The organism is Pseudomonas sp. KH_027 (assembly GCF_057838565.1).
This window is the reverse complement of sequence record NZ_CM174470.1, coordinates 2,844,196-2,900,403: the sequence shown is the minus strand read 5'-3', so window position 1 is coordinate 2,900,403 and position 56,208 is coordinate 2,844,196. Positions and strand designations below refer to the sequence as shown.

General features: G+C 61.8%; 49 protein-coding genes, 1 other RNA gene and 2 pseudogenes (1 of these 52 only partly in view). 34 read left to right on the top strand and 18 right to left on the bottom strand.

The genetic code is table 11. The annotated features are described in order from the left end of the window. Positions 1-208 precede the first annotated feature (208 nt). Entirely contained in the window at positions 209-1,858 is a 1,650-nt protein-coding gene (locus AC3IYG_RS13605; RefSeq protein ID WP_489309186.1) for a phosphoethanolamine transferase, read from the top strand. A 48-nt stretch (positions 1,859-1,906) separates the two neighbouring features. Here AC3IYG_RS13605 and AC3IYG_RS13600 read toward each other — a convergent pair. After that, positions 1,907-3,043: pseudogene (locus tag AC3IYG_RS13600) on the bottom strand (alkane 1-monooxygenase). 184 nt (positions 3,044-3,227) lie between these two features. Between AC3IYG_RS13600 and AC3IYG_RS13595 the strand changes: the two are divergent. From AC3IYG_RS13595 to ligA, 4 genes are all read left to right on the top strand, one after another. Next, on the top strand, positions 3,228-3,887 hold the full coding sequence (locus AC3IYG_RS13595) for a GntR family transcriptional regulator (RefSeq protein WP_489309184.1): 660 nt from the start codon (positions 3,228-3,230) through the stop codon (positions 3,885-3,887). A gap of 26 nt (positions 3,888-3,913) precedes the next feature. Further along, positions 3,914-7,414, top strand: a complete 3,501-nt coding sequence (smc, locus tag AC3IYG_RS13590) for a chromosome segregation protein SMC (protein ID WP_489309182.1) — start codon at positions 3,914-3,916, stop codon at positions 7,412-7,414. Between the two features lie 186 nt (positions 7,415-7,600). Further along, entirely contained in the window at positions 7,601-8,431 is an 831-nt protein-coding gene (gene zipA / locus AC3IYG_RS13585) for a cell division protein ZipA (RefSeq protein ID WP_489309180.1), read from the top strand. Between the two features lie 84 nt (positions 8,432-8,515). Then, entirely contained in the window at positions 8,516-10,909 is a 2,394-nt protein-coding gene (gene ligA, locus AC3IYG_RS13580; RefSeq protein ID WP_489309178.1) for an NAD-dependent DNA ligase LigA, read from the top strand. Here the strand turns inward: ligA and AC3IYG_RS13575 are convergent. Then, positions 10,906-11,784 carry an AraC family transcriptional regulator gene (locus AC3IYG_RS13575; protein ID WP_489313912.1) on the bottom strand — a complete coding sequence of 293 codons (879 nt, stop codon included), beginning with the start codon at positions 11,782-11,784 and terminating at the stop codon, positions 10,906-10,908. The genes ligA and AC3IYG_RS13575 overlap by 4 nt on opposite strands. Before the next feature lie 320 nt (positions 11,785-12,104). After that, entirely contained in the window at positions 12,105-13,646 is a 1,542-nt protein-coding gene (locus tag AC3IYG_RS13570) for an O-antigen ligase family protein (protein ID WP_489309176.1), read from the bottom strand. Between the two features lie 460 nt (positions 13,647-14,106). Here AC3IYG_RS13570 and AC3IYG_RS13565 point away from each other — a divergent pair, with 460 nt between their 5' ends. From AC3IYG_RS13565 to AC3IYG_RS13500, 14 genes are all read left to right on the top strand, one after another. Continuing rightward, a complete protein-coding gene (locus AC3IYG_RS13565; protein ID WP_489309174.1) occupies positions 14,107-14,286 on the top strand; it encodes a Flp family type IVb pilin in 180 nt (59 codons plus the stop codon). 55 nt (positions 14,287-14,341) lie between these two features. After that, positions 14,342-14,851, top strand: coding sequence for an A24 family peptidase (locus AC3IYG_RS13560; protein ID WP_489309172.1), 510 nt, complete (start codon positions 14,342-14,344; stop codon positions 14,849-14,851). A 15-nt stretch (positions 14,852-14,866) separates the two neighbouring features. Continuing rightward, entirely contained in the window at positions 14,867-16,189 is a 1,323-nt protein-coding gene (locus tag AC3IYG_RS13555) for a DUF8689 domain-containing protein (protein WP_489309171.1), read from the top strand. Positions 16,190-16,201: 12 nt separating this feature from the next. Next, entirely contained in the window at positions 16,202-16,996 is a 795-nt protein-coding gene (gene cpaB, locus AC3IYG_RS13550) for a Flp pilus assembly protein CpaB (RefSeq protein WP_489309169.1), read from the top strand. A 69-nt stretch (positions 16,997-17,065) separates the two neighbouring features. Beyond that, on the top strand, positions 17,066-18,583 hold the full coding sequence (locus AC3IYG_RS13545; protein WP_489309167.1) for a type II and III secretion system protein family protein: 1,518 nt from the start codon (positions 17,066-17,068) through the stop codon (positions 18,581-18,583). Between the two features lie 15 nt (positions 18,584-18,598). Then, a complete protein-coding gene (locus AC3IYG_RS13540) occupies positions 18,599-18,871 on the top strand; it encodes a hypothetical protein (protein ID WP_489309165.1) in 273 nt (90 codons plus the stop codon). Between the two features lie 10 nt (positions 18,872-18,881). After that, complete coding sequence (locus AC3IYG_RS13535; protein WP_489309163.1) at positions 18,882-20,237, top strand: TadE/TadG family type IV pilus assembly protein; 1,356 nt, start codon at positions 18,882-18,884, stop codon at positions 20,235-20,237. An 8-nt stretch (positions 20,238-20,245) separates the two neighbouring features. Further along, positions 20,246-20,716 (top strand): TadE/TadG family type IV pilus assembly protein, encoded by a 471-nt coding sequence (locus AC3IYG_RS13530; RefSeq protein ID WP_489309162.1) that lies wholly within the window; start codon positions 20,246-20,248, stop codon positions 20,714-20,716. Further along, a complete protein-coding gene (locus AC3IYG_RS13525) occupies positions 20,716-21,219 on the top strand; it encodes a TadE/TadG family type IV pilus assembly protein (protein WP_489309160.1) in 504 nt (167 codons plus the stop codon). Before AC3IYG_RS13530 ends, AC3IYG_RS13525 begins: the two co-directional genes overlap by 1 nt. Then, entirely contained in the window at positions 21,213-22,430 is a 1,218-nt protein-coding gene (locus AC3IYG_RS13520; protein ID WP_489309158.1) for an AAA family ATPase, read from the top strand. Before AC3IYG_RS13525 ends, AC3IYG_RS13520 begins: the two co-directional genes overlap by 7 nt. A gap of 3 nt (positions 22,431-22,433) precedes the next feature. Further along, on the top strand, positions 22,434-23,873 hold the full coding sequence (locus tag AC3IYG_RS13515) for a TadA family conjugal transfer-associated ATPase (protein ID WP_489309156.1): 1,440 nt from the start codon (positions 22,434-22,436) through the stop codon (positions 23,871-23,873). Next, on the top strand, positions 23,870-24,856 hold the full coding sequence (locus AC3IYG_RS13510; protein WP_489309154.1) for a type II secretion system F family protein: 987 nt from the start codon (positions 23,870-23,872) through the stop codon (positions 24,854-24,856). The genes AC3IYG_RS13515 and AC3IYG_RS13510 overlap by 4 nt, the downstream gene beginning before the upstream one ends. Positions 24,857-25,000: 144 nt before the next feature. Then, on the top strand, positions 25,001-25,969 hold the full coding sequence (locus tag AC3IYG_RS13505) for a type II secretion system F family protein (RefSeq protein ID WP_489309152.1): 969 nt from the start codon (positions 25,001-25,003) through the stop codon (positions 25,967-25,969). 1 nt (position 25,970) lies between these two features. Further along, entirely contained in the window at positions 25,971-27,017 is a 1,047-nt protein-coding gene (locus tag AC3IYG_RS13500; RefSeq protein ID WP_489309150.1) for a tetratricopeptide repeat protein, read from the top strand. Positions 27,018-27,088: 71 nt separating this feature from the next. Here AC3IYG_RS13500 and AC3IYG_RS13495 read toward each other — a convergent pair whose 3' ends face one another. Next, a complete protein-coding gene (locus AC3IYG_RS13495) occupies positions 27,089-27,367 on the bottom strand; it encodes an HU family DNA-binding protein (RefSeq protein ID WP_489309148.1) in 279 nt (92 codons plus the stop codon). 395 nt (positions 27,368-27,762) lie between these two features. On the opposite strand from AC3IYG_RS13495, the pseudogene AC3IYG_RS13490 reads away from it, so the two are divergent. From AC3IYG_RS13490 to AC3IYG_RS13435, 12 genes and pseudogenes are all read left to right on the top strand, one after another. Beyond that, positions 27,763-28,539: pseudogene (locus AC3IYG_RS13490) on the top strand (HAMP domain-containing protein); the annotation flags it as partial. Positions 28,540-28,617: 78 nt separating this feature from the next. After that, complete coding sequence (locus AC3IYG_RS13485; RefSeq protein WP_489313911.1) at positions 28,618-29,397, top strand: methyl-accepting chemotaxis protein; 780 nt, start codon at positions 28,618-28,620, stop codon at positions 29,395-29,397. Positions 29,398-29,514: 117 nt separating this feature from the next. Then, positions 29,515-29,611: signal recognition particle sRNA small type (ffs, locus tag AC3IYG_RS13480), an RNA gene on the top strand. Between the two features lie 332 nt (positions 29,612-29,943). Further along, on the top strand, positions 29,944-32,022 hold the full coding sequence (gene dnaX / locus AC3IYG_RS13475; RefSeq protein ID WP_489309146.1) for a DNA polymerase III subunit gamma/tau: 2,079 nt from the start codon (positions 29,944-29,946) through the stop codon (positions 32,020-32,022). Positions 32,023-32,040: 18 nt separating this feature from the next. Then, a complete protein-coding gene (locus tag AC3IYG_RS13470; RefSeq protein WP_489309144.1) occupies positions 32,041-32,367 on the top strand; it encodes a YbaB/EbfC family nucleoid-associated protein in 327 nt (108 codons plus the stop codon). A gap of 188 nt (positions 32,368-32,555) precedes the next feature. Then, positions 32,556-33,155: a recombination mediator RecR gene (gene recR / locus AC3IYG_RS13465; protein WP_489309142.1), complete on the top strand. Its 600-nt coding sequence runs from the start codon at positions 32,556-32,558 to the stop codon at positions 33,153-33,155. Between the two features lie 106 nt (positions 33,156-33,261). After that, positions 33,262-33,774 (top strand): sigma-70 family RNA polymerase sigma factor, encoded by a 513-nt coding sequence (locus tag AC3IYG_RS13460; RefSeq protein WP_489309140.1) that lies wholly within the window; start codon positions 33,262-33,264, stop codon positions 33,772-33,774. Further along, positions 33,775-34,770, top strand: coding sequence for a FecR domain-containing protein (locus tag AC3IYG_RS13455; protein ID WP_489309138.1), 996 nt, complete (start codon positions 33,775-33,777; stop codon positions 34,768-34,770). It begins immediately after the preceding gene. A 142-nt stretch (positions 34,771-34,912) separates the two neighbouring features. Next, entirely contained in the window at positions 34,913-37,417 is a 2,505-nt protein-coding gene (locus tag AC3IYG_RS13450) for a TonB-dependent siderophore receptor (RefSeq protein WP_489309136.1), read from the top strand. 68 nt (positions 37,418-37,485) lie between these two features. After that, on the top strand, positions 37,486-38,703 hold the full coding sequence (locus AC3IYG_RS13445) for a PepSY-associated TM helix domain-containing protein (protein ID WP_489309134.1): 1,218 nt from the start codon (positions 37,486-37,488) through the stop codon (positions 38,701-38,703). 51 nt (positions 38,704-38,754) lie between these two features. Beyond that, entirely contained in the window at positions 38,755-39,903 is a 1,149-nt protein-coding gene (locus tag AC3IYG_RS13440; protein ID WP_489309132.1) for an acyl-CoA dehydrogenase family protein, read from the top strand. A gap of 48 nt (positions 39,904-39,951) precedes the next feature. Then, on the top strand, positions 39,952-40,047 hold the full coding sequence (locus AC3IYG_RS13435) for an acyl-CoA dehydrogenase family protein (RefSeq protein ID WP_489309130.1): 96 nt from the start codon (positions 39,952-39,954) through the stop codon (positions 40,045-40,047). A 57-nt stretch (positions 40,048-40,104) separates the two neighbouring features. Here the strand turns inward: AC3IYG_RS13435 and aauR are convergent, their stop codons facing one another. The 9 genes from aauR to AC3IYG_RS13390 form a co-directional block, all read right to left on the bottom strand. After that, positions 40,105-41,433 (bottom strand): two-component response regulator AauR, encoded by a 1,329-nt coding sequence (aauR, locus tag AC3IYG_RS13430; RefSeq protein ID WP_489332098.1) that lies wholly within the window; start codon positions 41,431-41,433, stop codon positions 40,105-40,107. Further along, the gene (locus tag AC3IYG_RS13425) at positions 41,426-43,345 is read right to left on the bottom strand and encodes a sensor histidine kinase (protein WP_489309128.1); all 1,920 of its coding nucleotides are present in this window, start codon (positions 43,343-43,345) and stop codon (positions 41,426-41,428) included. Before AC3IYG_RS13425 ends, aauR begins: the two co-directional genes overlap by 8 nt. Further along, positions 43,342-43,536, bottom strand: a complete 195-nt coding sequence (locus tag AC3IYG_RS13420; RefSeq protein ID WP_489332097.1) for a hypothetical protein — start codon at positions 43,534-43,536, stop codon at positions 43,342-43,344. Before AC3IYG_RS13420 ends, AC3IYG_RS13425 begins: the two co-directional genes overlap by 4 nt. Next, a complete protein-coding gene (locus AC3IYG_RS13415) occupies positions 43,533-44,267 on the bottom strand; it encodes an amino acid ABC transporter ATP-binding protein (protein WP_489309126.1) in 735 nt (244 codons plus the stop codon). The genes AC3IYG_RS13420 and AC3IYG_RS13415 overlap by 4 nt, the downstream gene beginning before the upstream one ends. Then, a complete protein-coding gene (locus AC3IYG_RS13410; protein WP_489309125.1) occupies positions 44,264-44,932 on the bottom strand; it encodes an amino acid ABC transporter permease in 669 nt (222 codons plus the stop codon). Before AC3IYG_RS13410 ends, AC3IYG_RS13415 begins: the two co-directional genes overlap by 4 nt. Continuing rightward, positions 44,929-45,675, bottom strand: coding sequence for an amino acid ABC transporter permease (locus AC3IYG_RS13405; protein ID WP_489309123.1), 747 nt, complete (start codon positions 45,673-45,675; stop codon positions 44,929-44,931). The genes AC3IYG_RS13410 and AC3IYG_RS13405 overlap by 4 nt, the downstream gene beginning before the upstream one ends. A gap of 260 nt (positions 45,676-45,935) precedes the next feature. Then, a complete protein-coding gene (locus AC3IYG_RS13400) occupies positions 45,936-46,844 on the bottom strand; it encodes a glutamate/aspartate ABC transporter substrate-binding protein (RefSeq protein WP_489309121.1) in 909 nt (302 codons plus the stop codon). A 466-nt stretch (positions 46,845-47,310) separates the two neighbouring features. Further along, a complete protein-coding gene (locus tag AC3IYG_RS13395; RefSeq protein ID WP_489309119.1) occupies positions 47,311-48,198 on the bottom strand; it encodes an SDR family NAD(P)-dependent oxidoreductase in 888 nt (295 codons plus the stop codon). Continuing rightward, positions 48,195-49,751 (bottom strand): flavin-containing monooxygenase, encoded by a 1,557-nt coding sequence (locus AC3IYG_RS13390; protein WP_489309117.1) that lies wholly within the window; start codon positions 49,749-49,751, stop codon positions 48,195-48,197. The genes AC3IYG_RS13395 and AC3IYG_RS13390 overlap by 4 nt, the downstream gene beginning before the upstream one ends. Positions 49,752-49,866: 115 nt before the next feature. Here AC3IYG_RS13390 and AC3IYG_RS13385 point away from each other — a divergent pair, with 115 nt between their 5' ends. Both AC3IYG_RS13385 and AC3IYG_RS13380 read left to right on the top strand, forming a co-directional pair. Beyond that, positions 49,867-50,589: a TetR family transcriptional regulator gene (locus tag AC3IYG_RS13385; RefSeq protein ID WP_489309115.1), complete on the top strand. Its 723-nt coding sequence runs from the start codon at positions 49,867-49,869 to the stop codon at positions 50,587-50,589. Between the two features lie 22 nt (positions 50,590-50,611). After that, positions 50,612-51,010, top strand: coding sequence for a GFA family protein (locus AC3IYG_RS13380; protein ID WP_489309114.1), 399 nt, complete (start codon positions 50,612-50,614; stop codon positions 51,008-51,010). Positions 51,011-51,077: 67 nt separating this feature from the next. On the opposite strand, the gene AC3IYG_RS13375 is transcribed toward AC3IYG_RS13380, so the two are convergent. From AC3IYG_RS13375 to fnr, 3 genes are all read right to left on the bottom strand, one after another. Beyond that, positions 51,078-51,908 (bottom strand): metal-dependent hydrolase, encoded by an 831-nt coding sequence (locus AC3IYG_RS13375; RefSeq protein WP_489309113.1) that lies wholly within the window; start codon positions 51,906-51,908, stop codon positions 51,078-51,080. Between the two features lie 195 nt (positions 51,909-52,103). Then, positions 52,104-52,652 (bottom strand): adenine phosphoribosyltransferase, encoded by a 549-nt coding sequence (locus AC3IYG_RS13370; RefSeq protein WP_489309111.1) that lies wholly within the window; start codon positions 52,650-52,652, stop codon positions 52,104-52,106. 72 nt (positions 52,653-52,724) lie between these two features. Then, on the bottom strand, positions 52,725-53,459 hold the full coding sequence (gene fnr, locus AC3IYG_RS13365; RefSeq protein WP_489309109.1) for a fumarate/nitrate reduction transcriptional regulator Fnr: 735 nt from the start codon (positions 53,457-53,459) through the stop codon (positions 52,725-52,727). 181 nt (positions 53,460-53,640) lie between these two features. Between fnr and AC3IYG_RS13360 the strand changes: the two genes are divergently transcribed. Then, positions 53,641-54,048, top strand: coding sequence for a hypothetical protein (locus AC3IYG_RS13360; protein ID WP_489309108.1), 408 nt, complete (start codon positions 53,641-53,643; stop codon positions 54,046-54,048). Positions 54,049-54,056: 8 nt separating this feature from the next. On the opposite strand, the gene hemN is transcribed toward AC3IYG_RS13360, so the two are convergent. Together hemN and AC3IYG_RS13350 are read right to left on the bottom strand one after the other, a co-directional pair. Further along, positions 54,057-55,439 carry an oxygen-independent coproporphyrinogen III oxidase gene (gene hemN, locus AC3IYG_RS13355; RefSeq protein ID WP_489309106.1) on the bottom strand — a complete coding sequence of 461 codons (1,383 nt, stop codon included), beginning with the start codon at positions 55,437-55,439 and terminating at the stop codon, positions 54,057-54,059. Between the two features lie 80 nt (positions 55,440-55,519). Further along, positions 55,520-56,208: the 3' portion of a sulfite exporter TauE/SafE family protein gene (locus AC3IYG_RS13350; RefSeq protein ID WP_489309104.1), read on the bottom strand. It continues 34 nt past the right edge of the window; the window shows 689 of its 723 coding nt (coding positions 35-723); its start codon lies beyond the right edge, outside the window; its stop codon occupies positions 55,520-55,522.

Genomic DNA, 56,208 nt, shown 5'->3' with positions numbered 1-56,208 from the left:
GTCAAGCAATCGTCATGCCTTTGCGCTATGAGCCGAGCACAGCCCCTTGCTGGTCTGCACTGCGGCGCTGCATGGGTGTCGCGCAGCGCTCGCGAAAACCTTTTGTTCAGCTTTTTTTCACGAAAATTTAATAGCGACGTGCCTAGGCTGCGCTCCCACACAAGGTATGGAACGCCATACCTGTCTTGAGTGGGATCAAGCAGACTCCATGCTGAAAATTAAGGCCGTGCGCCCTGAAGTATTGACCCTATTGAGCAGCGCGTTTCTGCTCTTGTGCTGCAATTTCGTGCTCTGGCGGCACCTGTTCTCAATCACCTCCGGGGACGGGCAAGGGGTGTTCATGCGCCTGGCATTCGGGTTGATCGTGCTGACGATTTTCAACCTGGTGCTGACGCTGCTGGCATTTCGCTGGGTATTGAAGCCGGTGTTGACGCTCTTGCTGCTGATCAGTGCCGGCGTGGCGTACTTCATGAGCCAGTACGGTGTGCTGATCGACTTGGGCATGTTGCGCAACGCGGCGCAAACCGATGTGGCGGAAGTGCGTGACCTGTTGTCGCCCAAGCTGGCGGGTTATGTCCTGTTGTTGGGCGTACTGCCGGTGATTCTGCTGTGGCGTACGCCGGTCAACTACCGGGTTTGGCACCGCGAACTGTTGAGCAAGGTGTTGGTCAGTACGGCCTGTGTGGCGGTCTTGGGCGCGGTGGCGCTGCTCAATTACCAGGGATTGTCGTCGCTGTTTCGCAATCACCATGAACTGCGCCTGATGGTGGTGCCGAGCAATTACGTGGGCGCTTCGCTGAGCTACCTGCGCGAGCAGATCAATTCGCGCCAGCAGCCCTTCCGGCAGGTGGGCACCGACGCCGTCAAAGCCGCGACCTGGAAGACCCATCAGCGCAAATCGCTGACGGTTCTGGTGGTCGGTGAAAGTGCGCGGGCGGAGAACTTCGGCGTGCTCGGCTATGCCCGCAACACCACGCCGCAATTGCAGGCCGAAAGCGGCTTGATCGCCTACAGCAATGTGCACTCCTGTGGCACCGAGACGGCGGTATCGGTGCCCTGCATGTTTTCCAATCTGGGCCGCCGCGATTACAGCGCGACCCAGGCCAAGTCCCAGGAAGGTTTGCTGGATGTGTTACAGCGCGCCGGCCTCCATGTGCTCTGGCGCGACAACCAGTCCGGTTGCAAGGGCACGTGCGAGCGGGTGGCGTTCGATAACCTGAGCAATGGCCAAGACCCGCAGTTCTGTGCCGATGGCGAGTGCCATGACGAGATACTGCTGCAAGACCTGCAAGGTTTCATCGACAACCTGGAGCAGGACACGGTGCTGGTGCTGCACCAGATGGGCAGCCATGGCCCGGACTATTACAAGCGCTACCCGAAAGCCTTCGAGCGGTTCACCCCGGTCTGCAGCAGCAACGCGTTGAATGATTGTTCCCGCGAGAGCATCGTCAATGGCTACGACAACACCCTGGTCTACACCGATCATGTGTTGGCCAGTCTGATCGATCTGCTGCGCAGCAATCAGGGTAAGGTCGACAGTGCCATGCTCTACCTGGCCGACCATGGCGAGTCGCTGGGCGAGTACAACCTCTACCTGCACGGCACGCCCTATCTGATGGCGCCGGATCAGCAAAAACATGTGCCGCTGCTGGCCTGGTTTTCCGGCTCCTATCAGCAGGCCTTCGGGCTCGATGGCGACTGCCTGCGGGCCGAGCGCGACAAGCCCTTGAGCCAGGACAATCTGTTCCACTCCATGCTCGGGCTGCTGGAAGTCCGTACCCGCGTCTATGACCCGGCGCTGGATATGTTCGCCGCCTGCCGCAGTGCAACGGTGAAGCAAGCGTTGGCGCTGGAGTAGGGCCGGCTCGTGGAGCGCAGCGCACAGTCTGCTGCGCTCCACTGAGGCTCAGGAGGCGAGCTGGGAATCGGTCAACTGGTGTTCTTCGCCGGCATAGAAGGCCCGCACCCGTGGGTCCATGACCGCCCGCCAGAGCGGCGGAAAAACCGCGAGCACGATCATCCCGGTATAACCGTTGGGCAGCTGCGGGCTGTCATCGAAGTGGCGCAACACCTGGTAGCGGCGCTTGGCATAGGCGTGGTGGTCGGAGTGCCGTTGCAGGTGAAAGAGGAACAGGTTGGTCAGCAGGAAGTTACTGTTCCAGGAATGCGTCGGGTTGGTGCGTTCATAGCGGCCATTGTCCTGCTTGCGCCGGTGCAACCCGTAGTGCTCGACGTAATTGACGATCTCCAGCAGGGTCAGGGCGATGAACGATTGGCCCAGAAAGAACAGTGCGCCAAGCCAGCCAAAGGCCAGACAGAAGCCCAGCAGAAACAGCGCGCTGATGGCATACCAGCCGATCAGCTCGTTGCGCCAATGCCCGGCGGGCAAGCTCCTGCGCTTGAGGCGCTCGGCTTCCAGGGCCCAGGCATTGGTGAAGTTGTGCTTGTAGGCATGCGGCAGGAAGGCATACAGGCTTTGCCCGTAGCGCGACGATGAGGCGTCTTCCGGGGTGGAGACATGCACATGGTGACCGCGCACGTGTTCGACCTTGAAACCGGCGTAGCACACCGCCGCCAGCAGCAGGCCGCCGGCATTTTGCTCGAGCTGCGGGTCCTTGTGGATGAGCTCGTGAGCCACGGTGATGCCGATGGCGCCCATCACCGTGCCGACCGAGAGCACCCAGCCCAGCCGGCCGACCCAGTCCCAGGCGTCGTTGGCGGCGAAGGCCCAGCCGGCCCAGATCAGCATGCCGAGCAGAAAGGGCACGGTAGCCAGGCTCAGCAAGCGCTAATAGCCTTGTTTGTCCATCCGTGGGACATCTTCGGTTTCATCCGGGTTGGCCGGATCGCGACCGACGATAGCGTCCAGCAGTGGGATCACCCCGAAGACGATGCTGACCACCAGGTAAGGCCAGGCGTTGACATACTCGCTGCCTTGCGACCAGTAATAACTCAACGGGATGCCGAGCACCGGAATCAGCCAGATCCAATAACCGACTTTCTTTAAGATGAGCATCCAGCTTGAAGGCAGGCGTTCGAACATGTTGGGCTCCATTTATTGTTGTGGCTGGGAGGTGCTTTGTAGGATTGTAGGACAATCAATTCTTCAAACCAGCCCCCGCAAGCCCACCTTTTGGTCAGAAAGCCCAGCCGCCGTCACCTTGGCCGGGTAACACCCTGTGTTACACTCGCGGCCTGCGCGTTAGCCACGATTTCGAAGGAAAACCATGACGTTCAAGGCCCCGGACAGCCTCGCCGAGCAGATTGCTCACCACCTTGCGGAGCGCATCATCCGGGGTGAACTGAAAGAGCGTGAGCGCATTCAAGAGTTGAAAGTCACCCAATCCCTCAATGTCAGCCGCGGCTCGGTGCGTGAAGCGCTGTTGATCCTCGAGCGTCGCCACCTGATCGCCATCCTGCCGCGCCGTGGCGCCCACGTAACCGAACTCACCCCGCACAATGTGCAGAGCCTCTACGCCCTGGTGATGGAGCTCTACATCCTGCTGGGCTTCGCCGTGGCCGAACGCTGGCGCGTGCAGGAAGATCTGGCGCCATTCCTGGTGATTCAACAGCGCCTGAGCGAAAGTGCGCAGCGTGGCGACATCGACACTTTTGTCGAAGACAGCTTCGACGTCATGCGCGCCGCTTTTCCGTTCGCCAACAACCCTTATTTGCAGGAAACGCTGGAGAACCTGTTGCCGGCCATCAGCCGCACCTACCATTTGGCGCTGGAGCGGCGCAAAACCGAGATGAGCCAGTTCCTCAATGCTTTCGCCGGCCTGCTGCAGGCGGTGATCGCCCGCGACCCGCAGCAGATCCGCGAGGTGCTGAGCGCTTACGGCAAGCACAATTGCCAGATGGTTCTCGCCGCGCTGGCTGAACGCTAAGTGCTCTGGGCTAGGGAAGGCGATCTATGCGCTTAAAGTGCATCAAGCTGGCGGGCTTCAAGTCCTTCGTCGATCCGACCACGGTCAACTTCCCGAGCAACATGGCGGCGGTGGTGGGCCCCAACGGTTGCGGCAAGTCCAACATCATCGACGCCGTTCGCTGGGTGATGGGCGAGAGTTCGGCGAAGAACCTCCGTGGCGAGTCGATGACCGACGTCATCTTCAATGGCTCGAACACCCGTAAACCGGTGACCCAGGCGTCCATCGAGCTGATTTTCGATAACTCCGATGGCACCCTGGTCGGTGAATATGCCGGCTACGCGGAAATTTCCATCCGCCGCCGGGTCACCCGCGACAGCCAGAACACCTACTTCCTCAACGGCACCAAATGCCGGCGTCGCGACATCACCGACATCTTCCTCGGCACCGGCCTGGGTCCGCGCAGCTACTCGATCATCGAGCAGGGCATGATCTCAAAGCTGATCGAAGCCAAGCCGGAGGATCTGCGCAACTTCATCGAGGAAGCCGCTGGCATCTCCAAGTACAAGGAGCGCCGCCGCGAGACCGAAAACCGTATCCGCCGCACCCATGAAAACCTCGCGCGCCTGACTGACCTGCGCGAAGAGCTGGAGCGCCAGCTCGATCGCCTGCACCGCCAGGCCCAGTCGGCCGAGAAGTACCAGGAATACAAAGCCGAAGAGCGCCAGCTCAAGGCGCAGCTGTCGGCGCTGAAATGGCAGGCGCTGAACGAGCAGGTCGGCCAGCGTGAAGCGGTGATCGGCAACCAGGAAATCAGCTTTGAAGCCCTGGTCGCTGAACAGCGCAATGCCGATGCCAGCATCGAGCGCCTGCGTGATGGCCATCACGAGCTGTCCGAACGCTTCAACCTGGTGCAAGGGCGCTTCTATTCCGTGGGCGGCGATATCGCCCGCGTCGAGCAGAGCATCCAGCATGGCCAGCAACGCCTGCGCCAGTTGCAGGACGACCTCAACGAGGCCGAGCGTTCGCGCCTGGAAACCGAATCCCACCTCGGCCACGACCGCACGTTGCTGGCCACCCTGGGCGAAGAACTGGCGCTGCTCGCACCCGAGCAGGAAATCACCAGCGCCGCGGCGGAAGAGGCGGCGGCTACCCTGGAAGAGTCGGAAACCGCCATGCACGGCTGGCAGGAGCAGTGGGATGGCTTCAACCAGCGCAGCGCCGAGCCGCGCCGTCAGGCCGAGGTGCAGCAGTCGCGGATCCAGCAGTTGGAATACAGCCTGGAACGTCTGGCCGAACGCCAGCGGCGCCTGGGCGACGAGCGTGAGCAACTGGCGGCCGACCCGGAAGACGCAGCGATCCTTGAACTGAGCGAGCAAGTCGCCAGCAGCGAGCTGACCCTCGAAGAATTGCACGCGGCCGAGCTGGATTTGGTCGAGCGGCTGGAACAATTGCGTACCGAACTGCAGCAGGCCGGGCAGGCCCAGCAACAGGCGCAAGGTGAACTGCAGCGGCTGAACGGCCGGCTGGCCTCGTTGGAGGCCTTGCAACAGGCCGCGCTCGACCCCGGCACCGGTGTCGCCGAGTGGCTGCGTGAGCAACAGTTGAGTGAGCGCCCGCGTCTGGCCGAAGGCCTGCGGGTCGAGCCGGGCTGGGAGTTGGCGGTGGAAACCGTACTCGGCGCGGATTTGCAGGCCGTGCTGCTGGACGACGCAGGGCAGAACCTGGCCGGGCTGGACCTGGCCGGTTTCGCCCAGGGCGATTTGCGGCTGGTCAGCCCGGCCAAAGGTGGTGCGCGGGTCGCGGGCAGCCTGTTGGACAAGGTCGAGGCCGCTGTCGATCTGACGCCCTGGCTGGCTGCTGTCAGGCCGGTCGAGTCCCTCGATGCGGCCTTGGCCGGGCGCAGCGGCTTGACCGAGGGCGAGAGTCTGATCAGCCGCGACGGTTACTGGGTCGGCCGGCATTTCCTCCGGGTACGGCGTGCCAGCGAAGCGGAAAGCGGCGTGCTGGCCCGTGGCCAGGAGTTGGAGCGCCTCGGCCTGGAGCGCGAAGAGCGGGAAGCGACCCTGGCCAGTCTCGATGAGCGGTTGTTGGCGTTGCGTGAGTCCCAGCAGGTGCAGGAAGATGCGCGCGAACAGCAGCGCCGGCGCCTGCAGGAAGAGGCGCGCCGGCAGGGCGAGCTGAAAGCGCAGTTGTCCGCCGGGCAGGCCAAGGTCGAACAGTTGACCCTGCGTCGTCGGCGTCTCGACGAAGAACTCGGCGAACTCGGTGAGCAGCGTGCCATCGAGCATGAGCAGTTGGGCGAGTCGCGCCTGCAACTGCAGGACGCCCTGGATGCCATGGCCGTCGACACCGAGCAGCGCGAGCGATTGCTGGCGCGACGCGACGCATTGCGCGAGCGGCTCGACCGGGTGCGCCAGGAAGCCCGTCAGCACAAGGATCATGCCCATCAACTGGCCGTGCGCCTGGGGTCGCTCAAGGCGCAACATGACTCGACGCGCCAGGCTCTCGAGCGGCTCGAACTGCAGGCCGAACGCCTGAGCGAAAAGCGCGAGCAGCTCAACCTCAATCTCGATGAGGGGGCGGCGCCGCTGGAAGAGCTGCGCATGAAGCTCGAAGAGCTGCTCGACAAGCGCATGGGCGTGGAAGACGAGCTCAAGCTGGCGCGCCTGGCCCTGGAGGATGCCGATCGCGAACTGCGCGACGCGGAAAAACGCCGGACCCAGGCCGAGCAACAGTCACAACTGCTGCGTGGCCAACTCGAACAGCAACGCATGGAATGGCAAGCACTGACCGTGCGACGCAAGGCCATCCAGGATCAGTTGCTGGAAGACAACTATGACCTGCACGGCGTGCTCGGCACCTTGCCGGCCGAAGCCAGCGAGCGGGCCTGGGAAGAAGAATTGGAGCGCTTGGCCGCGCGGATTCAGCGCCTGGGCCCGATCAACCTGGCCGCCATCGACGAATACCAGCAGCAGGGCGAGCGCAAACGTTACCTGGATGCGCAGAACGCCGACCTGGTCGAAGCGCTGGATACTCTGGAAAACGTGATTCGCAAGATCGACAAGGAGACCCGCAACCGTTTCAAGGAGACCTTCGACCAGATCAACGGCGGCCTGCAGGCGCTGTTCCCGAAAGTGTTCGGCGGTGGCAATGCCTATCTGGAGCTGACCGGCGAGGATCTGCTGGATACCGGGGTGACGATCATGGCGCGGCCGCCGGGCAAGAAGAACAGCACCATCCACCTGCTTTCCGGTGGCGAGAAGGCGCTGACCGCGCTGGCGCTGGTGTTCGCTATCTTCAAGCTGAATCCGGCGCCGTTCTGCATGCTCGACGAAGTGGATGCGCCGTTGGATGACGCCAACGTCGGCCGCTATGCGCGGCTGGTCAAGGAAATGTCGGAAACCGTGCAGTTCATCTATATCACCCACAACAAGATCGCCATGGAGATGGCCGATCAGCTGATGGGGGTGACCATGCATGAGCCTGGTTGTTCGCGGCTTGTCGCAGTGGATGTGGAGGAAGCCCTGGCTTTGGTTGAGGCATGATGCGCATGGCGGTGTAAAGTTGCCTTTCGTCGTGCTAGCTTAATGCCCACTTTTCGTTACGGATGGAAAACGCCAGTCAGAACATGGAGTTGGCACCCAGCGTAGCTGTTACCGGTTTTGGATTTTTGAATGTGGGCGCGGATGCCCTTTCTTCATTATTATTTTTATTAGGGGTTACAGAATTACATGGATATCGGTCTGCGCGAGTGGCTGATCGTCATCGGCATCATTGTTATCGCTGGCATTCTTTTCGATGGCTGGCGGCGGATGCGCGGTGGTAAGGGCAAGTTGAAGTTCAGGCTCGATCGGAGTTTCTCCAACCTGCCGGACGATGACGGTGCGCCGGAATTGCTCGGGCCGCCACGGGTACTGGATCGTCATCAGGAACCCAAGATCGAAGAGGACCTGCCGCCCATGAGCGCGCGCGAGCTCAATCGCCGCCGTGGGACGCCGGTCGAACCGCATCAGGGCGACCTCAATCTTGGTCTCGACGAGCCGGTGCCGACGCTGCTCAACCCGGTCGATGACGCTGAGCCGAAAAAGCGCAAAGTCACGGCCCAGGAAGACAGCAAAGGCTTGCCGCCGGTCGAGGAAGTGCTGGTGATCAACGTCGTCGCCCGTGAAGGCGAAGGCTTCAATGGTCCGGCGCTGCTGCAGAACATTCTGGAAAGCGGTCTGCGCTTTGGCGAGATGGATATTTTCCATCGTCACGAAAGCATGGCCGGCAATGGCGAAGTGCTGTTCTCCATGGCCAATGGCGTTAAACCGGGCACCTTCGACCTGGACGATATCGATCACTTCAGCACCCGCGCAGTGAGCTTCTTTCTCGGCCTGCCGGGCCCGCGTCACCCCAAGCAGGCTTTTGATGTGATGGTGGCCGCCGCGCGCAAACTCGCCCATGAGTTGAATGGCGAACTGAAGGACGATCAGCGCAGCGTAATGACCGCACAGACCATCGAGCATTATCGCCAGCGCATCGTCGAGTTCGAGCGCAAGTTGCTGACTCACAAGCGCTAACACAGCGCCCCCCTCTCCCTGAAGGGAGAGGGAACTGATTGCAGAGCAGCCCAGGCTGCTCTTTTCGTTTTCGAGAGAACCGTCATGACCGATGCCTCTACAACCACAACGCATGCCGCCGAGCGCATCCTACAATTGCGTGCTGAGTTGGATCAGCACAACTATCGCTACCACGTCCTCGATGCGCCGAGCATTCCGGATGCCGAGTACGACCGGCTGTACCACGAACTCAAGGCGCTGGAAGCCGAGCATCCGCAACTGGTGACCGCCGATTCGCCGACTCAGCGCGTGGGCAACCTGGCGCTGTCGGCCTTTGGCGAGGTCAAGCACGAAGTACCGATGCTCAGCCTCGGTAACGCCTTCGACGAAGCCACTTTGCTGGAGTTCGACCGTCGCGTCAGGGAAGGGCTGGACCTGCCCGCTGGCGATCTGTTCGGTGCCGGCGCAACGGTGGAATACAGCTGCGAGCCGAAGCTCGACGGCCTGGCGGTCAGCCTGCTGTACCGCGACGGTCAACTGGTGCGCGGCGCCACGCGCGGTGACGGCTCGACCGGTGAGGACATCAGCGTCAACGTGCGCACCGTGCGCAATATTCCACTCAAGCTGCACGGCAGCGGCTGGCCAGCGGTGTTGGAAGTGCGCGGCGAGGTGTTCATGTCCCGTGCCGGTTTCGATGCGCTGAACGCCCGTGCGTTGGAAAGCGGCGGCAAGACCTTCGCCAACCCGCGTAACGCCGCCGCCGGTAGCCTGCGCCAGCTCGACCCGAAGATTACCGCCAGCCGCCCGTTGGAATTCTGCTGCTATGGCATCGGTCAGGTGCAGGGCGAGCTGCCGGATACCCATATCGGTATCCTCACCGCCCTCAAGGGCTGGGGCATGCCGATCAGCCATGAATTGAAGCTGGCCCAGGGTGCCGAAGCGTGCCTGGATTACTACCGGGCCATCGGCGCCCAGCGTGACACGCTGCCCTATGAGATCGATGGCGTGGTGTTCAAGGTCAACAACCTGGCCTGGCAGCGCGAGCTGGGTTTTCGCGCCCGTGAGCCGCGTTGGGCGATTGCGCACAAATTTCCGGCCAGCGAAGAGCTGACCGAGCTGTTGGCGGTGGAGTTCCAGGTCGGTCGCACGGGCGCCGTCACTCCGGTGGCGCGGCTGAAACCGGTGAAGGTTGCCGGTGTCATGGTCGCCAACGCCACCTTGCACAATATGGATGAGGTCGAGCGCTTGGGGCTGATGGTTGGCGACAGCGTGATCATCCGCCGCGCTGGCGACGTGATTCCGCAAGTCGTGCAAGTGGTGCTGGAGCGGCGCCCGGACTGGTCGGCGGACGAGCGTGCGGCACGAACGGTCAAGGTGCCGGGCGAGTGCCCGGTATGTGGCTCGGCCGTCGAACGCACCCAATTGATCAAACGCAGCAAGGGCCGTGAAACCGTCAGCGAAGGCGCGGCGTATCGCTGCGTCGGGCGTCTGGCCTGTGGCGCACAACTCAAGCAGGCGATCATCCACTTCGTTTCGCGGCGGGCCTTGGACATCGAAGGGCTTGGCGAGAAGATCGTCGAGCAACTGGTGGACGAGGGGCTGGTGCGATCGCCCGCCGATCTGTTCACGCTGGGCTTCGAGCAGATCGTCGACCTGGAAGGTTTCGCCGAACTGTCGACCAAAAACCTGCTGGCGGCGATTGCCGATAGCAAGCGGCCGACCCTGGCGCGCTTCATCTATGCCCTGGGTATTCCGGATGTCGGCGAAGAAACGGCCAAGGTCCTGGCCCGCTCGCTTGGTGCGCTCGAACGCATCCAGCAGGCCCTGCCGGAGGTGCTGACCTATCTGCCGGACGTGGGTGCGGAAGTCGCGCATGAGATCCACAGCTTCTTCGAGGACGACCATAACCGTTCGGTGATCGCACAACTGCTGGAACGTGGTCTGGAATTGCAGGAGGAGGGCGACCTGCATCCGGAGTTCGCCGCTTGCGCCACTCTGGCGGGCTTTATCGACAAGCTGAATATTCCCTTTATCGCGGCCACTGGCGCGGAAAAACTCGCAGCCAGGTTCGGCTCGCTGGACGCCATCATCGGCGCCGACTGGCTCGACCTGCGTCAGGTCGAACGGCTGAACGAGAAGGCGGCGAAATCCCTGCGCGAGTTTTTCGACGCGGCGCAGAATGCCCAGCGCGCACGGGCCATCGAAGCCCAGTTGCGCGAGTTCGGCATGCATTGGCAAAGCGAGAAAAAGGCCGCCGAAGGCCTACCGCTGGCCGGGCAGACCTGGGTGCTGACCGGTACGCTGGAGGTGATGAGCCGGGATGTGGCCAAAGAGAAGCTGGAGTCCCTGGGAGCCAAGGTGGCCGGTTCGGTTTCGGCTAAGACGCACTGCGTGGTGGCTGGTCCAGGCGCCGGCTCGAAGCTGGCGAAAGCCAGTGAGCTGGGGGTGAAAGTGTTGGATGAAGCGGAGTTTTTGGCGGAGCTGGACCGCTTGGGCTAGGCGTGTAGCATCAGGCTGTCGATCACCTTTACCGGTACATCGTCCAATGCCGGCGCTGCTACAGGTACTTCGGAGCGACGCGCCTGGCGGTATTCGCTGGGCGTGCAGCCGGCGAACTGCTTGAAGGCGCGTGCGAAGTAGGAAGGGTCTTTGAAGCCGGCCTCATAGCCGATGCTGGTGATCGGCATCTGGCTGTTGTCGAGCAACTCCCGGGCAAAGTCCATGCGCTTGCTCAGCACGTAATCCATGAAGCCAAGTCCATTCACATCCTTGAATAGGCGGCTGAAGCGGAATGTTGTCATACCGCAGCGCTGCGCCAGCTCCTTTTGGTCGATGCTGTCCCGGAAATGCTGGTCGATGTACAGCAACACCTTGTTGAGAGCCTGGTGCTTCTGGTGTGCTGCGGTCAACCGGATGCTGTCCGGCAGAGACGGGGAGTGATCGACTAGCGGCTTTTTGCCGTGACCATTGGTGCTGCGGCGCAGCTCGCAGAGTTGCTCCAGGGAGTGCAGGTAGCGGTTTTTTTCGGCGGTCGAAAGAGGTAGAACCATGTATTCCCAGACCCGGGAGCGCATTGCCCAGACGGCTAGCTCTTCCGAGTGCTGCACGGTGAACATGGTGATCGGGATGGAGGGGGCTGTGCGTTTTACCTGCAGCAACAGGTTGAGGCCGAGCATGTCGGGGCGATCGAAATGCATGCAGATCATGTCCACCTGCTGGCCCTGCTGGCTCTGCTCCCTGCTGGCAAGCAAAGGGTCTTTCGCCAACCGGCAGTCGCAGGAAGCGTTGAATTGTGCGATGAGCCCTTCCGTGGAGCGATCGTGGGTTAGATCGAGCCATAAAAGGAGTGGTTTATTGGCCGAGTTAGACTTCATTTGCTTAGCTCTGCGCCCTGTGTAGTCCCCTCTCAGCAGTATTGTCATTGTGCCACTACTGCAAAGATCAAATCCTAGTAATAAATAACTTATTTAGTTCGTTGTGCTCTAAGTGTTGCTCCGGAGCCAGAGTTCACGTGGATTTTTCGGTTTTTCCCGGCGTATCTGGGATCGACCGCTCGTCTCTTGCGAATTAGTTGCAGAGGCATTCGTAACTCGTTCCTTCTCTTCCGTTTTTCGCCGCTCTTGCGGAAACTGTCTGCATTGCTTTTGCTGACTTGGCAGTAGTCGATTGGCGATTTGGGAACCCCTTCTTCGAATTAGTGAGTATGTGCAATTCCCTTCGCGGACTCATTGCCGAGTGGATTGCTTTCCTTCTCCTTTTGCCGACGATATCGGTCTTGCGTCACCTGGGCTTGATCAAGGTCGTCGATTACGCCCTGTAGCCAGAAGCGAGGTTGCACAGGCGAGTTGAAGGCTTGGATGTAACTCTTGTTTTGCGCCGTAAGGGTTGGTAAGTCACGGATCACGATGCCCCACAGCAACGTAATGGCCAGGAGTTGTGTCATCAGCCAAGCGCTACGCAATAGAAAAGAGGGCTGATTCTGAGATGGGGAGGCCGGATGCAGGCCAAGTAGCCAGCCTCCCAGAATCGCGAGCCAGAGTTGCGTGTAGGGCATCACCAGTACGCCATCCACCATGGCGAGGGTCAGAGCGGCCGCAATACTGCCCGCCAGGCAGACGCGCAGCAGGTCGGGCGGAGTGCTGGAATTAGCCGTCGCTCGAAGCGTGCGGAAGGTGGTGCGTGCGGCAAGAAAAACCAGAGCACTGACGGCAAGCGCGGATGGGATGCCCCATTCGCAGGCCCATTGCAACACTGCTTGGTGGGGGTGGCTTGCCACGGGGTTGTAGTGGTCGGCGAAATGCATAGGGCCAAAGCCTAACCACGGCCGTTCAAACATCATCTCGACTGCTTGAAGCCAGAGTACCTCGCGTAAGGACAGCGAAGTGGTGAGCCGTTCAGTGGCAAGTGCCGTTACTTCAGTGTTTAGCAAGGCCGGGATGACCGACAGCAGTAACAAGTAGATCAGCAACCCCAACCCGGCTGAACGCAACTGCAGCATGCTCCAGCGCCGACCGACGGCTCCTGACAGACTCAGCCAAGCCATGGCAGCGGCCATACCCAGTGCCAACCCGCGGGCGGCACTGGTGATTGCGACCGTCCACCAGAGAGCCGCCAGAATGGAAACCACTAGGGCCTCCCGACGCGATGTCCCCTCGTGTAATAGGGGAAAAACTATCAGGGGAAGTGTCAGCGCGAGGAACTGGGCAAAAAAACGTGGATTGGAAAACCCCCACAGCAGCTTATAGGCCACGAAAGGCTCGAGGTCTTTGGCGAGCATCAACTGGTAAATGAGGAAATACAGCGCTAAGAGGCAGCTGCTAAGCAGCGCGACGGCGCCGATCAGCGCCTGATCCAGGGCTGGGCCTATGGTCCGTCGCGACATCGCGACAAACCCGCCCAAGGCGATACTCGATGCAGCGAGACTCAACTCGGCCAGCGCCCAAGAGATATGCCGTGCCAGTAAGGCCGAGGCCAAGCCGGCGATCAGCAGGGCCGCCATGCACCAACGGGTATTGGGGCCAACAAGGGGAGGGGCAGCCGGTTTGCGGGTGAACAAATAGGCGCTGGCCAGCAAACAGAGGCTCAACACCATGACCTGACCCACCCGCTGCTGGTCGTGCCAGTCGGCTGCGACCCAGAGGATCAGGGGCAAGGATGCCACCACGATAAGAATTACCAGCAGCCCACCTGTGCTTATCCCTCCGGGCGTTACCAGCACCTGATCTCGCCGCTGCATCTCCCCATCTCCTTGTTCGGCCGAGAGTCGCCAGTGCGACCCGATTCCTCTTGAGCGTTGCAGAGGGCTGGGCAAACGGCAAATGTACAACTGCAGTTTGATTGGGCAGTGGTCGCGCTGAACGGATCGGTCTGTACGGCAGCCAGGGCAGGGAAATACACCCGGCTCAAGCCTGTAGCTCTGGTAGGCGATCCACATGACCCGGCGCAAGGGCTTCGTGCGGGACGCAAATGAGGGACGCTTCCGCGCACTTCCAGCTTCTCATTCGTGAATCGATGAAGCTGAAAAGTAGGTTGCTTTAACTCTGTTGCCACTATGCATGGGTGTGCCTGCAAAAAAGTCCCTGTGATGTGCAAAAAACTCCTAACCCCTGTTTTGTCTGGCAACTAGGGTTCAAGCAGGCGGGGCACAAAGCACTGCCAGTTCCCTGGAAGAACAAGACTCGAGTGAGGTGAGCGAAATGACTCTGCAAGCAATCAAAACTTCGGTGTTGAAATTTATGAAGGACGAGGACGGTCTGACAGTCGTGGAATATGCCGTGGCGGGTGGGCTTATTTCTCTGGCAGTGGTGACTGTTTTTACTAACCTTGGGACAGCTGTTGCAGGCGTTATTCAAGACTTAATTGATGCGCTTAGTTGAGTATTGATTGCGACTTTCGGCTTTATATTCTTCGAACATTAAGGAGGTGTCTCAAGTGAGCTTCTTGCTGAGCACCTCCGTGCTTGTTCTTCTCGGGGTTGCGGTGATTACGGATGTCAGTTCTCACCGCATCTCCAATACTCTTATCCTGCTTGGCCTGGTTTTATCGCTGGCGTTGCAGATTGGTTTCTACCAAGTCGATGGATTGTTTGCCTGGGCTGGTGGTCTGGCTGTTGGGCTGCTGTGTTTTCTACCTCTGTATATGTTTGGCGGTATGGCGGCGGGCGACGTCAAATTAATAGCCATGGTGGGAAGTTTTTTCGGCCCCGTAAGCGCTTTCTGGGCGGCCGCTTTTAGTGTGGTGGCGGGTGGGGTTCTAGGTATTTTGATCTTGCTCTACAAGAAACAGTTATTTCGCTTTCTGCAGAGATATTCGGCGATAGCAAGTTTGCGCACTTATATCCAGCCGGAAGCCGACGATGCCGCCCTGCAACGTTTCCCTTACGCCATCGCCATTTTGTCGGGAACCATGACCAGCATCTTCTGGCTGCCGGTCGGCCAGTAGGTAGGGAGGCCAATCATGTATGCCATCAGCGACAGCGGCGCCTACCCCAGCGAGCGGGAAGAAGTGCAGCGGCTGGCTCCGCAGCCTCGCACTATCCGTGAGACCGGCCTGGCGGACAACTTCCTCGGTGATCTGGTCTGCAAGCACCTGCACGATGCCGGCGTATTGGATTTGCCACGGTTGGTGGCGCGCCTGGCACTGACTGGCGCAGTGTTGGAAGAAATCCTCGCTTTCCTACGCAAGGATGGCCGCGTTGAGGTGCTGGGCCAGGCCGGTGGCCAGGCGCTGCGCTACGGTCTGACCGAGCGTGGCCGCAGCGCCGCCCGCGATGCCCTGGCCCGCAGCGGCTATATCGGCGCGGCTCCCTTTCCGGTGAGTGCCTACCGTTCCCTGCTGAAGGTGCAGACCATCCACCATGGCCGCATCACCGTGCGCGACATGCGTTCCGCCTTTGGCGGTGTGGTGCTCTCGGAGGGCATGCTCGATCAACTGGGCGTGGCCCTGAACTCCGGGCGCGCCATCATGATTTACGGGCCGGCGGGCACCGGCAAGACCTATATCAGTAGCCGGCTGATCCGCTTGTTCGCCGAGGCCATCTGGGTGCCCTATGCCATCGCGATCAACGAGGCGGTGATCGAAATCTACGACCCCCAGATACACCAGCGCCTGGATGATGACGAGCAAGAGAACAACCTGATGCTCAACGAAGGGATCGATCGGCGACTACTCTGCTGCAAGCGCCCTATCGTCATCACCGGCGGAGAGTTGAGCATGGAACAGCTGGATGTCCGCTATGACCCCTTCACCCGCCAGTACCAGGCCCCTTTACAGCTCAAGGCCAGTAATGGCCTGTTCATCATCGACGACATGGGCCGCCAGCGCATGGCACCCGCCGAGCTGCTGAATCGCTGGATTGTGCCCATGGAGGAAAAGCGTGACTTCCTCAACCTTGGTGGCGGGCGCCACTGCGAGCTGCCGTTCGACCTGATTTTGGTGTTCTCTACCAATCTCAACCCGCTGGAGCTGGCCGACGAGGCCTTCCTCCGGCGGATTGGCTACAAGCTGCACTTCAACTACCTCAAGCCGGAAGAGTACGAGCGCATCTGGCGCCAGGAAACCGAACGGCTGGGCATCGCCTTTGACCCGTTGCTGCTGCGCTACGTGCTGCAAGGCTTGTATGAGACCGAGGGCATGCCGCTGGTGCCTTGTCACCCGCGTGACCTGCTTGGCATGGCGCTGGACCGCCAGCGTTATATGGACGGTTCCGGGCCGCTGTCTCCCTTCGAGTTGGAGTGGGCTTGGCACAACTACTTCGTCCAGCTCGATTTTCTTGGATAAGGAGATACAGACATGAGCTCTCGTACTCTCACCCTGGTTGCCCTTTCCCTGATCCTGGGCCTGGGTGCGGCATGGATGGCTAACAGCTGGTTGAGCGCACGGCTGAATGCCAGCCCGGACGACAACTTGCTGAACGTGGTGGTCGCCACGGTGGAAATTCCTTTCGGGCAGATGATTGAGGCTCAGCAGGTCGCCGTGGTGCGCATGCCCAAGGATACGGTGCCGGACGATGCCTTCGATGCCACCGACAAGGTGGTGGGCAAGATCGCCACCTTCACCATGCTGCGCGGTGACATTCTACGGGGGGCGCGGGTGGCCGAGCACCTCGGCGGCAGCACCCTGGCTTCTCTGATTGCGCCTGACAAACGAGCCATATCGGTGCGCGTGGACGATGTGGTCGGTGTGGGTGGTTTCCTGTTGCCGGGTAATCGGGTTGATGTGCTGGCCACCAAGCAAACCGGAAGCAACAGCACTGCCGAGGCAGAAACCATTCTGGAAGATCTGCGCGTGCTGGCGGTGGACCAGACCGCCAGTACCGACAAGACCCAGCCGGTGGTGGTGCGCGCGGTAACCCTGGAGATGACCCCGCAAGAGGCGGAAACCCTGGTCAAGGCGATGACCGAAGGGCGCCTGCAACTGGCCCTGCGCAACCCGCTGGACAACCAGAAAAAGCCCGCGGCCGCTGAGCCGGTTGCGCTGGCCAAGGTCACGCCGCCAGCTGCAAAACCGGTGCGGCGCCGCAGCAGCGATGGCGGCGCTATCACGATTATCCGCGGGGTTGAGGTCAAGGTGGCAAAAGTACAGTGATAGGGCGGTATGGGTACCGGGGCAACGGATTCTCAGCAGGCAAGCAGAACACCAGGCAAGGAGTAGTACATGGATACTTTCCAGAGACTAGGGGCATACGCGTTGCAGGGGCTGTGCGGATGGTTGTTGTTGGCTACTGCGGTGCTGGCTGCCGACCCGATACCGGCGTTCAGTTCTATGCCAACGGCCAATGCCAACAGTATCCAGGTGCCGATCTACAAGTCGAGCGTGCATAGCACCCGTGCAGCGGTCAAGAAGATCTCCGTCGGCAACCCGGAGATCGCCGACATCCTTATCACCAGCCCGACTCAGCTCTATCTGCTCGGCCGCTCCCTGGGCAGCACCAATGTGCTGCTGTGGGATGGCGGCAACCGTCTGATTGAAAGCCTCGACGTCGAAGTAGTACATGACCTCGGCAGCCTCAAGAGCAAGCTGCATCAGTTGTTGCCCAATGAGAAGATCGAGGTGTTCAGCGCCCAGGGCGCCCTGGTGCTGCGCGGCCATGTCAGCAGCGCGGCGACCATGGATGTTGCGGTCAAGCTGGCCAAGACCTACACCGCGCAAACCTCGAGCGTGGTGCAGGGTGAGGGCGAAGCCGCCGTGGCTGCGCCGACCCAGACGCTGGATGTGATCAATCTGCTTACCGTCGGCAGCAGCCAGCAAGTGATGCTCGAGGTCAAGGTCGCAGAGATGCAGCGCAGCTTGGTCAAGACGCTCAGCGTGCGCTTCAATGCCCTGGACTTCGGCTCGTCCAGCAACTGGTCCGGGGGCGGTTTCAACGATGGTCGGGGACTGGGCGTAGTCCCCGGTACTGGCCTCCCACTGGGTCCAGGCTCCTTGATCGGTAGCGGCAAAGGTATTTTCGCCCAATTTCTTTCGGACGAATTCCTATTTAACGTGGTGCTGGAGGCGTCCAGGGACAATGGCTCGGCCAAGGTGTTGGCGGAGCCGACCCTGACCACCCTTACCGGGCAGGAGGCGGAGTTCATTTCCGGTGGCGAGTTCCCGGTGCCGGTCAGCGATGAGGATGGCATCACCATCGAATACAAGGAGTTCGGGGTCGGGGTGAAATTCCTCCCGGTGGTGCTCGACTCCGGGCGCATCAACCTTAATTTGAATGTATCGGTCAGCGAGCTCTCCAATGCCAATGCGCTGGTGCTGAGTACCGGTACGGACAATTCCGAGGGCGGTGGGGTGACGCAGTTCATCCCCTCGCTGACCAAGCGCAGCGCCGAGTCTACCGTTGAGCTGGGCAATGGCCAGACCATCGCCATAGCCGGTTTGATCAGCGAAAACACCCGCGATTTCGTCAGCGCTTTTCCGGGCCTGGGTGATTTGCCGGTCATCGGCCATCTGTTCCGCAGCCAGCAGTTCATCAATGGTGAAACCGAACTGGTGATCCTGGTGACGCCCCACTTGGCTAAGCCGGTGGACGCCAGGACTGTGCGCCTGCCTACCGAGAAATTCGTCGAGCCGAGTGACTTGGATTTCTACCTGCTAGGCAAGACCAAGGGGCGTGAGCCTGGGCGCCCGGTCCCCGTCAGTCTCGGGGTCAGCGAGGGAAATTTTGGCCATGACCTCAAGTAATCGGAGACAGCGACCATGAAAACTATGATTCCCCTTTGCCTGCTGGTGCCTGCGCTGTCCGGCTGTATGACATATGAGGAAGGGCGGGTCGGTACGCTGGGTTACAGCGTGTACCAGACCAGCTATCAACAGATCGCCGACAAGGAGCGGGCTGCCAACCCGGGTACGGAAGTTTCGCCAACCGGCACCGATGGCCCGCTGACCGAGAAGGTCATGGACGGCTACCGCGGAGTGACCGGCGACGCGGCCCAGGTCGGTCAGCCGATCCAGATCAATATTGGCAACTGAGGGCTTGACGATGACCCCCCGTATCCAACGGCCGTTCACCGCGCTGCCGAAACGCCAGCGGGGGGCGGTGATAGTGCTAATAGCGGTTGCCTTGGCGTCGATCCTGCTGATGGCCGCGCTGGCCCTGGACGGCGGCCATATGCTGGTGAACAAGACCCGCCTGCAAAATGCGGTGGATGCAGCGGCGCTGAGCGGGGCCAAGCGGCTCTTGCAGGTTTCCGGCGCGGCTGGTGCGGCGACCGTGGTGCAGACTGCCGCGCACAACACGCTGTTGCTGAACGCCAGTACTCAGAACGGCAACGGCGAGCTGGGCACTGCCATCACCAAGGCGGGGGGCATTGGCAGTTTTGTGGTGGTAGAACTGGCCAGCAGCGTCTACGGACCTTTCTCCTTCCCCGGCCCGGCGGATGCCAGCTATGTGCGGGTGTCGGTGCCGAACTACCCGCTGAGCCAGTTCTTTTGGGGCATTCTGCAGGCGATCGCCGGCCCCGATCCGGCCAAGGCGGTGGCGGCCATCGCCACCGCCGGACCAAGTCCGACCAGCCCCTGCGACGTCGCGCCGCTGATGGTGTGTGGCGATCCCAATCAGTACGACCCGTCTGCCAGCATGTTCTGGGGCTATCGCTACGGCGATCTGCAGTTGCTGAAAACTGCGGCGAACGACAACTCGCCGATAGGCCCCGGCAATTTCCAGTTGCTCGACCTGGATGGCAGCGGTGGCAAGGACATCCGGGAGGGGCTTGCCGGCGGCATCGAGCAGTGCAACAGCATTGGCGAGAAGGTCGTGACCAAACCGGGCAATACCGTCGGGCCCTCCGTCCAGGGCTTGAACACCCGCTTTGGCGACTATCAGGGCGGGAACCTGAGCCGGCAGGACTATCCGCCGGATCTGGTGATTACTCCCATCTCGCCGGCGCTGAAGTACGACGACTCGGAGTCGCCTCCCCGGATCGAGCACGAGAATCAGCCGGTCACCTCCAGCAACGGCAATCTGTCCACCGCCAGTAACGCACTGTTCGATTACAACAACTGGCTGCAAGAATCGGCTGCCTGCGCGGCAGGCACTGGCAGCGGCTGCCAGAGCGGTGGGGTGTTTGAGCGGCGCATGCTGAAGATCGTGGTCGGCCAGTGCAACGGCACGGATGGTGGCAAGACGCCGATCCCGGTGCTCGGCTTCGGCTGCTTCTTCGTCCTGCAACCGGCGGAGCACAAGGGCAACGAAGCGCAGATCTTCGGCCAGTTCGTCCGCGAGTGCGAAGGCGACAACGTGGCCGGGCCGACCCCGACGGACGATGCCGGCCCGCAGATCATCCAGTTGTACAAGACCTATATCGACAACAACCGGACGCCGAGCACTGACTCGTAGGAGGTGTTATGGACAGTCATACCTTCAAGCGGCGCCAAACCCAGCGCGGAGTGGCGATGGTGGAGTTCGCCATCGCCCTGCCGTTGCTGCTGTTGCTGTTATTGGCTATCGCCGAATTCGGCCGCTTGCTTTTCCAGTACAACAGCCTGCTGCAGGCCAACCGCGACGCGGTGCGCTATGTGGCCAGCAGGGCCTGGAACTCGACCCTCGGTCGTGTCGAATTGAGTATTGCTCTGCAGACGCAGACCAAGAACGTCGCAGTCTATGGCGTGCCCAGCGTTCAGCCCGGCAGCCAAGCGGCGGTGTCGGGCTTGACCACCGCTGATGTACAGGTCAGCGCAGTCGGTACCGAGCATGTACAAGTCAACATCACTTATAGGTTCCGCCCGGTGATCGGTAATCGCATGCCCAACTTTATCGGTAGCGGGGTGGCACTGAACATCCCGCTGGTCGCTACCACCGTGATGAGGGCTTTGTGATGAACCGCGGGCGTATGAAAGGGGTGTACGTGGTGGAATTCGCCATTATCGGTTTGCTGCTGTTCACCCTACTGTTCGGTGTGCTGGAAATGGGCCGCCTGTACTTCACCGTCAACGCCCTCAATGAAACGGTGCGTCGCGGCGCGCGCCTGGCGGCGGTGTGCGATATCCGGGATGCCCGGGTGTTGCGCAGGGCGATTTTCAATGATGCGGAAGATAGCGGTGCGAGCGATCTGATTGGCAATCTGGATACCGCCGACCTGACTCTGACCTATCTGGACGAGAACGGTGCGGTGGTGGCCAGCCCCGACGATCTCGTCAGTCTCGGTGGGTTTCGCGCCATCCGTTATGTCCAGTTGCAGGTAGCGAACTTCAGCTTCAACCTGCTTATTCCCGGGTTCGGTGGGGCGATCACCCTGCCGGTGTTCAGGTCGACCATGCCTCGCGAGAGTCTTGGCCGCCATGCCGAGGCGAGTGTAGTCCCGGAGATCACACCATGCTGAAGACCAGGGAAGCCCCCATTGCCACCCCTAGCAATAAGCAGGGTCTGCGCCTGCTGATTAGCAGTCGCGACGCCGCAGCGTTGAATCATCTGAAAACGTTGAGCCAACGCCTGCCCAGTCTGCAGGTGATCACCCGCCTGGTGAGCAACGGTCATACCGATCCGCTGTACGGACTGGAGCAGATGCCTGACTTCCTTTTGCTGCGGGTCAGCCATCTCTGGCGCGAGGAGTTGGCAGCGCTGTTACAGCGTCCAGCTCAGGAGCGCCCACCATTGCTGGTTTGTGGCCCCTTGGACGAGCGCGAGGGCATCCGCCTGGCGATGCAGGCCGGCGCCCGTGACTTTCTGCCCGAGCCGGTGGCGGCAGAAGAGTTGCTGGCGGCACTCGGCCGTATGCTCATGGAGGTCCGGGCCAGCACTGATAGCGGTGGCAAGCTGGTCGCGGTGATGAATGCCAAGGGCGGTTCGGGTGCCACCATGCTGGCCTGTAACCTGGCCCATCAGCTCAGTGCCCGTGGCGCCAGAACCCTGTTGCTGGATCTGGATCTGCAGTTCGGCAGCGTGGCCCATTGCCTGGATGTGGTGCCGGCGCACAGCCATGTGGAGGTCCTGCAGCAGGTCGAAGAGCTGGACAGCGTCGCCTTGCGCGGTTATTGCAGCCATTTCAGCCCGACCCTGCATGTGCTGGGTGGGCGCACCGGGGATCTGTGCCTGTCGCAAGATGTGCGTCTGGAGCAGCTGGAGGCTCTGCTGCGCCTAGCGCGCAACACCTATGACTGGGTGGTGGTGGATTTGCCACGGCAGATTGACCACCTCACCGGCATCACCCTGGAGCAGGCCGACCAGATTTACATCCTGGTGCAGCAGAGTCTCAGCCACCTGAAGGACGCTACCCGCCTGGTGCGCATCCTGCGTGACGACTTGGGGGTGCAGGGCAATCGCTTGCAGGTGGTGGTCAACCGCTACAACAAGATTTCGCCGGTTAGCCTCAATGATATTGCCGTGGCGCTGCGCTGTACGGATCTGCAGAAACTGCCCAATGACTATGCGGTGGTCAATGAAAGCCAGAACACCGGGGTGCCGCTGGAACTCCATGCGCCACGGGCTTCCATAACCCTTGCCATGCGCGAACTGAGTCAGGAGTTGCTCGGCACCGGCGCTGCAGAGCAGGGGTTGCTGAAACGTACCTTTGGCCGACTGTTCAGGGGATAGATCATGCTCAGCGAATTTCGCAATCGTTTGCGTCAGCAGTCCAGCAAGAGTATTCCGGCAGTTCAGCAGGATGCACAGACCAATAGCGAAGACTCCGCCAACGCGCCTATGGCCTGGGAGACCAGTGCGCCAGATGCACTCTATGAGACCAGAACACAGCTCAACTCGATGGAAGCCGAGTGGCGGGAAAAGATCTATCAGCAGTTGCTGAAGGTCATGGATCTGTCACTTCTGGACTCCCTGGAACCGGCTGAGGCGGGGCGGCAGATTCGCGAGATCAGCCAGCGCCTGCTGGACGAGCAGTCAGCACCGGTGAGTGCCAGCAGCCGCCAGATGATCATCAAGCAGATCACCGACGAAGTGCTTGGCCTGGGGCCGCTGGAGCCATTGCTGGCCGATCACAGCGTTTCGGACATCCTGGTCAATGGGCATGCCTCCGTGTATGTCGAGCGTCACGGCAAGCTGCAGCGGACCGATGTGCGTTTTCGCGATGATCAGCATCTGCTGAATATCATCGACCGCATCGTTTCCAGCTTGGGGCGGCGCATCGACGAGTCCTCACCGCTGGTAGATGCCCGACTGAAGGACGGCTCGCGGGTCAACGCGATCATTCCGCCCCTGGCCATCGACGGGCCGAGCATGTCGATCCGCCGTTTCGCGGTGGACTTGCTGAATACCGAAAGCCTGGTGCAGATGGGCACTCTGACCCCGGCCATCGCCTTGGTGCTTAAGGCCATCGTCCGCGGGCGGCTGAATGTGTTGATTTCCGGTGGCACCGGCAGCGGCAAAACCACCATGCTCAATGTGCTGTCCAGTTTTATTCCGCATAACGAGCGCATAGTCACCATCGAGGACTCGGCCGAGTTGCAGCTGCAGCAACCCCATGTGGTGCGCCTGGAAACCCGTCCGCCGAACATCGAAGGCCGTGGCGAGGTTAGCCAGCGCGAACTGGTGCGCAACAGCTTGCGTATGCGTCCGGACCGTATCGTCATAGGCGAGGTGCGCGGCGCTGAGGCGCTGGACATGCTGACGGCGATGAACACCGGCCACGATGGCTCGCTGACCACCATCCACGCCAATACTCCGCGCGATGCCCTGGGGCGGGTCGAGAACATGGTATCGATGACCGGGGCCACCTTTCCGATCAAGGCTCTGCGCCAGCAGATCGCCTCGGCCATTGATGTGGTGGTCCAACTGGAGCGTCAGGAGGATGGTAAGCGACGGCTGGTCAGCGTGCAGGAAATCAACGGCATGGAGGGCGAGATCATCACCATGACCGAGATCTTCGCATTTGTCCGCCGCGGCATGGGTGAGCATGGCGAAGTGCTCGGTGACTTCCGTCCCACTGGCATGGTGCCGGCCTTCCGCGACGTGATGGCCAAACGTGGTATCGAACTGCCGCTCAACCTGTTCCGCCCGGAATGGATGGAGGGACAATCATGAGTCAGATTCCCAGTGAGCTCATTCTGGCGTTTCTCGGCATGGTGTTCACCGCCATGTTCCTTCTTAGCCAAGGCCTGGTGGTGCCGGTGTTCGGTGAGGCAGGCCAAGTTCGCAAGCGTATTCGCAGCCGTCTGCACCTGCTGGAGCGGGCCGGCAACCTGCCGAATATGCAGACAGTGTTACGGCAAAAGTACCTCAGGCAATTGTCACCGCTGGAGGCCAGGCTGGAGCAGTTACCTGCAATGGAGGCCCTGGCGCAGATGATCGAGCAGGCCGGGCATGAGTACCGTGCCTACCGGGTGCTGCTGCTCGGGCTGGTTTTGGCAGTGGCCGCGGGCATTCTGCTCTGGTTGTTCACGCTACTCTGGTGGGTGGCGGTTCCGCTGGCCTTGGCCGTGTTCTGGTTGCCGGTGCTGAAGATCTCCAGCGACCGTGCTAAGCGCTTCGCCCAGTTCGAGGAGGGCCTGCCGGATGCCCTGGATTCCATGTGCCGTGCCCTGCGTGCCGGGCACCCGTTCAACGAGACCCTGCAACTGGTGGCTGAGGAGCATAAGGGGCCGGTGGCCCATGAGTTCGGCCTGACCTTCGCCGATATCAACTACGGCAATGATGTGCGCCGGGCCATGCTTGGCCTGCTGGAGCGCATGCCGAGCATGACGGTGATGATGCTGGTGACCTCGGTGCTGATCCACCGCGACACCGGCGGCAACCTGACCGAGGTACTGGAGCGCTTGAGCAGCCTGATTCGCGGCCGTTTCCGCTTCCAGCGCAAGGTCAAGACGCTGTCCGCCGAGGGGCGGATGTCGGGCTGGATACTGGTGGCCATTCCCTTCGTGCTATGCGTGGCGCTCATGCTGTCGACTCCAGAATACTTGCCCCTGTTAGTCAAGGATCCCTTTGGCCAGAAGCTGATCATGGGGGCTTTCGTCGCCATGCTGATAGGGATTTTCTGGATCCGTAAAATCATCCGGATCCAGGTTTAAGGAAGGTCTGAAGTAGTCGTCATCCCCGCGCACGCGGGGATCCAGGGTTCAGCAGTGCCTGGATTCCCGCTTTCGCGGGAACGACGAAGATCACTTTTCAACGTTTCCTTAAAAGAGCTAAAAGCCATAGGGGAGGAGGGTGTCATGGACTATCTGCTAAGTCTGCTCAATCGTGCGGTGGGCAACGAGGAGCTGGCGCGCCTGTTGTTCGTCGCGGCCATTGGCCTGAGCGCCGTGCTCGCTGTGGTTACCCTGGTGCTATTGGTGCAGGGATTGCAGGATCCGGTGCAGCGCCGTCTTATGCTGATCAAACGCGGCCATGGCGGGGGGAACCATGGGCAGGAGGCGCCAAGCAACCTGCAACTGATGCTGGAACAGGTGGGCCAACGTTTTACCTCCGGTGAACAGGTACAGGCCTCGACCATCCGAACCCTGCTGACGCACGCGGGTTATCGCTCGCCCGCGGCGGTGCAGATGTACTGGGCGGTTCGCCTGCTGTCACCGCTGATACTGTTGGGCCTTACGCTGCTGGTTTTGCCGCTTATCCCGAAGCTGTCCCTGACCATGGGCATTGCGCTGGTGGTTGCGGCATTCGCTGTGGGCTGGTTGGCGCCGGCAATCTATGTCGACAAGCGCAAGCAGGCACGGATGACTCGACTGCTCGTTGCCTTCCCCGATGCCTTGGACCTGATGGTGGTCTGCGTGGAGTCGGGCCTGGCCTTGCCCCAGGCTATCGAGCGGGTGGCCGAAGAGATGGCGGTCAGCCAGCCGGAGCTGGCGGTGGAGTTGGCCCTCGTCAATGCGGAAATTCGCGCCGGCATCCCTAGTACCGAAGCGCTCAAACACCTGGCCGAACGCACCGGCCTGGAGGACATTCGCGGGCTGGTCAGTTTGCTGGCGCAGAGCATCCGCTTCGGCACCAGCGTGGCCGACACCCTGCGCATCTATGCCGAGGAGTTCCGTGACCGCCGTACGCAGGCGGCCGAAGAGGCGGCGGCGAAAATCGGTACCAAGCTGATATTCCCACTAATCTTCTGCATGTGGCCAAGCTTCTTCCTAGTCGTCATCGGCCCCGTGATCATCGGGATACTCAGAACCTTCGGGAAGATATGACATGAACAGGATCAGTCTGCTGTTGGCCATGTCGGCCGTGTTATCGGGATGTCAGACCATGGGGCCGGAGCAGGCGAGCAACAGTCGCTCGATCTACACCGGCGACAATTCGGTGCTCTATCAGGTGCAGGAGCAGATCAGCTCGCCCGATCAGGCCATGCAGATGGCCGCGATGGCTTATCAGGCGGGCAGTCTGGATCAGGCTCTGTTCCAGTATCTGCGGGCGCTCGAGCTGGACCCGAAGCGCTATGCAGCCCTGGTCTGGGTTGGCCGCATCCACCGTGAGCGGGGCAATACCCAGCTCGCCGAGATGGCGTTCACTGATGTGCTGACCAATGATCCAGGCAATCTCGACGCTCTGACGGAAATGGGCCTGCTGAACCTGGCCAGGCGCAATCACGAGCATGCGCAGGAATTGCTGTTCAAAGCAGTCGCTGTAGACCAGAAGCGCCTTGGTAACGACAAGGGCGGCAGTCTGCCCGGTGTGGCTGAGCTCAAGGTGGATAGCCAGTCGCCGCTCAAGGTCTACAACGGACTTGGGGTGCTCGCGGATCTACGCAGCGACTTCCCGCAGGCCGAGGCCTATTACCGGCTGGCCATGCTTATCGAGCCGCATTCCGCGTTGGTGCACAACAGCCAGGGATATTCCTATTACATGGCCGGGCTGTGGCCTGAAGCCGAACGCATGTACCTGCGTGGTGTGAGCTACGACGTCTACTACCATCCGCTCTGGCGCAACTATGGCTTGTTGCTGGCACGTATGGGGCGTTATGAGGAGGCCGTCTCCGCCTTCGAGCAAGTCGAGAAGCGTGCTGAAGCCAGCAATGATGTCGGTTACGTGTGCCTGGTGGAAGGCAAACTGGACTTGGCCGAACAGTTTTTCCGCAACGCGATCGAACAGTCGCCAGCGCATTACGCCATAGCCTGGGAAAACCTGGGCAGGGTTCAGCAGATCCGGCAGATCCGGCAGATAGGGGGCAGTCCGCCTGTGGTCGAAGCTGTTGCGTCCGTTCCGGGCGTTGAAGTGACCGCGGTAGCGGTACCTTGACGGGCCCGCGTTCAAGAGAGGAGGTAGCCGCGCAGAGGTAGGGTAGTAGTCCGCCTGCGCGGTTTGCAGCCTTAGTTGATGGCGTCCGTCAGCGCCTTGGCCGGCACATACTTCACCACCTTCTTCGCCGCGATCTCGATCGCCTTGCCGGTCTGCGGGTTGCGGCCGGTGCGCGCGGGGCGATCCGTGACTTTCAACTTGCCGATGCCGGGCAAGGTGATTTCGTCGTAATTCTCCAGTGCATCGCTGACGATCTCGCTCAGCTGTTCCAGCACGGCGCGCACGGTGGCTTTCGGTGCGTCGGTGGCTTCGGCGATGTCGGTGATCAGTTGGTCTTTGCTCATTGCCATGGTGATGCTCCATTGGGTGAATAGTCAGGTTGCACGGCCTGCTGGGGCGAGTCTTCGGCGCAGTGCCAGAAGATGAGAGGCGCTTATGGCCAACTCGTTCCCGGGCTGCAAAGGCCCGCACGCTAGCACAAAAGCCTCAGCGCTTTGCAGGCCTGGCGCAACGCGCAGTGATCGGCGACCGGTGAAGGCGCTGCGTTGCGGGCCCTTGCCTTCCGTACAAGCGCGGTAAGTATTTGCTTGGCTTCGCGATTAAGGTCGCAGGCGATTGGGCCGATAGATTATCTGAGAGAGCCGCATCTGGCCTCCACGCGCAGTATCCGACGCGTGACCTGTGTCTAGTGGCGATTCCGCACGCGTCTACGTTCAACTACTTGCCTGCCGCTGGGAGATTTACCATGTTTCGTGCCTTCGCCGATCTGGGTTTCCGCTGGAAAATCGCTTTCCCCATCCTCCTGCTGGCCATACTGCTGGTGCTGATGGGCGGGTTGGGCATGCGCGGTATCACTCAGGTGGCTGACTCCAGCAGCAAGCTCACCAATCGCTATCTGCCGGCCATCAGCCTGCTGCTCAATGCCGACCGTGACCTCTACCAGGCATTCGTGGCCGAGCGCAGCTTGCTCGATGAGGCAGCCGGTGAACGCATCGAGGGGTTGAAGACGTCCCATGCGGAAAATATCCAGCAGGCCTACGAGCGTGTGCACAAGTACGAAGACATGCAGCCGAGCAATGAGGCCAAGCAGTTGGTCGACCAGTTCGACCGTGGCTATGCCACCTGGAAAGCCACCAGTTCGCGGGTCGTACAGCTATCTTCGAGCGATCCGGTGGCGGCCAGCGCACTGAGTTTCGGTGACAGCGAAGCGCAGTTCGATTCAATGCGCGATGCCATCGACAAGCTCGGTGAACTCGAAGACAAGGCGGCCAACGATGAAGGCACGGCCGCCATCGACCTGGGTGAGTCGCTGAGCTGGCAGCAGGGTGTGATCGTGGCCATTGGCTTGTTGGTCTGCCTGGTGCTGGTGGTTGGCTTCCCGATACTGGTAACCCGGCCGTTGGAAAATCTGCTGCACCGGATCGAACAGATCGCCGATGGCGATGGCGACCTGCGCGTGCGCCTGGATGTGTTGTCCCGCGATGAGTTGGGCAAGCTCAGCACGGCCTTCAACCGTTTCCTGGACAAGTTGCAGCCGCTGATCAAGGAGGTCGGTCGGGTAACCGGTGAGGTCGCGGCCTCGGCGCAGAGCCTGGCGGGCATGGCGGCGGCCAACGACCGCTTGATCAGCAGCGAACACGCGGCGGTGGATCAGGTCAGCACGGCGGCCACCGAAATGAGCACGGCGGTCAATGAAGTGGCACGTAACGCGCAAAATGCCTCGGACGCCGCGCGTTCGGCGGAAATCCAATCGCGCGAAGGCGCCAAGGTGGTCGGTGCGACCATCAATGCAATGCGCCAGTTGGCCCATGAGGTTGAGAGTGCCTCCGGCGCCATCCAGACCCTGGAGCAGGAAACCGCCAATATCGGCGCGGTGCTGGCGGTGATCAAAGGCATTGCCGAGCAGACCAACCTGCTGGCATTGAACGCGGCCATCGAAGCGGCGCGGGCGGGCGAGCAGGGTCGCGGCTTTGCCGTGGTGGCCGACGAAGTACGGGCCTTGGCCGCGCGTACCCAGGATTCGACCAAGGACATCCAGCAGATGATCGAGCGCCTGCAGGTCGGCGTGCAGAATGCGGTCAAGGCGATGGACTCGGGCAGCGTCAAAGCGCGTGACAGCGTGGACAAGGCTGCCGGGGTGGATCAGATCCTCACCGACTCCAGCGACTCGGTAGGACGGATCAACGACATGGCCGCGCAGATTGCCACCGCCTGCGAGGAACAGAGCAGCGTGACCGAGGAAATCGCCCGCAATATCAGTGATATCCGCGATCTCTCCAACGAAGCCGCCGTCACCTCGGAAAAGAGCACGCAAGCCAGCATGCGGCTCTCCGAGCTGTCCTCCGGGCTGGCGCAGCTGGTCGGTAGTTTCCGCGTATAGGCAGGCGCAAGTGCTTGTCGCGGATGTCTTTTTAATCCGCAGTTGGCGGTTGTAAGTTGCCAGCAAGTGGTTACAATAGCGCGGCCCACCGCCAGGTGGGCAGCGTTATGGTGACCCCATCGGTCCCCCCGCAACGATCAGCCGTGAACCCGGTCAGGCCTGGAAGGGAGCAGCCGCAGCGGTGACATTGTGTGCCGGGGTGTGGCTGGTGGGGTTGCCTCCAATCTCCCTGGTTCGCCCTTCTGTTAAAGGTTTTTTCACGCTAAACCACGCAGTGGCACAAGCGGTGATACAGCCATTTCTCCTGTCTCATTTCATTCTTGCTGTCCCGCCACTCGACTTGCTTCGAATTGTGCTGTCGGATGCCGTTAGCTGTTTGCGTCTTCAGTTATTTGCCCCTCAGTATCCCCAGGCTTCGCCCTGCCGGCGCCTGCATTCGCTCCAACACCCAGCCAGTGGCGCAATTGCCAACCGCATCGGATGCAATTTGCTCCGTGCTCCGCTAGGATTAGCCGACTTCTTGCTCCCCAGCTGCGACGGTTTTCGATGAGTTATCAGGTTCTTGCACGTAAATGGCGTCCGCGCTCGTTCCGCGAAATGGTCGGCCAGACCCATGTGCTGAAGGCTCTGATCAATGCCCTCGACAGCCAGCGCCTGCACCATGCCTATCTGTTCACCGGTACCCGCGGGGTGGGGAAGACCACCATTGCGCGGATCATCGCCAAGTGCCTGAATTGCGAAACCGGCATCAGTTCGACGCCCTGTGGGGTCTGTTCGGTCTGTAAGGAGATCGACGAGGGGCGCTTCGTCGACCTGATCGAAGTCGACGCCGCCAGCCGGACCAAGGTCGAAGACACCCGCGAGCTGCTGGATAACGTGCAGTACGCGCCGAGCCGTGGGCGCTTCAAGGTGTACCTCATCGACGAAGTGCACATGCTGTCTTCGCACTCGTTCAATGCGTTGCTGAAAACCCTCGAGGAGCCGCCACCCCACGTCAAATTCCTGCTGGCGACCACCGATCCGCAGAAGCTGCCGGTCACTATTCTGTCGCGTTGCCTGCAGTTTTCCCTGAAGAACATGCCGCCGGAGCGTGTGGTCGAGCACCTGACCCATGTGCTGGGCGTCGAGAACGTGCCCTTCGAGGAGGATGCGCTCTGGCTCCTGGGGCGTGCGGCCGATGGTTCGATGCGCGACGCCATGAGCCTCACCGATCAGGCCATCGCCTTTGGCGAGGGCAAGGTCTTGGCTGCGGATGTGCGGGCCATGCTCGGCACGCTCGATCACGGCCAGGTCTATGGCGTGCTGCATGCGTTGCTGGAAGGCGATGCGCGTGGTGTGATCGAAGCGGTGCGCCACCTGGCCGAGCAAGGCCCGGATTGGAGCGGCGTGCTGTCGGAAATGCTCAATGTGCTGCACCGCGTGGCCATTGCCCAGGCGTTGCCCGAGGCGGTCGACAATGGCCAGGGCGACCGTGATCGCGTGCTGGCATTGGCGCAGGCGCTGCCGGCCGAAGATGTGCAGTTCTATTATCAGATGGGCCTGATCGGGCGGCGTGATCTGCCGCTGGCGCCGGACCCGCGCAGTGGCTTCGAGATGGTGCTGCTGCGGATGCTGGCCTTCCGACCGGCGGATAACGATGATGCGCCGAGGGTGGCGCTAAAGCCGCTAGGGATTAGCCAGGCCACTGCTGATCCCCGTCCTAACCCAGTGGCCGGAGCTGCTGTGGCGGTGCCGGCTGTGCCAGTGGCTGTGGCTCCAGTGGTAACGCCTGTCGCGGAGCCAACGCCTGTGGTGGCGCCCGTTGCCGAGCCGCTTGTTGTTGCCGATGCCATGACCCAGCCCGTGCCGGTTGAGGCTGTCGTGCTGGCGCCAGTCGTCGCGCCTGTCCCGGTGCTCGCGCAGCCCGTCATTTCGCAGCCCGCACCTGTGGTGCAGGCGGTCGAGGTCGTCGATCTGCCCTGGAATGAGCCAAGCGTTGCGACGCCTGCGCCGGTTGTCGTGGCCGAACCCGCCGTGGCACCCGTGGCGCCTGTGCCCGCTCCAGCGGTGCTTGAGTCGGTCTCGATGCTCGATGATATGGAGCGTGACGATGAGCCACCGCCCGGGGATGAGGATTACTACGGGATCGATGGTGAGACCGATGCTTACCTCGATGCCCTGGAGTCTGTCGCCGCTGCCGCGCCTGTTGTCGAAGCGGAGCCGCAACCTGCGGCGCAGCCGGCCACCGGCTTGGCGGCTGACTGGTTGGAGCTGTTTCCGCGCCTGGGCATAACCGGTTTGACCGGTAGCATCGCGGCCAACTGCACCCTGGTCGCCATCGAGGGCGATACCTGGCGTCTGCACCTGGACCCGGCGCAGAGTGCGCTGTTCAACGCGACCCAGCAGCGGCGCTTGAACGATGCCCTGAATCAGTACCATGAGCGGCCGCTGACCCTGGAAATCGAGTTGCGCAAGCCCGAACAGGAAACCCCGGCGCAGGCCGCTTCGCGCAAGCGCGCGGACCGTCAGCGTTCGGCGGAGGCGTCGATCCATGACGATCCGCTGGTGCAGCAAATGATGCAGCAGTTCGCCGCGGTGATCCGCGACGGTACTATTGAACCCGTTGATTCCCTAGTGACCCCCTGAATATTTGAGGTGATTCCCATGATGAAAGGTGGCATGGCCGGCCTGATGAAGCAGGCGCAGCAGATGCAAGAGAAAATGGCCAAGATGCAAGAAGAGCTGGCCAACGCTGAAGTGACCGGCCAATCCGGCGCGGGTCTGGTCAGCGTGGTGATGACCGGTCGGCATGACGTCAAGCGCATCAGCCTGGATGACAGCCTGATGCAGGAAGACAAGGAAGTGCTCGAAGACCTGATCGCGGCGGCCGTGAACGATGCGGTGCGCAAGGTCGAGCAGAACAGCCAGGACAAGATGTCCGGCATGACCTCGGGGATGCAGCTCCCGCCCGGCTTCAAAATGCCCTTCTAGTAATGGGGAGCCCAGCCAGCGCACATTACTGCGTTGCAAGCAGGCGCGGGCATCCTCATTTACAGCAGTAAACTCCGGTGCCCACGCCTGCTGCCGTCTGATCACCCCGACGGCTTTGCGCGTAGGGAAAGGTTGAAAGACACTGGGCGGACCCCTCCCCGAAACATCGTCGTTACCGAGTATCTAGCATGAGCTTCAGCCCGCTGATTCGCCAACTGATCGACTCCCTGCGCATTCTGCCGGGGGTGGGGCAGAAGACTGCGCAGCGCATGGCTTTGCAGATGCTCGAACGGGATCGCAGCGGCGCCCTGCGCCTGGCGCAGGCGCTGACCCAGGCGATGGAAGGCGTCGGGCACTGCAAGCAATGTCGTACCCTCAGCGAGGATGACATCTGCCAGATTTGCCTCGACCCACGCCGCGATGACACGCTGCTTTGCGTGGTGGAGGGGCCGATGGATGTCTATGCGGTCGAGCAGACCGGCTTTCGCGGGCGCTACTTCGTACTCAAGGGGCACCTGTCGCCGCTGGATGGCCTGGGCCCTGAGGCCATCGGTGTGCCCGACCTGCTGGCGCGCATCGAGCAGGCGGCTTTCAGCGAGGTGATACTCGCCACCAATCCGACGGTGGAAGGTGAGGCGACGGCCCACTACATCGCCCAACTGCTGGCCAACAAAGGCCTGATCACCTCGCGCATCGCCCATGGCATGCCGCTGGGCGGCGAGCTGGAGCTGGTCGATGGCGGCACGTTGGCCCATGCATTGGCTGGCCGACGTCCAATCAGCCTTTAATTCGGTGCAAGTGGCGTTATCGGCAGATCGACTCTAGCAATTTACACTTGAGAAGCATTACCATTTGCGCCTTTGTTTGGTGCGGTCTGGTTATCAGGTGCTCTCAATGTCGGTCGGCGAGCTTTCATCCCTGCAGTCTCTGCAACACCTGTATCGCGAGCACAACGGCTGGCTGAATGCCTGGCTGCGCAAGCGTCTGGGTTGTGCGCATAACGCTGCCGACTTGGCTCAGGACACTTTCATGCGAGTGCTGGCCAAGGAGTGTGAGCTGCCGACGCTTCGCGAGCCACGCGCCTACCTGTCGACCATTGCCCATTCTCTGCTGGTCAACTTCTGGCGTCGCCAGGCCCTCGAGCGGGCCTACCTGGATGCCTTGGCCTTGCAGCCGGAAATGCTTGCGCCGTCACCGGAAGAACGCGAGTTGATCATGGAAACCCTGCTGGCGATCGACGCCATGTTGCTGCGCTTGCCGCGCAAAGTGCGTCAGGCGTTCCTGCTGTCGCAGCTGGATGGCCTGACCTACGTGGCGATTGCCGCGCGTCTGGAGGTTTCCGAGCGCATGGTGAAGAAGTACATGGCCCAGGCCATGTTGCATTGCCTGATGCTGGCGGAGGCCTGAATGGTGCCCGTGGTTAACGCTCAAGCCAGCGATTACGCCGTTCTGCAGCAGGCGGCCGAGTGGTTCGCCGTACTCAGCAGCGGTGAAGTCAGTGAGGCGCAGCGCCAGGCCTGGCAGCTGTGGTTGTCGGTGAAACCCGAGCATGCGGCGGCCTGGCAGCGTGTGGAGACGATCAGTGGTCAGTTCGAACGCTTGCCAGACGGCAGCCATCGGGCCGCGGCCGGGCAGGCGTTGCGCGCAGCGGGCAAGAGTCGCCGTCAGGCTCTGGGCATGCTCGCCTTGCTGTGCGGTGGTGCGGTATTGGCGTTGGCCACTCCACGACGCTCGCCCTGGTCGGCGTGGGTGGCGAGCGAGCGAACGGGCACGGGTGAAATCCGCCAAACCGCTTTGGCCGACGGCACGCAACTGTGGCTGAACAGCAACAGCGCCGTCGATATCGATTACCACACGCGCTTGCGCCGGCTCCAGCTGTACCGTGGCGAGGTACTGATCGACAGCGCCCATGACTCTCTCGTTCCTTCGCGCCCCTTGGTTGTGGACAGCCAGCAAGGGCGCCTGCGTGCGCTCGGTACGCGTTTCAGCGTACGCGAAGGCGAGGGCTTCACGCAGCTCAGTGTCTTCGAGGGCGCAGTGGAGATAACGCCGGCAGGACGCGGTGCTCGGCAAGTGGTCGATGCCGGCCAGCAGGTGCGTTTCAGTCGTGATGACAGTGATGCGATCGAAAAGGCCGAACCGGGCCGTCAAGCCTGGAGCCAGGGCGTGCTGCTGGCCGACAACATGCGCCTGGGCGATTTCATCGCCGAGCTATCCGACTACCTGCCAGGTTATCTGGGTTGTGATCCGCGAATCGCCGACCTGCGCTTGGTCGGCGCCTACCCATTGGCCGAGCACGGCAAGATTCTGGCGGCCCTGGAGAACAGTTTGCCGATCAGGGTCAATCGCCGCATGCCTTGGTGGACCACCCTGGAGCCATTGCCAGCAGCGGCCTCGGATTAGCGGCAGGCGACCTGCTGAATGAGTTTTTATCGCGGAAGATAAATATTTTCATTTATGGGTTCCCCTTTTTGCCTTTCGTTTGGCTTTAGGCGCATAGGGCATGCGCAAAGCGCGCAGCCACACACCAAACGGAAACACCTTAATGCGTTCCAGTCGATCCACTCCTTTCTCGTTGTCCATCACGTCCAACCGGCTACGCCCCTCGATACGTCTGGCATTGATGGCATTGCCGCTGGCAGCGCTGCAGCCGTTACTGGTGCATGCCGAGACGCTGGAGGCAGGGGCGTCTTCGGGGTACGAACAGGCCGTGCGTCACTACCAGATTCCGGCAGGGCAGTTGTCTTCGGCACTCAGCCGCTTCGCTGGCGAGGCCGGGGTGATGCTGTCGGTCGATGGGCGCCTGACCGAAGGTAAAACGACCCGAGGTCTGCAGGGCGATTTCTCTATCGCTGAGGGTTTTGTTCGGCTGCTCGCGGGCAGCGGTTTGCAAGCGGCCCAGGATCAACAGGGTGGTTATTACCTGAGTGCCAGCAGCGGCGATGCCGCATTGGAGTTGCCGGCGGCCTCGGTAAAGGCCTTTGCCCTGGGCAACGCACTCGGCAGCATGGACGGCTACAGCGCCACCCACAGCAGTGTGGCGACCAAGACCAGCAAGGAACTGGTGAAAACCTCGCAGAGCGTGTCCGTGGTCACCCGCGAGCAGATCGACAAGCAAGGTTCGGTCACCGTTGCCGAAGCCGTGCGCTACACCCCGGGTGTGCTGACCAACCCTTACGGCAGCACCCATCGCTACGACTACCTGGCCATGCGCGGGATCAACGACGGTTCGGTGGACAACATCATCATCGACGGCCTGAAATCGATGGGCGATCCAGGCTCCTTTTCCAGCCTGCAGATCGATCCTTATTTCATCGAACGCATCGACGTGCTCAAGGGCCCGTCCTCGGTGCTTTACGGCCGCAGCAACCCCGGTGGTCTGGCGGCGCTGACCAGCAAACGCCCGGAGTTCACCGAGTCCGGCCGCATCGACCTGTCCTACGGCAACAACGACTACAAGAGCGCCGCCTTCGACGTTACCGGGCCGCTCAACGAGCGCATCGCCTACCGCGTCGTCGGCCTGGCCAAGGACAGCGACACCCAGGCCGATCATGTCGAGGAGACCCGTTACGCGCTGATGCCGAGCCTGGCGCTCAACCTCAGTGAGGACACTTACCTCAATCTCTATGCGTACTTGCAACACGATCCCAACGGCGGTTACCACGGCAGCCTGCCGGCCTCGGGCACCCTGCACCAGCGCAATGGCGAGCGCATCTCCAGCAGCTTCTTCGAAGGCGATCCGCAGATTGAAAACTTCACCCGTACCCAGCAGATGCTCGGTTACGAGTTGCAGCACCGCTTTAATGACACCTGGAGTGCGCGGCAGAACTTTCGCTACCTGGACGCCGAGGTGGAAAACAATCAGGTCTGGGGCAATGGCTACCTGAGCTCGACCAGTAACGAGCTGTATCGCGGTTACAGCGGCGGCAAGGAGAACCTGCACGCCTGGATCGTCGACAACATGCTGCAGGCTGAATTCTTCACCGGTGCCGTCCAGCACACGGTGGTCAGCGGCCTGGACTACCAGTACTCGAAGAACAAGGTGTTCTACGACTACGACTACAGCTCGGTGACTTCGCTCGATGTATTCAACCCGATCTATGCCCCCAACGATCTGTCCGGTCTGCTCACCAGCAGTGACGCTCTGCGCCGGCAGAAGCAGACCGGCCTGTACCTGCAGGACCTGATTGAGCTCGACAACTGGCATTTCTCCATGGGTCTTCGCCAGGACTGGTACGACGTATCCATCGACGATGACTTCCAGCAGACCAAGGATGCCAACCGCGGTGAAAAATTCAGCGGCCATGCCGGCGTGCTCTATGCCTTCGACAATGGCCTGTCGCCCTATATCAGCTATTCCACCTCGTTCAACCCAACCTCGAATTACTCCGATGGGGCGCAGATCCTCAAGCCCACCACCGGGAAGCAGTGGGAAACCGGGCTGAAATTCCAGCCGCCGGGCACCGACGACCTCTACACCATCTCCTTCTTCAGCATCGAAATGGAAAACCTGTTCGCCAAGGAAAACGACTTCAACAACGACTACGAGTACAAGGGCGTTGGCGGCATCGATTCCAAGGGTATCGAGCTGGAAGCGCGGGTGCATGTCACCGACAACCTGCAACTGATGGGCGGCTACACCTACAACAAGGTGGAGTACAGCAAGTCCAACTTCGTCTTCGACGCTACGGGTGGCGTCGTGGATGCCAAAGGCAACACGCCGTACCAGACCCCCAAACACATGGCCAGCCTGTGGGCTGACTACAGCTTCAACGATGAGCTGTTGACGGGGCTGTCGATTGGCGCTGGCGCTCGTTATGTCGGCTCCAGCTATGGCAGCGACCTGAACGACTTCAAGGTGCCGTCTTACACCTTGTTCGATGCCTCGGTCAGCTACGACCTGTCGAGCGTAGGCCTGAAGGGCACTTCGGTGCGCCTGAACGCCAACAACCTTACCGATGAGTACTACGTAGCGTCCTGCTACTCGCAGAATGCCTGCTACCTCGGTGAGGAACGCACGGTGGTGGCGACTGTGACCCAGCGCTTCTAAAGCGTTGAAACGGCCGCCGGTCCGCGAGGGCCGGCGGTTTTGTGCTTCTTGCAACAGCGAACATAACGATGCGCACGATTCTGGTTTACCTGCACCGCTATATGGGCCTGGCCACTGCACTGTTTCTTGCGCTGGCGGGGCTTACCGGCAGCGTGTTGGCTTTCCATCACGAACTGGATGAATGGCTCAATCCGCAGTTCTATCGCACGGCCGAGCAGCCCGGTACGGCGCTGGACGGCCCGACGCTGATCGAGCGTCTGGAAGCGGTGCAGCCACAGCGCCTGGTCTGGTACATGGAGCAAGCCGACGAGCCCGGCCACTCGGCCCTGTTGGCCACCGTGGCGCGCAACGATCCGGCCACAGGCAAACCGTATCCATTGGCGCCGCGGGTGTACTACCTCGACCCGCACAACGCCGAGGTGCTCGGCGAGCGCGAGTGGGGTGCCTGCTGTTTCTCGCGGGAGAACTTGGTTCCGTTCATCCTCGAGTTCCACTACAACCTGAGCCTGCCAGGCAATTGGGGCATCTTGCTGATGGGGTTGGTGGCAATCCTCTGGGTGTTGGACTGCTTCGTTTCGCTGTGGCTGACCTTTCCGCGTGGCCGACCGCTCCTGCGTAAGTGGGGTAGCGCCTGGAAGATCAAGCGCCAGCGCCTTAACCATGACGTGCACCGTGCCGGTGGCCTGTGGCTATGGCTGCTGCTCACACCGGTGGCGGTCAGCAGCGTGGCGATGAACCTGCCGAGCCAGGTATTCAAACCGGTGGTCTCGCTGTTTTCGCCGGTACCGCTGAGCACCTACGAGGCGCGCGGGCGCCTGCCCAAGGACGAACTGGGCGAGCTCAAGCTGGACTATCGACAGACCTACCGGCTGGCGCGGGAGGCGGGTGATCGGCTCGGTCTGCACGCACCGATCACCGAGCTGTACTACAGCTTCGAATACAACTTCTTCGGCGCCGGCTTCGGTGACCACGCGAGTGATCAGGGCAATGCCTGGCTGTTCCTGCATGGTACGGATGGCCGCCTGATCGGTCGTGAAATTCCCGGACAGGGCACGCTTGGCGAGCGTTTCTATCAACTGCAGTTGCCCATTCACGGCGGCCGCATTCTCGGTTTTCCGGGGCGCATCCTGATCGCGGCGCTGGGTATTGCCATTGCCGTGCTGAGCATCACCGGCGTGGTGATCTGGTGGCGCAAGCAACGTGCGCGCCATTTTTCCAGGCAGCGCAGCGCAGCCAGACAGCAAGCTACGCAAACGTCGTCGGTTATGGCCGATCCCTCTTCTTGAAAACCAAGCAAGCGCTCGGTATGGTCGTGCAAACCTTTGCGGGAACCTGCCATGTCAGCTTTTCAGGAATACTTCGACGACTCCCATCAATTGGTACGCGATTCCGTTCGGCGCTTCGTCGAGCGGGAAATCCTGCCCTATGTCGCCGACTGGGAGGAGGCCGAGGAATTTCCTCGCGAGTTGTACCTGAAGGCCGGTGCCGCCGGGATTCTCGGCATTGGTTATCCCGAGCGGTTCGGCGGCAGTCATGAGGGCGATCTGTTCGCCAAGGTGGCGGCCAGCGAAGAGCTGATGCGCTGCGGCTCCGGCGGCCTGGTGGCGGGGTTGGGCTCACTGGATATCGGCTTGCCACCGGTGGTGAAATGGGCCAAACCGGCGATCCGTGACCGGGTGGTGCCGCAGGTGCTGTCCGGCGAGAAGATCATGGCACTGGCGGTCACCGAGCCGTCGGGCGGCTCGGATGTGGCCAGCCTGAAAACCCGTGCCGTGCGTGATGGCGATTTTTACCGGGTGACCGGCAGCAAAACCTTTATCACCAGTGGCGTACGTGCCGACTACTACACGGTGGCCGTGCGCACGGGCGGCGAGGGCTTCGGTGGGGTCAGCCTGTTGCTGATCGAGAAGGGTACGCCGGGCTTCACCGTCGGCCGCAAGCTGAAGAAGATGGGTTGGTGGGCATCCGATACCGCCGAGTTGTTCTTCGATGATTGCCAGGTGCCGGTGGACAACCTGATCGGCGTGGAAAACATGGGCTTTGCCGGGATCATGGCCAACTTCCAGTCCGAGCGGCTGGCGCTGGCGATCATGGCCAATATGACCGCCGAGCTGGCCCTCGAGGAGTCGTTGACCTGGGCCCGGCAGCGCGAAGCGTTCGGTAAACCGATCGGCAAGTTCCAGGTGCTCAAGCACCGCCTGGCGGAGATGGCCACGCAACTGGAGGTGTCCCGCGAGTTCACCTACCGCCAGGCGGCGAAGATGGCCGCGGGCAAGTCGGTGATCAAGGAAATTTCCATGGCCAAGAACTTCGCCACCGATATCGCCGACCGCATCGTCTACGACGCGGTGCAGGTCGCCGGTGGCATGGGTTATATGCGCGAAAGCCTGGTGGAGCGGCTGTACCGCGACAACCGGATTCTCTCGATTGGCGGCGGCACGCGGGAAGTGATGAACGAGATCATCAGTAAGCAGATGGGCTTGTAGGCGCTCGAACGCGTTAAGGCATTTGGGCCTTTATGGCGCGAAAGCCTGGTGGAGCGGCTGTACCGCGACAATCGGACTCTCTCGATTGGCGGCGGCACGCGGGAAGTGATGAACGAGATCATCAGTAAGCAGATGGGCTTGTAGGCTTCAGCCCAGCGTGCGCCCGCAATAGTGCACGCTGGGCTGTGCTGCGTTCCTGAGTCAGCCCGACAGTCCGTGCTTTTTCACCTTGTCGAACAGTGTGGTCTTGGCCATGCCCAGCGCCTGGCTGGCCTGGCTGAGGTTGCCGTTGTGGCGTTCCAGGGCATCGCTGAGCAGGCTCTTCTCGAAGGCGTCCACCGCTTCGGCAAAGGACGGGCCGCAGCTTTCCACCGCCAGCCCGCTTTTCTTGAACACCGGTAGACCCAGGGCAAAGCGTTCCGCGACGTTGCGCAATTCGCGTACGTTGCCCGGCCAGTCGTGGGCCATCAGACTCGACAGGGTTTGCCGATCCAGCTCCGGCGCGGTGCGGTCGAAGCGCAGCGAGGATTGCTGGAGGAAGTGCTCGAACAGCAACGGGATGTCCTCGCGGCGCTCGCGCAGCGGCGGCAACTCCAGGGTGACCACGTTGAGGCGGTAGTACAGGTCGCTGCGAAATTGCCCAGCCTTGCCCAGTTCGTCCAGGTCGGCTTTGGTCGCGGCGATTACCCGGCAGTCCACCGCCACGCTCTGGTTCGAGCCCAGGCGCTCCAGGCTATGTTCCTGCAGCACGCGCAGCAGTTTGATCTGCAGATTGATCGGCATGCTCTCGATCTCGTCGAGGAGCAGGCTGCCGCCGTTGGCGTGCTCGATCTTGCCGATGCGCCGTTTGCTCGCGCCGGTGAAGGCATGCGCTTCGTGGCCGAAAATCTCGCTCTCGAACAGGTTTTCCGGCAGGCCGCCGCAGTTCAGGGCGACGAACTGGTGATCCTTGCGCCGGCTGAAATCGTGCAGGCAGCGGGCGACCAGTTCCTTGCCGGTGCCGGTTTCGCCTTCGATCAAAACGTTGGCCGAGGTGTCGGCGACGTTGGCGATCAGCTCGCGCAGTTGCTGCATGGCCGGCGAGCGGCCGAGCAGGCGTTCGCCCAGGGCCTGGTGCCCGGCCAACTGGCGGCGCAGGGCCGAGACCTCACGGGCCAGCCCGCGCTGTTCAAGGGCGCGGCGGGTGACATCCACCAAGCGCTCGGGGGAGAAGGGTTTTTCCATGAAGTCGTAGGCGCCGTCGCGCATCGCGCCAACCGCCATGGAGATGTCGCCGTGGCCGGTGATCAGCACCACCGGCAGGCTGCGGTCACGGGCTTTGAGGCGGGCGAGCAGTTCCAGGCCGTCGATGCCGGGCAGGCGGATATCGCTGATGACGATGCCGGCGAAGTTCTCGCCGACCTGCTGCAGGGCTTCCTCGGCGCTGCCGACGCCGATGCTGGGGATGTCCTCCAGGCTCAGGGCTTGCTGGCAGCCGAGCAGGACATGCGGGTCGTCTTCGACGATCAGGACGGTCAGTTGGTCATTCATCGCGGCTGGACTCGGCAGGGGATCGGGGCAGTAGGGGCAGGTTCAGTTCGAAGGCGGTGCCGCCGTTTTCCAGGTGTTGCACGCTGAGGTTGCCGCCGGCAGCGGCGGCCAGGCTGGCTGACAGCGTCAGACCCAGGCCCAGGCCTTGCTCGCCGGGTTTGGTGGTGAAGAACGGCTCGAACAGGTGTACGCGCACCGAGGGTGGAATACCCGGGCCATTGTCGCGCACGTGCAGCCGGTAGTGGTCGTCCTGTACCTGGCCGTCGAGCCAGAGCTGGCGGTCGCTCTGCCCGTGCATGGCGTCGATGGCATTGACGATCAGGTTGACCAGGATCTGCTCCAGGCGCGTCTGGTCGATGGCCAGGCGAACGTCGCTGTAGGCCCGGTGGATATGCAGCGGCGTGCGCTCCAGGCGTGGGTGGAGGAGGAACAGGGCGGCGTCCACCGCCTTGCCCAGGAGGGCTTCGCCACTGTCGTCGGAGCGTCGGGCGAAGGCGCGCAGGCTGCCGGTGATGCGACCCATGCGGTCGACCAGTTCGTTGATGGTGGCCAGGTTGCTGCTGGCGGTGTCCAGGGCGCCACGTTGCAGGAAGCGCACGGTGTTGCCGGACAGGGTGCGCAGGGCGGCCAGTGGCTGGTTGAGTTCGTGGGCGATGCTGGTGGACATCTGCCCGATCACCGCCAGCTTGCCGGCTTGCACCAGGTCGTCCTGGGCCTTGCGCAGGGTGATCTCGGCCTGCTGGCGTTCGCGGATCTGCGCCTTCAGACGTTCGTTGCTGGAGCGCAGGTCGGCGGTGCGTTCGGCGATCTTGCGCTCCAGCTCATTGTTGGCCTGTAGCAGCGCCTCGCGGGCGGCCAGGCGGGTGGCAATTACTTTGCGCCGTTCGTTCCAGGCGATCAGCAGGAAGGCCAGCAGGGCACAGGCCACCGCCGCCAGCATGCCGTGGCTGGCGGCTTCGCGGCGTACATCCTGGACCGGCGAGAGCAGGGTGAAGTCCCAGGGCGGGTCGTTGAGGCGGCGGGTCTGCGCCAGGTAACTGACCGGCTGCGCGGCGTCACCGTTTTCGCCGCTGGCAGGCAGGGTCAACAGTTCGGCATCGGCGTTGAAACGCTCGCGGGCCAGGGGTTGCAGTTCTTCCAGCGTGGTCCAGTGGTATTGCAGGCTGCCGGCCAGTTTCGCCCGGGTTTCGGTACTGAGGGGGCGCACGGCCTTGAGCCGGCGGGCCGGGTCGCTGGAGAGGATGATGATGCCGTTCTCGTCGCTGACGAAGGCGTCCAGGCGGGCCCGCTCCCAGCGCTTTTCCAGGGGGTCAAGGCGGATCTTCACCACCGCCACGCCGATGATCTTGCCCTGGTGATGCAGGCCGTGGGCCAGGTAGTAGCCGGGCTCGCCGGTGGTGCTACCGATGCCGTAGAAGCGTCCGGGCTTGCCCGTGATGGCGTCCTGGAAGTAGGCGCGGTAGGCCAGGTCTTCGCCCTGGAAGCTGTCGGCGTCGCGCCAGTTGCTGGTGGCCAGCACCCGGCCGTTGCGGTCGAGCACATACACCGCGCGGCTGCCGCTGCGGCGATTGAGCCCTTCGAGGTAGTCGTTGACCCGGTCACGGCGGTAGTCGCTCGGGTGCAGCAGCAGGCGGCTGACGCTGGATTCCAGCTCCAGCAGGCTGGGTAGGTAGGTATGGGTGCTGATCTCGCTTTCCACCGCGCGGGCGTGCAGTTCGAGCTGGCGCTCGCCGCTCTCGGCCAGGGCGCGGATGCCGACCTGGGCGCTGATGAAATAGGCGGTATAACCACAGGCGAGCATCAGCAGGATGATCGGCAGGGGCAGGAGCAGGCGACGGATCAGACGAGACTTCACGATCAGCGAGGGCGGGAGCGCGCGAGAGCAGGGGGAAGGCGATTGCAGCACAATCATGGGCGTGCGGCCAGCCCGCTGTCGTGCGTCGTGCCCAGGTCAGGCAATTGTTGGCGCGGCTGCGGCGTGATCGGCTTGGTGATATCGGCTGTACGCGGCATCGGCGATATCGGCTTGATTGTCTGGGTGGTTGGAACGCACTGAGCCGCGCCGCCGCCCTTCGCTTCGGGAAAGGCGGCGGGCTGCGTCAATGCTGGAGGATCTTGGCGAGGAACTGTTGGGCACGGTCGGAGCGGGCCGAGACGTCACCGAAGAATTCTTCTTTGGCGCAGTCTTCGACGATCTGCCCCTGATCCATGAAGATCACCCGGTCGGCGACCTTGCGCGCGAAGCCCATCTCGTGGGTTACGCACATCATGGTCATGCCTTCGTTGGCCAGTTGCACCATGACGTCGAGTACCTCGGTGACCATCTCCGGGTCGAGGGCCGAGGTGGGTTCGTCGAACAGCATCACGATCGGGTCCATGGCCAGCGCCCGGGCGATGGCCACCCGCTGCTGCTGGCCACCGGAGAGTTGGCCGGGGTGCTTGTGGGCATGGGCCAGCAGGCCGACGCGGTCGAGCAGCTTGAGGCCTTTGTCGATGGCTTCGTCCTTGCTGCGGCCGAGCACCTTGATCTGCGCGATGCTCAGGTTCTCGGTGATCGACAGGTGCGGGAACAGCTCGAAGTGCTGAAATACCATGCCGACGCGCGAACGCAGCTTGGGCAGGTCGGTCTTGCTGTTGGCGATGGAGGTGCCGTCGACCACGATGTCGCCTTCCTGGAAGGGCTCCAGGGCATTGACGCACTTGATCAGGGTGGACTTGCCGGAACCGGACGGGCCGCAGACCACCACCACTTCACCTTTGCTGACCTGCGTGGTGCAACCGCTCAGGACCTGGAAGTCCCCGTACCACTTGTTGACGCTATTGATTGAAATCATACGGCTAACCTTCTGTGCAGATGCTTCACCAGCAGCGAGGCGGCGAAGCTGATCGTGAAATACACCAGACCGGCGAAGATGAGGAATTCGTGCGGTTGGCCGACGATGTCGCCACGCGAGCGCGAGGCGTTGAGGAAATCCATCAGGCCGACGGTGTAAACCAGGGAGGTGTCTTGAAACAGGATGATGCTTTGCTGCAGCAGCAACGGCGTCATCTTGCGGAAGGCCTGGGGCAGGATGATCAGGCGCATCATCTGCCCGTAGTTCATGCCCAGCGCCTGGGCGGCGCCCATCTGGCCCTTGGGAATGGCCTGGATGCCGGCGCGGACGATTTCGCAGAAATACGCCGCCTCGAACATCATGAACGCCACCAGGCAGGAGCTGAACGCCCCGATCGGGGTGTCTTCGCCGGTGATCCAGCGCAGCACGAAGGGCACCGCGAAGTAGAACCAGGTGATCACCAGCAACAGCGGGATGGAGCGGAAGTAGTTGACGTAGGCGCCGGCCAGGTTCGACAGCAGCTTGCTGGGCGACAGCCGCAGCAGCGCCAGCAGGGTGCCCAGCAGCACACCGCCGAGCACGCCGAAGACCATCAACTGCAGGGTCATCAGCATGCCTTCCCAGAGGCCTGGCAGGGCCGGGACAATTGCACTGAAATCCATCACTTGCCTCCCACTGAAATCAGGCCCGGCACCGCGATTTTCTTCTCGACCAGACGCATGAGCAGCATCAGGCTCATGTTCAGCGTGAAGTAGATCAGCGTGGCCAGGGTGAAGGCTTCGAACAGGTTGGCGGAGAACTCGGCGGTCTGTTTGGTCTGCGCGAGCAGCTCCATCAGGCCGATCAAGGACGCCACCGAAGAGTTCTTGAAGATGTTGAGGAATTCGCTGGTCAGCGGCGGCACGATGATGCGAAAGGCCTGCGGCAGCAGCACATGGCTATAGACCTGCGGCAGCTTGAACCCCATGGCGTAGGCGGCGGCGGTCTGGCCCTTGGACAGCGCCTGGATGCCGGTGCGCACCTGCTCGCAGACCCGCGCGGCAGTGAACAGACCGAGGCACACGACCACGCTCAGGTAGGCCGAGGTCGCGGGGTTCAAGTCCTGCTTGAACCACATTTCCAACGGTTCGGGCAGCAGGTCAGGGACCAGGAAGTACCAGAGAAACAGCTGCACCAGCAGCGGTACGTTGCGGAAGATTTCCACGTAGGTGGTGGCGAAGCCGGAGATCCAGCGGTTCGGCACGGTACGCAGCACGCCGAGCAGGGTGCCCAGCAGCAGGGCGATGATCCAGCCCGCCAGGGCGACGGCGATGGTCCAGCCCAGGCCGGTGACGAACCAGTCCAGGTAGATCTCGTTGCCGATGCCGGTGGACTTGAAGAACACGCCCCAGTCCCAGTTGTAGTTCATGTGGGTTTCCCCTCGGATAAAGCCAATGCAAGGCCCAGGCGGACAAGGGGCCGGGCGCCGACGTACCCCCGCCACTGGTGGCGGCGGTGCCCCTGTCCTAACTGGCGAAAGCGGGGGCGGTCGCCCCCTGGTTCCCGCCACCGCGCCCCTTGTGAAGGCGCGGTGTGGTCACCGACTGCACCTGCAGCGGCTGCGGAGTCGCTTCTACCCCCTCTCCCACACGTGGGCGAGGGGAGCGCCCGGCAGTCGCTGCGGGGCGTTTAGATCTGCTCGGCAGATTTGTCGGTGGGGTTGGCGATCAGCTTCTTCAGCTCACCGCTCATGGGGAAGTTGAGGTTGAGGTTCTTCGGCGGTACCGGTTGCAGGAACCACTTGTTGTAGATGTCGTTGATTTCGCCGGACTTGAACGTCGCGCCGATGGCGTTATCGACCACCTGCTTGAAGCCTGGGTCGCCTTTGCGCACTACGCAGCCGTAAATCTCGAAGGATTGCGGCTCGCCGACCACGACCCACTCGTCCGGCTTCTTGGCCTTGGCCATTTCGCCGTAGAGCAGGGCGTCGTCCATCATGAAGGCCACGGCGCGGCCGGATTCGAGCATCAGGAAGGATTCGCCATGGTCCTTGGCCGAGATGATGTTCATGCCCATCTGCTTATTGGCGTTCATCGTCTTGATCAGGCGCTCGGAGGTGGTGCCGGCGGTGGTCACCACGTTCTTGCCCTTGAGGTCGGCGAAGTCGTTGACGCCGGAGGTCTTCTTGGTCAGCAGGCGGGTGCCGACTTCGAAGATGCCGACCGAGAAATCGACCTGTTGCTGGCGCTCGACGTTGTTGGTGGTGGAGCCGCACTCCAGGTCTACGGTGCCGTTTTGCACCAGCGGGATACGGGTCTGCGAGGTGACCAGGTTGTAGCGCACTTGCAGTTCCGGCAGGCCGAGTTCCTGCTTGATCGCCTCGACGACTTTCAGCTGCAGGTCATGGGAGTAGCCAACCGGTTGGCGAGGATCGTTGCCCAGGTAGGAGAAGGGGATGGAAGCATCGCGGTGCCCAAGGGTGATGGTGCCGGATTCCTTGATCTTCTTCAGCGTGCCAGTGAGTTCGCTGGCCAGGGTTGCGGTGGACAGCAGGGTGGCAGCGATGGCTGCGCCTAACAGGTGGGGAACGATGCGCATGAGTCTTTTCCTCGGCTTGTTGTTGTTTGTCGGATTACGACAGGGCCGCTGAACGGCGCGGGAGCCGCTGCGTATTCTTCCTATGCCTAGGAGCAGGATGCATGCCAGCCTTTTCGGCTGTGATTTGATTTTTTAACTGATTGAATTTAAAGGGATAAATTCAAGCTTTAAATGTGAGAGACGTGCTCTTCGTCCGGTCTTCCGAATAAAGACGAGTGGCGTGTTCGGTTATCCGAACGAAGGCGGTCGCGGCGCGGGGGTTCAGCGGGCTTGCCATTCCCGCGAAGGCGGGAATCCAGTAAATAAGCCGATCGCCTCTCCGTAGGCGCGAGCTTGTGAGCCACATGGATGCGGGGAATGCGGCAAGCCGTAGGCAACGGCTGCCGCCTCGCGAATGGCGGCACCTCAGAAGCATCGCGGGCATGGCCCGCTCCTGCAAAGTTGCGGCTTTTGAGGATTCCGGCGGTTACTCCGGCAATTCCCGGCTTGCGGCCGAGCGTTTCGGCTTGGGCGCAAAGCGGGCCGCCAGGCGCATGGAGCCGACCACCAGGCGTTGGTAGAGCGCTGGCAGCAGACGCTGCATGGTGTCCAGCGCCCAGGCGTCGGCACCGATCAGAATGCGTCGGTTGTTGCGCAGCACACCGCGCATGATTACCTGGGCGGCCTTGTCCGGCGTGGTGCGCAGCAGTTGGTCGTTGAACTGCTGGCGGGCCTGATCGGCAGCTTGGCCGGTGACCTTGCTGAGGCTGTCGCTCATCCGCGCGGTCTTGGCAATGTTGGTTTTGATCCCGCCCGGGTGCACGCAGCTGGCCGATACCCCGCCGCCTGCCATGTCCAGCTCCTGGCGCAACGATTCGGTGAAGCCGCGCACGGCGAACTTGGTGGCGTTGTAGGCGCTCATGCCCGGCTGGGAAAACAGCCCGAACACGCTGGAGACGTTGACGATGTGGCCTTCGCCAGCCGCCTTCAGGTGTGGCAGGAAGGCCTTGGTACCGTGTACCACGCCCCAGAAGTTGATGTTCATGATCCATTCGTAGTCGGCGTAATCGTTGCCTTCCACGGTACCGCCCTGGGCTACGCCGGCGTTGTTGAAAATCAGGTTGACCCGGCCATGGTCGAGCACCACTTGCTCGGCCCAGGTATGTACGGCTTCCCGGTCGGCGACGTTGACCGTGTTTGCCGTTACCTGTACGCCAAGCGTGCGGGCCTGGGCCGCGGTTTCCGCCAGGGCTTCGCTGTTCACATCGGCAAGCGCGAGGTGGCAGCCTTGGCGTGCGAGGCCGTAGGCCAGCGCACGGCCGATACCGGAGCCGGCGCCGGTGATGGCGGCTACTTTGTTCTCGAAGGACTTCATGCGGTCACCTCTTCCTTAAGGGTTGCGGCCGGCATAAAGCCTTGAGCCGGGTGTGCGGGCTGGGCGCGGTTGAAGTGATAGGCCGCCGGGTCGAAATTACGCGTGAGCAGGCGGAAGCGCCAGGTGAAGCCGGGCCAGACCGTGCAGTTACGGCCGCTGACCGGGTGCAGGTACCAGCTCTTGCAGCCACCGGCGTTCCATACGGTGTTGCCGAGTTGGCCTTGGATTTTGGCGTTGAAACGGTCCTGCATCTCGCGTTTGACTTCCAGGCTCTGCAGCTTGCGCTCGCTCAGCAGGTTGAGGGCGCCGAGCACGTAATGGATCTGCGACTCGATCATGTACACCATCGAGTTGTGCCCCAGCCCGGTGTTGGGCCCCATCAGGAAGAACAGGTTGGGGAAGCCCGAAGTCATGGTGCCCTTGTAGGCCTGCGGGCCATCTGGCCAGGTGTCGAGCAGGTCGACACCGTTGCGGCCGAAGATCACGCCGCGCGGCATGGGGTCGCTCGGGGTGAAGCCGGTGCCGAAGATGATCGCGTCGATGGGCCGCTCCTGACCGTCGGCGGTGAGAATGCTGTTGGCGCGGATTTCTTCAATGCCGTCGGTGATCACATCGACATTCGGCTGGGTCAGGGCTGGGAAGTAATCGTTGGAGATCAGCACGCGCTTGCAGCCCATGGTGTAGTCGGGGGTGACTTTGGCGCGCAGCACGGGATCTTTGATCTGCTTGTTGATAAACGCCTTGCCGGCCCATTGCGCCAGTTTCATGATCCGTGGCACCGAGGCGAAGCCGATCACGCGGCTTTCCAGCAGCGTGTAGATCAAGCCGCGCCAAAGCTTCTGCGCCAGTGGGAAACGCTTGAAGCGTTCACGTTCGCCCGCGCGAATGGCACGGTCAGGTTTGGGCATGATCCACGGTGCAGTGCGTTGGTAGAGATCGAGCTGGCCGACCTGCTTCTGGATCTGCGGGACGAACTGGATGGACGAAGCGCCGGTGCCGATCACCGCCACGCGTTTGCCGCTGAGGTCATAGTCGTGGTCCCACTGCTGCGAGTGGAACAGCTTGCCGGAAAAATTTTCCAGGCCGTTGAGTTTGGGAATCGAGGGCGTGGACAGGGCGCCCATGCCGGACACCACGAACTGCGCGGTGTAATGGTTGCCGGCAGCATCATGGATGCACCAGAGTTCCAGCCCGTCATCCCAGCGCATGCCCGCCACTTCGGTCTGCAGCAGGGTGTTGTTCTGCAGGCGGTATTTTTCCCAGCAGCCTTCCAGGTAGCTTTTGATCTCCGGCTGGCGGGCGAACATGCGCGTCCATTCGGGGTTCGGCTCGAAGGAAAAGGAATACAGGTGCGATTGCACATCGCAGCCGCAGCCGGGGTAGTTGTTGACGCGCCAGGTACCGCCGACACCCGCTGCTTTCTCGAACAGCAAAAAGTCGTTTTCGCCTTGTTGTTTCAGGCGTATCGCCATGCCCAGGCCGGAGAAGCCGGTGCCGATGATGGCGATCTTGGTGTGGCGGGCAGAACCACTGGGTGTCACGGATGCATTCATAGCCAAGCTCCTGTTATGTTTATTGTTGGCGTATACGGCTGTATACCAAAGTAGACAAATGTATACTCAGCGGCAAGTGCCATCCTCACAAGCCAACTTTTAGGTAGGGTCAGTTATGGACACGCCGGCCAGCGACGTACAGCAACTGCGGGAAAAGGTTACCGAGGCGCCGGGCAAACGCTTGTTGCTGGATGCGGCGTTACGTCTGACCTCGACCAGCCGCAACCTGAGCAACCTGGGCCTGCGCGAACTGGCGCGCGAGGCCGGGCTCAACCCGAATACCTTTTATCGCCACTTCAAGGATGTGGACGATCTGGGTTTGGCGGTCATTGGTGAAATTTCCACCCGGCTGCGCCAGCCGCTGCGCGATCTTCGCCGTGAGGCGGCCCTGCGCGCGGTGCAGGCGAGCCAGGACAATTGGCCAGCCCTGCTGGGTATCGACCTGGCGCGTGGCCGCTGCGTGTGCCATGAGACCGTGAAGCTGTTCTTCGACTTCGTTGCCGACAACGGCCAGGCCTTCATTATCGGCGTGCGTGAGTTGCACGGTGCTTCGCCGGTACTGCGCGCCGCTTTGTGCGAGGTGATGGACGCGTTCGGTGCGGATATGGCCGAGGACATCATCGAGTTCAAGTTGTTACCGGATCTCGTTGATCCGGCCGTGGTGCTGCAGGTGTCCAATCTGATCAGCCGCAATCTGTTCCAGTTGTCGCTGGACTATATTGGCCAGCCCGAGCGGCGCACGGCGATCTGCGCCTTGGCCGAAGAGCAGATCGTCATGCTGTTCACCGGTGCCAGCGTGTTGCAGAGCCTTGGCCAGCTCAAGCTGCCGGTGGCTTGAGCGTTTTGCGAGGAGAGCGGACATGTTGCCCTTGCCCCTTTACGGCGGCTGCGCCTGTGGTGGCGTGCGCTACAGGCTGGAGGCAGAGCCCAGCGAGAGCGGCTACTGCCACTGCCGCACCTGTCAAAAAATCAGTGCTGCACCGGCTATTCCCTGGGCCATGGTGCCGGTCGATGCACTGCATTATGAATGCGGCGAAATTGGTCTGTTCCGTTCGAGCGAGCGAGGCGAGCGGCGCTTTTGCCGGCAGTGCGGCACGCCGCTGGAATACCGTGAACAGGGTTGCGGCGAGGTGGGTTTGAACAGTATCACCCTCGACCAGCCCGAGCTGATCAGGCCGCAGAAACATATCTGGTGCCGCTCGCAGATTGCCTGGTTCAAGGTGGCTGACGACTTGCCGAGGTTCCCAGGGGCGAATTGACAGCCGCTCCCGGGTGCGTGCGAGTGGCCATTGGAACCCCGGCGTTGGCCGGGCTTTTCGCTGTTGCTCAGCCGCTGAAACCAAGTCGCTCCTTCCAGCGCTGCTCCAGTGCCTTGGTGTCGTGATCGAAGGGGTGGAAGCCCGGGCGGTAGTAGTCCAGGTACGGCAGGATCAGCTTGGTGAGAAAGCCATCGCGCGGGCTGAACAAGGCGCGCAGGCCGTTCTTCCAGCTCCCCCAATTGAACAGTTGCCGGTCTTTGCGTAGCAGGTGCAGCTGAAACCAGCCGATCACGCCGAAAAAGATCACGGTGGAGATGGCCATCATCGCCACACGGGTGAAATAGCCACCGCCTATCGCCTGGTAGGCGTCGTAACACACGGCCTTGTGCTCGTTTTCCTCGATGGCGTGCCACATCCACAGTTGGTACATCTTCGGGTCGTCGATCTGGGTGGTCAGGTCTTCACGCAGCAGCAGTTGCTGGGCCATGGTGGCGGTGAAGTGCTCCAGCGCGCAGGTGGCGGCCAGGCGCTGCTTCTTGGTGGTGATTTTGGTCACCCATTCCAGCAGCACCTTGATCCGCAGTTCCAGGCGCTCCAGGTCGATAGCGTGCTTGGCTGCGTATTCGTTGTAGGTCGCATGCTCTTTCGAGTGCATGGCTTCCTGGCCGATAAAGGCACCGATGTCTTTTTTCAGTTGCGGCTCGGTGATGCGCTCGCGCACCGCGCGCACGCTGTCGACGAAGAACATTTCACCGTAGGGAAACAGGGACGAGAGATTGTTCATGAAGTGGCTCATGAATGGATCGCCACTCCACCAGTATTTTTCGGTCTGGGCGAAGCTGAAATCCATCCGGCGCACGGGAAAGCTGGCGTTGGGCAGGCGGGTACTGACAGTCATGGGCGGGCTCCTGGGCTCTCGGGCCGACGCATGGGCAGCCCTTATTGTTGTACGGCTCGCGATGACACTGGTGATTGTGTCATTGATCACTGTCAATGATTGAGCGAAGTCGTGGTCAAGGCCACCCATCCAAAGTGCAGCGGCCCGGCGGGATTGCTCCAGCCAGGCCGCGGCGAGGTAACACCTGTAGGGGTATCAGCGGTCGCTGAGGGCGAAGGTGGTCAGGCAGAAGGTCGGGATGCCGATGTCTTGCAGTTTTTGCGAGCCGCCGAGCTCGGGCAGGTCGATGATCGCAGCCGCCTCGAAGATGCTCGCGCCCATGCGCCGCACCAGATTGGCCGCCGCCAGCAGGGTGCCGCCGGTGGCGATCAGGTCATCGAACATCAACACCGAGTCGCCCTCGCACAGGCTGTCGGCATGCACTTCGAGGAAGGCTTCGCCGTACTCGGTCTGGTAGCCCTCGGCCAGCACATCGGCGGGCAGCTTGCCTTGCTTGCGGAACAGGATCAGCGGTTTGTTCAGGGCATAGGCGATGATCGAACCGATCAGAAAACCACGGGCATCCATGGCGCCAATATGGCTGAACTCGGTTTCGACATAACGCTGGATAAAGCTGTCCGCGACCATGCGCAGTGCGCGAGGGGATTGGAACAGCGGCGTGATGTCGCGAAAAATAACCCCGGGCTTGGGGAAGTCGGGCACGGGGCGGATCAGGGATTTGATGCTGAATTCGTCGAAAATCATCGGCGCGAAGTCCTGCGGCTGGCGGGCGTGGGCGAATTCTAGCAAGCCCGCCGGGGTCGGGCTGCCAGGTGTTCAGGTTTCGAGGTTGCCGCCGGCCAGGGCGCACAGCTCGATGGGGTCGAGGATGTGGATTTCCTTGCCTTCGGCGACGATCAGGCCGTTCTGTTGGAAGCGGGTGAAGACCCGTGACACGGTTTCCACTGCCAGGCCCAGGTAGTTACCGATTTCGCTGCGCGACATGACCAGTCGGTACTGGTTGGCCGAGAAGCCACGGGCGCGAAAGCGCGCGGAGAGGTTGACCAGAAAGGTGGCGATGCGTTCGTCGGCGGTCTTTTTCGACAGCAGCAGCATCATCTGTTGATCGTCGCGGATTTCCCGACTCATGATCCGCATCAACTGGCGGCGCAGCTGTGGCAGTTGCACCGAAAGCTCGTCGAGCTTTTCGAACGGGATCTCACAGACCGAGGTGGTTTCCAAGGCTTGCGCGGACATCGGGTACGTCTCGCTGTCCATGCCGGACATGCCGACCAGTTCGCTGGGCAAGTGGAAACCGGTGATTTGCTCGTCACCCGCATCCGAGACGCTGAAGGTTCTCAATGCCCCCGAACGTACGGCGAAAACCGAGCCGAAGGCATCGCCCTGGCGGAACAGGAAGTCGCCTTTTTTCAGTGGGCGGCCACGTTTCACGATGTCGTCGAGGGCGTCCATGTCTTGCATGTCCATGGACAGCGGCAGGCACAAACCGGCAAGGCTGCAATCCTTGCAATGCACTTGGGGCAGGCTGCGAGCCTTTAGGTTCTCGGCCATTGAGAAGAGTCCTTGCGCTGAAGCATACATGAGTACTCAGGGTAACAGCCGGAGCGGCCGATACCTGAGTATTTGCTCAAGTTTGCCTGGAAATGGCCGAAAAATCTGTATGGATGCGCCAGGAGCAAGCAGATGTTGCGGGTGGAATCGCCAAGGCGGATGGAGCACCCTGGTGCGGGCCATGCAGCCTAAAACTGCACCAGAACCCGCGCCTGCTGTGGATTTGGTCGCGGCGCTGCAAGGTCTGCGGGTCACCTTGTCCGATCAGGCGCAGGCACGCGGCCGAACGGCGAGCAAGAACGCCGATATCGACAGCAGCAGCCTGCCGGATTCGATCAAGCAGATGCTGAGGATGATGCGTGAGCGGCGCGCGCAGATCGCCGAGAAGCAGGCCGAGCTGCAAGCCGTGAGGCAGGAACGGCACTTGAGTGAGGAAGCCCGTCAGCAGAAAGTACAAGGTCTGCAGGGCGAGCTGGCGGCACTCGAAAGGGCGCTCTCCACGACGAGTTTCTTGCTGGTCGAGGCCATGCACGATACGCAGTTGAGCCCCGAGCAATTGCACGAGGTGGCGCAGTTGTCGCTGGCCTGACGGGGCAATCAAATCACCCGTGAAAAGTGCCGGCTGCTCTGCTGCGCCGAGTAGCGATCGAACAGCATGCACACCGAGCGTACCAGCAGGCGCCCCGCGGGGTGAATGTGGATGGCGCGGTCGCTCAGTTCGAGCAAGCCGTCGGCGGCCATTTGCTCCAGTTGCGGCCAGGTCGCACTGAAATAGCCGCGAAAGTCGAGGTTGAACTGGCTTTCGATCATGGCGAATTCCAGTTTGAACTGGCAGATCAGCTGCTGTATCACCGCCCGGCGGATGCGGTCATCGGTGTTGCATTGCAGGCCGCGCTGGGTGGCCAGTTGACCCTTTTCCAACTGGTCCTGGTACTGCGCCAGGTTGCTGTTGTTCTGGCTGTACAGTTCGCCGATCTGGCTGATAGCCGATACTCCCAGCCCCAGCAGGTCGCAATGGCCGTGGGTGGTGTAGCCCTGGAAATTACGCTGCAGGCGGCCATCTTCCTGGGCGCAGGTCAGTTCGTCGTCGGCCAGGGCGAAATGATCCATGCCGATATAGCGGTAACCGGCGCTGGTCAATTGTTCGATGGTCTGTTGCAACATCTCCAGTTTGTTGGCGGCCGTCGGCAATTCGCTTTCATTGATCCGGCGTTGCGGCATGAAGCGTTGCGGCAGGTGGGCGTAGTTGAACACCGAGAGGCGGTCGGGTTGCAGGGCGATCACATCGGCGACGGTGCGGGCGAAGCTCGCCGGGTTTTGTTTGGGCAAACCGTAGATCAGGTCGATGTTCACCGAGCGAAACTGCAAGGTGTGCGCGGCTTCGATCAGTGCGCGGGTTTGCTCCAGGCTTTGCAGGCGGTTGACGGCGCGCTGCACCTGCGGATTGAAGTCCTGGACACCGACGCTGATGCGGTTGAACCCGAGTTCGCGCAGCAGACCCATGCTCGACCAGTCGGCCTCGCGGGGGTCGAGCTCGATGCCGTAGTCGCCGGAATCGTCGTCCAGCAGGCTGAAGTTTTCCCGCAGCGTGCTCATCAAGCGGCGCAGTTGATCATGGTTGAGAAAGGTCGGGGTGCCGCCGCCCAGATGCAGTTGCTCGACACGTTGGCGGCGATCCAGATGGCGGCCGAGGATGATGATCTCGTGGCTGAGCTGATCCAGGTAGGGTTCGCTGCGGCCGCGATCCTTGGTGATGATTTTATTGCACGCGCAGTAGTAGCAGATGTTGGCGCAGAACGGGATGTGCAGGTACAGCGACAGCGGCCGCAGTGCCTTGCGGCTGCTCTGCAGGGCGCTGAGCAGATCGCGCGGGCCGACATCCGGGTGGAACTGCAGGGCGGTCGGGTAGGAGGTGTAGCGTGGGCCGTTCTGATCGTAACGCTGGATCAGGTCGGTGTCCCAGCTGATGGTATCGAGCATGCGAGCGATCCCCGGTTCTAGGCTATGCCGGGGAGTTTAAAGAGCCGAGGCGGGGGTGGCCTTGACCTGTGTCAAGTGGCTCAGTGCTTGTGCTGTTCGGCTGACGTATTGCTGTGGCTGGCATGCCCCATCAGCCAGGCTTGATGCGGGCCGGGCAGTGTCCATAGGCCAAACAGGATCACCAGCAGGCCGCCGGCCATGCGCACCTTGCGCTGGCGCAGCACGGCCGTCAGGCGTTCGGCGGCCATGCCGGTGGCGAGCAGAACCGGCCAGGTGCCCAGGCCGAACGCCAGCATCAGCAGCCCGCTGTCGAGCGCATTGCCCTGGCTGGCGGCCCATAGCAGGGTGCTGTAGACCAGGCCGCAGGGCAGCCAGCCCCAGAGTGCACCGAGCAGCAGCGCCCGGGGCAGGCTGGAAACCGGCAACAGGCGACTGGCGAAGGGTTGAATGTGCCGCCAGAGCCCGCGGCCCAGGGCTTCGATGCGGGTCAGGCCGCTCCACCAACCGGCCAGGTACAGCCCCATGGCGATCAGCAACAGGCCCGCGACCACGCGCAGGGCCAGTGCCGCCGGGCTGCTGGCGACGGCCCAGCCAGCCAGGCCGATCAACAGGCCGGCGCTGGCATAGCTGAGAATCCGGCCAAGGTTGTAGGCCAGCAACAGGCGCATGCGCCGGCTGCGATGCTCGGGCGGGATGGCCAGGGTCAGTGCGCCCATCAGGCCGCCACACATTCCCAGGCAGTGGCCGCCACCGAGCAGGCCGAGAATCA

What these genes read in the sequence shown, in the direction of transcription:
- AC3IYG_RS13605 (WP_489309186.1), top strand. Translation starts at nt 209, where the DNA reads ATGCTGAAAATTAAGGCCGTGCGCCCTGAAGTATTGACCCTATTGAGC.
- AC3IYG_RS13595 (WP_489309184.1), top strand. Translation starts at nt 3,228, where the DNA reads ATGACGTTCAAGGCCCCGGACAGCCTCGCCGAGCAGATTGCTCACCAC.
- smc (WP_489309182.1), top strand. Translation starts at nt 3,914, where the DNA reads ATGCGCTTAAAGTGCATCAAGCTGGCGGGCTTCAAGTCCTTCGTCGAT.
- zipA (WP_489309180.1), top strand. Translation starts at nt 7,601, where the DNA reads ATGGATATCGGTCTGCGCGAGTGGCTGATCGTCATCGGCATCATTGTT.
- ligA (WP_489309178.1), top strand. Translation starts at nt 8,516, where the DNA reads ATGACCGATGCCTCTACAACCACAACGCATGCCGCCGAGCGCATCCTA.
- AC3IYG_RS13575 (WP_489313912.1), bottom strand. Translation starts at nt 11,784, where the DNA reads ATGAAGTCTAACTCGGCCAATAAACCACTCCTTTTATGGCTCGATCTA.
- AC3IYG_RS13570 (WP_489309176.1), bottom strand. Translation starts at nt 13,646, where the DNA reads ATGCAGCGGCGAGATCAGGTGCTGGTAACGCCCGGAGGGATAAGCACA.
- AC3IYG_RS13565 (WP_489309174.1), top strand. Translation starts at nt 14,107, where the DNA reads ATGACTCTGCAAGCAATCAAAACTTCGGTGTTGAAATTTATGAAGGAC.
- AC3IYG_RS13555 (WP_489309171.1), top strand. Translation starts at nt 14,867, where the DNA reads ATGTATGCCATCAGCGACAGCGGCGCCTACCCCAGCGAGCGGGAAGAA.
- cpaB (WP_489309169.1), top strand. Translation starts at nt 16,202, where the DNA reads ATGAGCTCTCGTACTCTCACCCTGGTTGCCCTTTCCCTGATCCTGGGC.
- AC3IYG_RS13545 (WP_489309167.1), top strand. Translation starts at nt 17,066, where the DNA reads ATGGATACTTTCCAGAGACTAGGGGCATACGCGTTGCAGGGGCTGTGC.
- AC3IYG_RS13540 (WP_489309165.1), top strand. Translation starts at nt 18,599, where the DNA reads ATGAAAACTATGATTCCCCTTTGCCTGCTGGTGCCTGCGCTGTCCGGC.
- AC3IYG_RS13535 (WP_489309163.1), top strand. Translation starts at nt 18,882, where the DNA reads ATGACCCCCCGTATCCAACGGCCGTTCACCGCGCTGCCGAAACGCCAG.
- AC3IYG_RS13530 (WP_489309162.1), top strand. Translation starts at nt 20,246, where the DNA reads ATGGACAGTCATACCTTCAAGCGGCGCCAAACCCAGCGCGGAGTGGCG.
- AC3IYG_RS13525 (WP_489309160.1), top strand. Translation starts at nt 20,716, where the DNA reads ATGAACCGCGGGCGTATGAAAGGGGTGTACGTGGTGGAATTCGCCATT.
- AC3IYG_RS13520 (WP_489309158.1), top strand. Translation starts at nt 21,213, where the DNA reads ATGCTGAAGACCAGGGAAGCCCCCATTGCCACCCCTAGCAATAAGCAG.
- AC3IYG_RS13515 (WP_489309156.1), top strand. Translation starts at nt 22,434, where the DNA reads ATGCTCAGCGAATTTCGCAATCGTTTGCGTCAGCAGTCCAGCAAGAGT.
- AC3IYG_RS13510 (WP_489309154.1), top strand. Translation starts at nt 23,870, where the DNA reads ATGAGTCAGATTCCCAGTGAGCTCATTCTGGCGTTTCTCGGCATGGTG.
- AC3IYG_RS13505 (WP_489309152.1), top strand. Translation starts at nt 25,001, where the DNA reads ATGGACTATCTGCTAAGTCTGCTCAATCGTGCGGTGGGCAACGAGGAG.
- AC3IYG_RS13500 (WP_489309150.1), top strand. Translation starts at nt 25,971, where the DNA reads ATGAACAGGATCAGTCTGCTGTTGGCCATGTCGGCCGTGTTATCGGGA.
- AC3IYG_RS13495 (WP_489309148.1), bottom strand. Translation starts at nt 27,367, where the DNA reads ATGGCAATGAGCAAAGACCAACTGATCACCGACATCGCCGAAGCCACC.
- AC3IYG_RS13485 (WP_489313911.1), top strand. Translation starts at nt 28,618, where the DNA reads ATGGCGGCGGCCAACGACCGCTTGATCAGCAGCGAACACGCGGCGGTG.
- dnaX (WP_489309146.1), top strand. Translation starts at nt 29,944, where the DNA reads ATGAGTTATCAGGTTCTTGCACGTAAATGGCGTCCGCGCTCGTTCCGC.
- AC3IYG_RS13470 (WP_489309144.1), top strand. Translation starts at nt 32,041, where the DNA reads ATGATGAAAGGTGGCATGGCCGGCCTGATGAAGCAGGCGCAGCAGATG.
- recR (WP_489309142.1), top strand. Translation starts at nt 32,556, where the DNA reads ATGAGCTTCAGCCCGCTGATTCGCCAACTGATCGACTCCCTGCGCATT.
- AC3IYG_RS13460 (WP_489309140.1), top strand. Translation starts at nt 33,262, where the DNA reads ATGTCGGTCGGCGAGCTTTCATCCCTGCAGTCTCTGCAACACCTGTAT.
- AC3IYG_RS13455 (WP_489309138.1), top strand. Translation starts at nt 33,775, where the DNA reads ATGGTGCCCGTGGTTAACGCTCAAGCCAGCGATTACGCCGTTCTGCAG.
- AC3IYG_RS13450 (WP_489309136.1), top strand. Translation starts at nt 34,913, where the DNA reads ATGCGTTCCAGTCGATCCACTCCTTTCTCGTTGTCCATCACGTCCAAC.
- AC3IYG_RS13445 (WP_489309134.1), top strand. Translation starts at nt 37,486, where the DNA reads ATGCGCACGATTCTGGTTTACCTGCACCGCTATATGGGCCTGGCCACT.
- AC3IYG_RS13440 (WP_489309132.1), top strand. Translation starts at nt 38,755, where the DNA reads ATGTCAGCTTTTCAGGAATACTTCGACGACTCCCATCAATTGGTACGC.
- aauR (WP_489332098.1), bottom strand. Translation starts at nt 41,433, where the DNA reads ATGAATGACCAACTGACCGTCCTGATCGTCGAAGACGACCCGCATGTC.
- AC3IYG_RS13425 (WP_489309128.1), bottom strand. Translation starts at nt 43,345, where the DNA reads ATGATTGTGCTGCAATCGCCTTCCCCCTGCTCTCGCGCGCTCCCGCCC.
- AC3IYG_RS13415 (WP_489309126.1), bottom strand. Translation starts at nt 44,267, where the DNA reads ATGATTTCAATCAATAGCGTCAACAAGTGGTACGGGGACTTCCAGGTC.
- AC3IYG_RS13405 (WP_489309123.1), bottom strand. Translation starts at nt 45,675, where the DNA reads ATGAACTACAACTGGGACTGGGGCGTGTTCTTCAAGTCCACCGGCATC.
- AC3IYG_RS13400 (WP_489309121.1), bottom strand. Translation starts at nt 46,844, where the DNA reads ATGCGCATCGTTCCCCACCTGTTAGGCGCAGCCATCGCTGCCACCCTG.
- AC3IYG_RS13395 (WP_489309119.1), bottom strand. Translation starts at nt 48,198, where the DNA reads ATGAAGTCCTTCGAGAACAAAGTAGCCGCCATCACCGGCGCCGGCTCC.
- AC3IYG_RS13390 (WP_489309117.1), bottom strand. Translation starts at nt 49,751, where the DNA reads ATGAATGCATCCGTGACACCCAGTGGTTCTGCCCGCCACACCAAGATC.
- AC3IYG_RS13385 (WP_489309115.1), top strand. Translation starts at nt 49,867, where the DNA reads ATGGACACGCCGGCCAGCGACGTACAGCAACTGCGGGAAAAGGTTACC.
- AC3IYG_RS13380 (WP_489309114.1), top strand. Translation starts at nt 50,612, where the DNA reads ATGTTGCCCTTGCCCCTTTACGGCGGCTGCGCCTGTGGTGGCGTGCGC.
- AC3IYG_RS13375 (WP_489309113.1), bottom strand. Translation starts at nt 51,908, where the DNA reads ATGACTGTCAGTACCCGCCTGCCCAACGCCAGCTTTCCCGTGCGCCGG.
- AC3IYG_RS13370 (WP_489309111.1), bottom strand. Translation starts at nt 52,652, where the DNA reads ATGATTTTCGACGAATTCAGCATCAAATCCCTGATCCGCCCCGTGCCC.
- fnr (WP_489309109.1), bottom strand. Translation starts at nt 53,459, where the DNA reads ATGGCCGAGAACCTAAAGGCTCGCAGCCTGCCCCAAGTGCATTGCAAG.
- AC3IYG_RS13360 (WP_489309108.1), top strand. Translation starts at nt 53,641, where the DNA reads ATGCAGCCTAAAACTGCACCAGAACCCGCGCCTGCTGTGGATTTGGTC.
- hemN (WP_489309106.1), bottom strand. Translation starts at nt 55,439, where the DNA reads ATGCTCGATACCATCAGCTGGGACACCGACCTGATCCAGCGTTACGAT.